Consider the following 57,061-nt stretch of genomic DNA (forward strand, 5'->3'; position numbering starts at 1 on the left):
GGTTGATCGCGGGGATCTTCTGCTCGTCGATGATGGGCAGCATGGCCAGCAACTGCGATGAGCCGGAGACTCCGATCAAGCCAAAGATATGATCAACATCAATCAGCTTTTTGAGGCCCTGGACGGCGCGCTGCGGCACATAGCCGTCGTCCTCGATGCGAATGTCGACCTTGCGTCCGCCGATGCCGCCGCGCGCATTGACGTCTTGTTCCCAGACTTTCAAGGTCGTGGCAATTGCCTTGCCGATGATGCTGGGCGGGCCGCTGAGCGGCATCACGGCACCGAGCACGAGTTTGTCGTTCGTGACCCCGGGGTCTGCCGCCTGTGCGCTGCCGAAGGTCAGTGTGGCGAGTGCGCTGAGGCAAAGGCGCTGGGTCAGCTTCTGTAGTGTTCGCATCTCAGGTCTCCTGTGGAATAAGCAGCGCGTGTGCTGCGGGGTCAGAAACGGAAGGGCCAGTGGGTCCAGTAATGCTTGATGTCGCGCCATCGCCCCATGAGGCCATCGGGCTCAAAACGCAGGAACAACACAATCGCGAGCCCATAAATGACGCCTTTGATCTCATAGGCGGCAGTGGAGCCCGACCCGCCGAAGCTGGCGCCGATCATGCCGAATACGAAGCCCAGGCTCTCATTGAGCAGGACGATGAAAGCCGTGCCGAGCAAGGCTCCGGCCACCGAACCCAGGCCACCCACGATGAGCATGGAGAGCGCCTCGATCGATATCAGCAGGCTGAAGCTGTCCACGTTCAGGTAGCGTGTGTAGTAGGCCAGCAAGCCCCCGGCGATGCCGGTGTAGAAGGCGCTGACCATGAACGCCAGCAACTTGTAGCGCACCAGGTTGACGCCCATGGCCTTGGCGGCGATGTCGTGCTCCCGAATCGCCAGGAACGCCCGGCCAATGCGGCTGCGCAGGATGTTCAGGGTGATGAAGGTGAACACCACCACAAAGGACAGCACCACGTAATAGTAGCCACGCTCGGCCCCCAGCGCCTGGCCGAACAGGGAGGGCTGCGGCACCGTCAGGCCCTCCGAGCCGCCGGTGAGACTGCCGCCGTTGAGGATCAGGTGGTTGATGATCACGGCGAACGCCATCGTCGTGATGGCCAGGTACAGCCCCTTGAGGCGCAGCGACGGTATGCCCACGATGATCCCGGCGACGGCAGCGCTCACGCCGCCGGCGAAGATGGCCGCCAGCATCGGCCAGCCAAGTTTGCCGGCCACGATACCGGCCGTGTAGGCGCCGACCGCCAGAAAGCCCGAGTGCCCGAGCGAGATCAGCCCGGTGGTCCCGGTCAGCAGGTTCAAGCCCAATACCCCCACCGCTGTGATCAGCAGAAGCAGAATGACGGAGACATAGTACTTGGACAGCAGCAGTGGCGCGGCCGCCAGCAGCGCCACCAGCAGACACGACCAGACGATGACAGGGACCGAGTCGGTCAGTGCCAGCAGTTGACGATAGTTTTGTTTGAAATTTCCGCTATGCATCAGACACGCTCGATATCAGGTTTGCCGAACAGGCCATAGGGTCTGACCATAAGAACGACGAGGATCAAAACAAAACCGGCGATCTCCTTCATGCCACGGCCGATATAGCCTTCCGACAGATTCTCGACCACCCCGATCAGGATGCCGCCGAGTGCGGCGCCGAACACCGAGTCCAGTCCGCCCAAAATGACCGCGGGAAAGCTGCGCAGACCTGTCGTCCACATGCCGGGATTGACATCGTAGATAACGCCGATCAACACGCCGGCAATGGCGGCGAGACCGGCCGACAGGGCCCAGGACAAGGCGAAGATGCGCTTGACATTGATACCCATCAGCAGGGCTGCAGTTTGGACGTTGGCGGTGGCACGCATGGCGATACCGACCCGTGAATAGCGAAAGAAGGTCCACAGGCCGAGCAGTACGGCCGCCATCAGCCCAACGGCATACAGCTGCGCCGGATACAGGCCCGCCGGACCGATCCTGATGACCTCCGTTGGCAGGCCGGCATTGAGCGGCATGGGGTCGGCGCCCCAGATCAGCACCACCACCGAGCGCAGGATCACGGCGAGGCCAATGGTCACCATCACCGTGGAAAACACCGGCTGACCGAGCATCGGACGGATCAGCAAGACCTCGATCAGCAGGCCGATCAGCACCGAGGCGACGGTCGTCAGCAGCAGCATCGGCCAGAAGCCAAATTGGAAGGTGCCGGCCAGGGTGAAGGCGATGTAGGACACCAGCATCATCAGCTCGCCCTGGGCGAAGTTCACCACGCCGGTGGCGCGGTAGATCATGGCAAAGCCCATGCCGATGAAGCCGTAGACCAGGCCGACGGCGATGCCGGAAATGACCAGTTGCAGAAAATAGTCCATCAGCCCGCCCCTCCACCGTAGATGATCGCGATCTCTTTCGCGAAGGTTTTTTCGATGACGTTGCGGCGCACCTTCTGGGTGGCGGTGAGTTCGCCGTCGTCGTGGTCGAGTTCCTTCTCCAGAATCAGGAACTTGCGGATGTTTTCGACCCGGGCAAACAGCTTGTTCACGCGCTTGACGTCCTCGTCAATCAGTTCGCGCACCTCGGGCAGCAAGGCCAGGCTCTTGTAGGTGGTGTATGCCAGCTTGCGCTCCTGTGCCCACTTGCCCACCGTGTCAAAGTCGATCTGGAGCAATGCAGACAGGTAGTGACGCCCGTCGCCCAGAACGATGGCTTCGCGCACATACAGGCTGTCCTTGAGCGCGTTTTCGATCTCGGACGGTGCGATGTTCTTGCCGCCACTGGTGATGATGATGGCTTTCTTGCGGTCGACGATCATCAGCTCGCCGTTGTCAGCCAGCGCCACGATGTCGCCCGTGTGCAGCCAGCCGTCGATCACGGTTTTGGCGGTGGCGCTCTCGTCGTGGAGATAGCCCTTGAACACGGCGGGGTGCTTGACGATGAGCTCGCCGTCGTCGGCGATCTTCCAGTTCAGGCCGTCGATGGGCAGGCCTGTGGCGCCCAGTTTGACAGCTTTTTCATGCTGGAAGAAGATCACGCCGCCGGACTCGGTCATGCCGTAGACCTGGTACACCGGAATGCCTAGAATACGGAAGAACTTCAGTACCTCGGGCGAGACGCTGGCGCCGCCACAGAAGCCGCACTGCATGCGGTCCAGGCCGATGAATTTCTGCAGATTGCGAAACATCAGCAACCACAGCACGAAGAAGTGCAGGCGATCCGACAGGCTGCGCTGGCCCCCTTGCGCCTCGACCTTTTCGAACAGACGACGCCCGGCATCGAGGCAATGCTTGAAAGCCCAGCGCTGAAAGCGCGAGGCGTCCTGCATGCGGATCAAAATGCCTTGCTGCAGCTTTTCCCAGATGCGCGGCACACCCAAAAACACCGTGGGTGCGATCTCGCGCAGATTGACGGCCACCGTGTCGATCGATTCGGCGTAGTTGACCACACCGCCGGTGAGCAGGTGCAAGACCGTCGAGAAGGCACGCTCGGCCACGTGGCACAACGGCAGGTAGCAGACCACCTCGTAGTTTTGGCGGTCCAGTTTGAAATGGGTTTTGAGCTTGTCAACGGTGACGATCAGGTTGCGGTGCGAGAGCATCGCCCCCTTAGGGGGGCCGGTAGTGCCCGAGGTATAGACCAGCATGCAGGTGTCGTCGGGCTGGGTGTCCTCGATGGCGCGATCAAAGGTGCCCGCGTGCTGGGCCGATGCCGCAGCGTATTGGTCGCCAAGCTCGAGCACGTCGTCGAACGACATCAGCTGGTCGTGCTTGTAGCCGCGCATCCCCTTCATGTCGGCGCAGATGATCTTCACCAGGTCGGGCAGGCCGGTGGCGTGCTTGTCCATGGCGTCGAGCACCTTGTCGACCTGCTCCTGGTCGCCGCAGACCACGAACTTGCTGTTCGAGTGGTGCACGATGTATTGCAGCTCCGGCCACGGGTTGGTGGGGTAGATGCCGACCACAATGCCACCGATGGCCTGCGTCGCCAGATCGGAGAACATCCAGTGGGGGCTGTCCTCGCTGGCAATGGCCAGGCGGTCCCCCTTTTCGAATCCGAGGGCCTTCAGGCCGTGAGCGAAGCGGCGAGCGGTCTCCAGATAGTGCTGCCAGCTCATGCGGTTCCAGATGCCGTAGTCCTTCTCGCGAAACGCGAGCGCATCCGGAAAGCTCTGAGCCCAATGCTTGAGCAGCTTGGGCAGGGTGGTGTTGCCGTCGCGCAGCGAGGCGCCCAGGTTGTCGATCACGCGGCCTCCTTGGTTTTGCTGCCCAGGTAGGCGTCGATCACGGCCGGGTTGGCCGATATCTCGGCCGGCGTGCCCTCGCCGATCTTGCGGCCGAAGTTGAGCACGCAGACGCGGTCGGAGATGTCCATCACGATGCCCATGTCATGCTCGACCATGAGGACCGAAATGCCGAGTTCGTCGCGGATGTCAAGCACGAAGCGGGCAATGTCTTCGGTCTCCTCGTTGTTCATGCCTGATACCATTTCGTCCAGCAGCAGCAACTTGGGCTCGGTGGCCAGTGCGCGCCCCAGCTCGACCCGCTTTTGCAGGCCATAGGACAGGGTGCCCACCGGCATGTCGCGAATTTCCTCGATTTCGAGAAAGTCGATGATCTCTTCCACCTTGCGACGGTGTTCGAGCTCTTCGCGCCGCGCCCGTCCGAAGAACCACGAGGCATCCAGCACGTTGGTGGCCATGTGGCAGTGGCGGCCGACCAGCAGGTTGTCCACCACGCTGGCATGTTTGAACACCGCCAGGTTCTGGAAGGTCCGACCGATGCCGATGGCGGCCAGGCGGTGCGCCGGCATGCCGGTGATGTCGCGGCCATCGAAATGCACGGTGCCGCTGCTGGGCTTGACGACGCCGCTGATCATGTTGAAGGTGGTCGTCTTGCCGGCCCCGTTGGGGCCGATCAGGGAATAGATTTCACCGCGCCGGACGTGAAAACTGACACCGGCAACGGCTTCGACGCCGCCGAAGCGCTTGGACAGGGTTTCGACCCTTAACAATGTGTCGTTCATGTTTTTTTCTCTCAGGACAGCCAGCGCTTGCGCCGCTTGTAGTGCTTCACGTCGCGCATGTTCTTGCGCGATCCGCCTTCGCCGAAGCCGAGGTAGAACTCGCGCACGTCGTCGTTGCGCAGCATCTTGTCGGCCTCACCGTCGAGCACCACGCGGCCGTTTTCCATGATGTAGCCATAGTCGGCAATGGCCAGCGCCATCTGCGCGTTCTGCTCCACCAGGAGAATGCCCATGCCTTCTTGACGGCACAGGCGGGTGATGATTTCGAAAATCTCTTCGCTGATCTGTGGCGCCAGCCCGAGCGTGGGCTCGTCGAGCATCAGCAGTTTCGGGGACGACATCAGCGCGCGGCCGATGGCCACCATCTGCTGTTCGCCGCCCGACAGGTAGCCCGACACCGTGCTGCGTTTTTGCACCAGACGCGGGAACAGCCCATACACCATCTCCATCTGGCGCCTGGCGTCGGTCAGACTGCGCGTGTAGCCGCCCATCACGAGGTTTTCCTCGACCGTCAACTGGTCGAACAGGCGGCGCCCCTCGGGCACCATGACCACGCCGGCGCGCACGATTTCGTCCGGCGCCAGGCCGGTCAGCTGGCGGTTTTCAAACGTGATCTGGCCACCCTTGATCTCACCGTCTTCCGGATACAGCACGCCCGAAATGCCTTTGAGCGTGGTTGATTTTCCGGCCCCGTTGGAACCGAGCAGGGCGACGATGCGACCTTTGCCGACGGCCAATGAGGCCTCTCGCACCGCCTCGATGGTGTTGTCGTAAACGATCTGGACATTGGTGAGATTCAGCATGACAGGCCGTTCCTTGCGCCGTGCTGCAGGGGCTCAACCATTGAACGGGTCTGCCGGTCGAGCGTAGTGGAGGGGTGCGCCAGGATGGCAGCCGCAGTCGTGCAGACCTTCGGCTCGGATGGGCCGGATTCATGGGCGCGACCATGGCCTCTGGTTTCCAGGGTACCGGTCGGGGGGGCAGTGAATTTTCTCAAAGTTTGTCCCGTGTTGGCCGTGTTGGGTAGGCGGCTTGCCTGCCTTGTGCCTTGCCGTTCTGCGAGGTATGCATCGTGCCTTGTTTATAGGGTATTAATCTAACGATAGTTAGGTTTGCGTCAACTCGGGAAATCCCTATGCCGGTGCCGACGACTCCGGTTGCGAGTGCGAGCGGCAACTTCTGCCCAGGCTCGCTTCCGAATGGGAGCCGGTGATTCAGCGTCTCTCGGCTACATCCCCGCGTAGTTCGGCCCGCCGCCGCCTTCGGGCGTGACCCAGACGATGTTCTGCGTCGGGTCCTTGATGTCGCAGGTCTTGCAGTGCACGCAGTTCTGGGCGTTGATCTGCAGCCGGTCCGAGCCGTCGTCGTTCTTCACGAACTCGTAGACGCCGGCCGGGCAGTAGCGGCTCTCGGGGCCGGCGTATTTCGCCAGGTTGATCTGCACCGGCACGCTGGCGTCCTTGAGCGTCAGGTGCGCGGGCTGGTTTTCTTCGTGGTTGGTGTTGCTGACGAATACGCTGGAGAGCCGGTCGAAGGTGAGCTTGCCGTCGGGCTTGGGGTAGCTGATCTGCGGCATCTCGGCGGCCGGGCGCAGGGTGGCGTGGTCGGCCTGGGTGCGGTGAATCGTCCAGGGCGGACGCTTGATGCCGAGCCTGGGCAACAGCCACTGTTCAATGCCGGTCATCAGGGCGCCGACGAGGCTGCCCTTCTTGAACCACTGCTTGAAGTTGCGCGACTGGTCGAGTTCGGTGTGCAGCCAGCTGTTTTCGAACGCAGCGGGGTAGGCGCTGAGTTCGTCGCTGCTGCGTCCGGCGGCCAGGGCTTCAAACGCGGCTTCGGCGGCCAGCATGCCGCTCTTGATGGCGGCGTGGCTGCCCTTGATGCGTGCGGCGTTCAGGTAGCCGGCATCGCAGCCGATCAGCGCGCCGCCCGGGAACACGGTCTTGGGCAGGCTGAGCAGGCCGCCGGCGGTGATGGCGCGCGCGCCGTAGCCGATGCGCTTGCCGCCTTCGATGTGGGCGCGAATGGCCGGGTGGGCCTTCCAGCGCTGCATTTCCTCAAAGGGGCTGAGCCAAGGGTTTTTGTAGTCGAGTCCGGTGACGAAGCCAAGCGTGACCTTGCTTCCTTCCAAGTGGTAGAGAAAGCCGCCGCCGTAGGTCTGGCTGTCCATCGGCCAGCCGGCCGTGTGCACCACCCGGCCGGGTTGGGCGCGGGCCGGGTCGATCTCCCACAGTTCCTTGATGCCGATGGCATGGCTTTGCGGATCGCGGCCTTCGTCGAGCTTGTATTTGGCGATGAGCTGCTTGCCCAGGTGGCCGCGCGCGCCTTCGGCAAAGATGGTGTACTTGGCGTGCAACTCCATGCCGGGCTGGAAGCCGTCGTGCGGCTGGCCGTCCTTGCCAATGCCAAGGTTGCCGGTGGCTACACCTTTGACCGAACCGTTGTCGTTGTACAGCACCTCGGCGGCTGTGAAGCCGGGGAAGATTTCCACGCCCAAGCCTTCAGCCTGCTCGCCCAGCCATTGGGTCAGGGCGCCCAGGCTGATGACGTAGTTGCCCTCGTTGTGGAAGCAGTCGGGCACCAGGAAGTTGGGCGTGCGCCTGGCACCGGTTTCGCTCAGGAAAAGCACGTCGTCACCGGTGACGGGTTGGTTCAGCGGTGCGCCCAGCTCCTTCCAGTTGGGGAAGAGTTCGTTCAGCGCGATCGGATCCATGACCGCGCCGGAGAGGATGTGAGCACCGGGCGCGGAGCCTTTTTCCAGCAGCACCACCGAGACGTCCTCGCCCTTTTCTGCCGCGAGCTGCTTGAGGTGGATGGCCGTGGCCAAACCGCCGGGGCCGGCGCCCACCACCACCACGTCATATTCCATCGCTTCGCGGGGGCCGTATTGATCGAGCAGGGAGGTGGGCTTCATGCGGAGAGAATCAAAAAAGTTGGCGGCCCAGGGGCCGAAGCTGGCGATGGGGGTGGTTCAGGGGCCGTTGTCGGCCGGCAGCGGTGGTGCGGTGCGCGGTGCACCGTCACGCTTGTAGACCATGACCGTGCGCTTGAAGGTGCAGACAATGACGCCGCCCTGGTTGTAGCCTTCTGTGCGCACCGTCACGACGCCGACGTTGGGGCGCGATCGCGACTCGCGCTTGTCCAGCACCGTGGAGCGGGAATAGATAGTGTCGCCCTCGAACACCGGATGCGGCAGCCGGACTTCGTCCCACCCGAGGTTGGCCAGGACGTTTTGCGAGACATCGCTCACCGTCTGGCCCGTCACCAGAGCCAGTGTGAGGCAGGAGTTGACGAGAGGGCGGCCGAACTCTGTCTGCGCAGCGTAGTGGGCGTCGAAGTGCAGTGGCGCCGTGTTTTGCGTCAACAATGTGAACCAGATATTGTCCTGCTGGGTCAGGGTGCGCCCGAGGGCATGCCGATACTCGTCGCCGACATCGAAGTCTTCGTAGAACCGGCCGCGCCAGCCTTCCTTGACAGTCATTTGTTGCTCCTGAGGCTGGTTGTCCAATTTGAGGGCCCACAGACGCAGCCGGTCAGCGTGCATCTGAGCCACATGGGCGACATGAGGACTATTACTGTCGGTCCCTCAGCCCGGCCTGTCGAAGTTGCCAGCCATGCATCGCGGTTATGCTTTATCATGCGTGAGGATTCCATCGAACACGATTGCTGTGATTTGGCGAGAGAAGTCCTGAAAAGAGCCGCGTTGTGGGTTGTACCACTCGACGGTCCAATTCAATGCGCCAATCACGAAAAGCCGAATCACTGACGTGCTCGCGTCTTGGCGCAATTCGCCGCAAGCCAGGGCCGATTCGAACAGACTATCCCAATAGTCTGCGTAAGCCCGCCGCACGACCTTGTGGCGATTTTTTGCGTTGGTTGGGATTTGGCCATAGATTCGAATGTTGGCCGACGTGAAGTCTCCATGGTGGAGCATTCCCCAGAGGTGGCCTTCGATGCCAGCGGCAATTCGTTCACGCCAGGGTGCGCTCTCTGGAAGAGCGTTAATACGGGCGCGGACAGTTTCTGCGACGATCGTGATACCCTTGTCCAGTACTTCGCCAAGGATCTCTTCCTTCGATTCGAAGTGATAATAGATACTGCCGGCTTTGACTCCGGCCGCGTCGGCAACTTCGCGCAGGGTGGTGGCGGCAAAGCCATGGTGTCTGAACAGTCGTGCAGCTTCGAGCAGGATGCGCTCGCGTGTAACAGGGGCTTCGGTGGCATTGGCGGCGGATTCAGAACGTGGCTTGATGGTCATGTCGGTCGTTAGTTAGGTTGAACAAACCGATCGTAGCAGACGGACCTTGTGATGAGACTACAGGCGATCAGCTTCGCGCGCTACGTGCCCGGGACGCCAAGTATTGGTTTACTTGCTGTCACCAGCCCACTGTCGAAAATTCGGTTGACGTTTTTCCAGGAAAGCGCGGACGCCTTCTTTGGATTCGGCCGTGTCATAGTACAGGCTCAGCGCTTGAAGTCCCAGGCTGCCGATGCCGCGAATGTGCTCGGTGGATGCGTTGAACGAGCGTTTCGCGATCGCCAGAGCGGTCGGGCTTTTCTCGACAATTTCCTTGCACCAGCGGGCGACTTCGGCGTCGAGCTGGTCGTGGGGAACGACGGTGTTGCATAGACCCATGGCCAAGGCCTCCTGCGCATTGTAGCGGCGGCACATGTACCAGATCTCGCGTGCTTTCTTTTCGCCAACCACATGGCTCAGGTAGGCCGTGCCCCAACCGGGGTCGACCGAACCGACTTTGGGTCCGACCTGGCCAAACACCGCTTTTTCCGATGCAATGGTCATGTCACACAAGGTGGCGAGCACGTTGCCGCCGCCAATGGCGTAGCCCTGCACGCGGGCGATCACGGGCTTGGGTACGTCACGAATGGCGCTGTGAAACTCTTCCACCGGGATGCCGATGGTGCCCCTGCCGTCGTACTGGCCTGCATGAGCCGACTGATCGCCGCCAGTGCAGAAAGCACGGTCACCCGTGCCCGTGAGCACAATGGCGGCGATTCGCTTATCCCAGCCTGCTTTCATGAATGCCTGCAACAACTCTTCGACTGTCTGGCCGCGAAACGCATTCATCACGTCGGGGCGGTTGATCGCGATGTAGGCCACCGAGTCGCGTTCTTCGTAGATGATGTCCTTGAATTCCATGAATTTTCCTTGTTTGGTATTTCAACGTCGCATGCCTGCCGACCATGCCCAGGCGTTTACCCAATCATGCTGTATCCACCAGACACTGAAAGAACCTGCCCGGTGACATGACCCGCAGCCTTCGCTGAAGACAGGAATACCACCGCATTGGCAATATCCTGCGGCCGTCCCACCTTGCGCAGCGGCAGCGCCTTGGCGACTTTTTCCAGTTGCTCCGGCGTGAACATGCTGCCGGCATCGATCCACATGCTGCTTCCGCCCACTTCGTCGGTGGTGCTCGGGATCGTGACGCCGGGGCATACCACGTTGCAGCGGATGCCGTAACGCCCGTTTTCCTTGGCGATCGTTTTCATGAAGCTGTTGATGGCGGCCTTGACGCCGCCATACACCGCTTCACGTGGCTCACCTTGTCGGCTGGCGTCGGAACTGATGGAGACGATGGAGCCGGCGTTGCGAGGAACCATGACTTCAAGCGCGGTCTTGGTGCAGTTGAGAACGCCGAGGTAGTTGATGTTGATGATCTTTTGCCACAGGTCGGGGGTCGTCTGCGTGAAGAACATCAACTGGTCCCAGCCGACGTTGTTGACAAGGACATCGACGCCGCTGAACTTGTCCGTGGCCGCCTTGAACATGGCTTGCACCTGGTCGAGCTTGGTGACATCGGTCTTGACAACCTGCGCCGACGCCGCGCCGCTCGCCAACGCGAGTTCTGCCGTCTTTTGCGCCTGCTTGTCGTCGATGTCCCCGATGGTGATGTTGGCGCCTTCCGCGGCGAAGCCGAGCACGATGCCGCGGCCAATGTTCGAGCCGCCACCAGTGACGATGACCGATTTACCTTTTAGATCGAGATCCATATTTATTACTCCTTGCGCTTTTGGCGCCACATTTGTGTGGTTGATATTATAGCTGTCAAACGATAGTTAGGTAAAGTGGCCGGATTTTCCTGTGTTTGGTCGTGGGCTTTGCAGCTACCATGGCAATTCGCTGTGGCATAAGTTGCCACCGGTCGATTCAAGAGATGGATGAAAATCCGAAAAACAGGATGGGAAGGGCATGATCGGTGCCAACACGCCTGACCGTGCCCCTCCCAAGGGATGGCAATTACTGTTTGTTCTTGGCGAACTCGCCGGATTCTTTCTTCACGATGTCCTGGATCACGTCGTCATACGCCGAGAACCAGTCAGTCTGGGGCACCCACTTGGCGCCATCCCACATGTCGATGCGCGTCTTGCCTCCGCCGCCATGGTCCTTGGCGGTCACCGTTACGGGGGCGATCAGGGCTTCGGCATCAAAGTTTTTCAGGCTTTCCATACCGCGCTTCATTTTGTCAGGCGTGATGGGCCAGCCATTTTGTTTGATGGCCAGGCGAGCGCCCTCGAAAACGCTGGCATAGATGGCCAGACCGGTGTTGTAGTAAATATCGCTGAGATGCTTGCGGTCACCGCTGCCCTTGCCTTTCTCATACAGGTCCTTGATGATCTGCTGGATCAGCGGGTGGCTCTGTCCACCCACCACGTTGGTGCCGCGCTTGAGGCCTTTTGCGTTTTCCAGACCGATGTTGGCGAGGTCAACTTCGTTGAGCCAGTTGACGGAAAGGTATTTGTCCATCGAAATGCCGTTGCGCTTCATCTCGCGCGCTGCGACAACATGCATGCTGGCCAGATTCCAGCTGATCACCCAATCGGGGTTGATACGGCGGATCTGAGTCCAGGCTGCGGATTGGTCATTGCCCGGCATCGGGTTGGGAATGAGTTGCAAATCAAAACCTTCCTTGGCCGCGAGCGTCTTCAGCACGCCGATCGGCTCCTGCCCGAACGGATAGTCGGGGTAGATGAATGCGATCTTCACGCCCTTGAGGTTGCCGTTGGCCTTGGTTTTGATGTAGTGAATATTGTTGGCCATTTGGCCCCAATAGGTTGGCCCAATGGGGAAAATCCACTTGAACACATCACCATCGACCGCATCGCCACGGCCTACGAAAGATTGCACCATCACATTGCCATCCGCCATGGCGCGAGGCAGAACGGCGCGGGAAACCGGCGTGGACAGGAAATCGAAGGCAATGGCGCCTTCGCGTTTCATCTTTTCGTAGCACTCGATGCCACGCTGCGGCTCGTTGCCATGGTCTTGAACCAGGATCTCGATGGGGTGGCCTTCGATGCCGCCTTTCTGGTTCAATATCTTGGCATAGTCATTCACCGCCTGGGTAATTTGCGGCGTGACAAAGCCGTAGGACTTGCTCAGGTCATAACAAAGCGCGAATTTGATGGGCTGGGCTTGCGCCTGTGCAGACTGCAGACCGGCAAGCGCCAATCCCAGACCTGCCACGATAGAAAGTAACTTGGATCTCATGTCTGTTCTCCTAAGAATCGTACGGGTTAAAAGAAGTCCGATGGGCACGCCGTACAGTACGCCCCAAGACTGAACGCGAAACCGGATATCGACGTAGACAGGGTTTTACCCTCGGTCAGGTCAGCCAGCGCTTGCGCCGGCGATAGTGCTTGATGTCATGGAAATTGTGGCCTTCAGCGCCTCCGAGGTAAAACTCCTGGATGTCCGGGTTTTTCTTCATGGCTTCTGCGCTGTCATGCATCACCACGCGGCCGTTCTCGATCATGTAGCCATGCGAGACCACGTCCAGAGCGGCAATGGCGTTTTGCTCCACCAGCAGAACGGACAGACCTTCTTCCTTGTTGATGCGCCGGACAATGTCGAAAATCTCGGCCACGAGAAAGGGCGCCAGTCCCAGGCTGGGCTCATCGAGCATCAACAGCTTGGGCTGCGTCATCAGGGCGCGACCGATGGCCAGCATCTGCTGCTCGCCGCCTGACAGGTAGCCGGACTGCGCGGTACGCCGCTGATGCAAGCGCGGGAAGTAGGTGTAAACCATGTCTTTGTTTCGCAGCATGTCCTGGCGGCTGCCGCGGACGGCGGAGGCCGCGATCAGGTTCTCGTCAGGCGTCATGTGTTCAAACACGCGTCGACCCTCCAGCACATGAACGATACCGAGCTTGACGCGCTCCTGGGGCGCCAGCGCATCAATGTTCAGGCCCATGAAACGCACCTCGCCGCGGGTAACCAGGCCCCGCTCGGGGCGCAGCAAACCGCTGATCGACTTCAGCGTTGTACTTTTGCCGGCGCCGTTGGCCCCCAGCAGCGCCACCATGCCGCCTTGCGGCACATCAATCGACACGCCCTTGATGGCGAGCGACACGTGGTCGTAGATGACCTCGACGTTGTTCAGCGACAGCACCGGTGCAGGGCTCGCTGCGGGGTTGTGCATCAGCGTCGGGGCGGAAGTCAAGTTGTCAGTCGCGTGCATGATGTCATCTTTACTTTCGGGCGTAGCCGAAGGGCCAGACCAGCAGATAGTTGCGCAGGTTCGTGTACATCTTGCCCAGGCCCATCGGCTCGACCAGCAGGAACACAATGATCAAGGCACCATAAACCGCATGCGGGATGTGGGCCAGTGTTTCAACGCCGAGCGAGGCGCCTGCGAGCTGCGCCAGCCATGCGATCAGGCTGTTCATCAGGCCAGGCATCAACAGAATGAAGGCGGCCCCAAAATAGCTGCCGATGATGCTGCCCAGCCCGCCGACGATCACCATGGCCAGCAACTCGATCGACACGTTGACGGCGAATTGCTCTGGTGTGGCCGCCCGGTAGAAGGTGAAAATCAGGATGGCGCCGCTGACGCCGCCGATGAACGACGAAGTGGCGAACGCCACCAGCTTGTAGTACAGGCTGTGCACGCCGATGACGGCCGCGGCGAAGTCCTTTTCACGCACGGCGACGAGCGCGCGGCCAAGCGCGCTGCGGCGCAGATTGAGCATGAAGACTGTCACGAGCAGGCACCAGCCCAGCGCCACGTAATAGAGGCCGGTTTCCGACGTGACGGCCTGACCGAGCAAGCGCATCGCTGGTGCTTGCAGCGTGGCCTGGGAGCCGCCGCTGATGGCCGGCACATGGGAGATCACCCAGTCCATCACGAACTGCAGGGCCAGCGTGCTGAGCGCCAGATACAGGCCCTTCACGCGCAGCGCCGCGAAAGCGAAAACGATGCCGATGACTGCGGCCATCACGCCGCCGAGCACCACCGCGATCTCCCAGGGGATGCCGTTGCGCGCGCCATGCACTGCCGTGTAGGCGCCGATGCCCATGATGGCGGCGTAGCCGAAGTGGAACTGACCGGCCCAACCCAGGATCAGGTTCAAGCCGAGCACTGCCGCAGTCCACACCAGCCAGGGTAACAGGTGGGTGCTGAGGACGAGCGAGCTCATGGTGAGTGGCGCGGTTAATGCAAAGGCCAGCAGCAAGCCGATCATCCAGCGATCAGCAGGCAACGGGAAAAGTGCCCGCGCGTCCGCGTAACTGGTGTGAAAAATTCCTGATTGACGAAAAAGCATGGCCTTCAGATCCTTTCAATGTCGTGTCGCCCGAACAGGCCGTGGGGCCGAATCAGGATGGTCAGAATCAGCGTCGCGGCTACCACCAGGTCGCGGCTACCACCGCCAACCAATGGGTCGAGATAGCCTGACGCAACACCTTCAAGAAGACCCAGTAGCAAGCCGGCCAGAATAGCCCCGCCGATGCTGTCAAGACCGCCCAGAACGGCGACGGTCAAGCCCTTGAGTAAAAGCAGCGCCAGCCCTTGATTGACTCCTTGAACCGATCCCCACAACACGCCGGCCGTTGTCGCCAGAACCGAGGACATGGCCCAGGAAAAAGCCACCCCGCGCTCAACCGATATGCCGATTGACCAGGATGCGATGTAGTCATCAGAGATGGCGCGCAGGACAATGCCCCTGCGCGTGCGAAAGAAGAAAAAGAAGATTGCAAACAGTGCCGCGGCAACCACGGCCCCCACCACGTAGGAGCGATTGAGCAGCAGCGGCCCCAGAAACAGCGGTTCGTCGCTGATGCCGATGGACATTGGACGACTTGAGCCGCCCCAGATGGCCATCGTTGTCGCGCGTATGAAGATATCCAGCCCCAGCGTCATCATCAGAATCATGATGATGGGACGGCCCGCCAGTCGGCGCAAGGCCACCCGCTCGATGCCCATGCCGACGAAAAACATCGTCCCCATGGCCAGAGGAATGGCCGTCCACATGGGAAGGCCGATGCCGTTGGCGATGGCCAGAACCACGTAGGCGCCCAGCATGGTCATCGCACCTTGCGCCAGGTTGGGCACAGAGGACGACTTGTAGATGAGCACGATTCCCAGCGCCACCAATGAGTACATCAACCCCGACAGTGCGCCATTGATGGCCAACTCGGCAAACAGTGAAAAGTCCATGATTTAAATCTCCTGCACCGAGAGTTGGCGCTCGATGGTGCCGACCTCCCCGGATTCGTATGTGATCTGCGCCTTCATCGTGACCGTCTTCTGGCCGCCGTAGATCGCGTCAATGATGGGTGCATAACGCTCTTCCACCACGTTGCGGCGCAACTTGCGTGTTCGCGTGACCTCCCCATCATCGGGGTCGAACTCCTTGTGCAGCGACACGAAGTGATGCAGTTTCAGTCCGTCCGGCAGGATGCTGTTGACGCGTTTGACCGCTGCCGTGACCAATTCGATCACCTCGGGGTTTTGCGACAGGTCGGCATAGGACATGTAGGAAATGCCCCGTACCTCGGCCCAATGGCCAACCGGTTCCTTGTCGATGCAGATGATGGCCGCCAGCGTGTCGCGACCGCTCCCGAGCACCGCCACATCCTTGATGTACGGACTGAACTTGAGGCGGTTCTCGATGTAGTTCGGGATGTAGCGTTCGCCTTTGGCGGTGTGCACCACCTCCGACAAACGCCCGAGCACCACCATATGCCCGTCAGGCTCGACATAACCGGCATCACCCGTGCGCAGCCAGCCATCCTCCAGTGCTTCCCGGGTGGCATTTTCAAGTTTGTAGTAACCGGAAAACACACTCCCGGATCGAACCATGATCTCGCCGTTGTCGCCGATTTTGACCTCAACCCCCGGCAATGGCCTGCCGACCGTGTGCAGGCGTACTTCTTCGGTGTCCTGCAAGGCATTGAAAGCGCTGCTTTCGGTTTGACCATAGAACTGTCGCAGTTTCACGCCCAGCGCGCGGTAAAACACGAAAGTATCCTCTCCAATGGCCTCGCCGCCGGTGAAGGCATTGCGCAGGCGGGTCAGCCCCAACTGGTCCTTGATCGGCCCGAAGATCAGCCACTCGCCCAGCTGCCGCATCAATCGCTCTTTCAGGTGGGGCGGTTTTCCCTCGAGTTTGCGTCGTTCAGCGGCCAGCGCGGAGTTCATGAAAACATCGTAAAACCATTTTTTGAGCGGCGTCGAATCCTCCATGCGCACCTGGATGGTGGTCAGCATGTTGTCCCAGCTTCGGGGTGCCGCCAGATAGAAAGTGGGCGCGACCTCGCGCAGGTCATGCAGCACCGTTTCCTGCCGCTCGGGAATGTTGATGGTGAAGTGCAGCGCAACACCGGCGCCGACCGTGATCGCAAAGTCACCCACCCAGGCCATGGGCAGATAGGCGAGGATGTCCTCGCCAAAGGTGAAGGCGCCACCGCGATGGGCGTTGCCAACCCCGGCGAGCAAATTCCTGTGGCTCAGCACCACGCCCTTCGGTTTGCCCGTGGTTCCCGACGAGTGCACGAACACGGCTGGTCCTTCGGGCCGTGCCCGTTCGATCAAGGTATTTCGCAGTTTCGGTTCGGCACGCAGGCGATCCGCACCAATGGCCTGCAACTTTTCCCACGACACCAGCCCGGGATTCGGATAGCTGGCCAAGCCGCGTGGTTCGTCGTAGATGATGCTGGTGATCGTCGCGCCCCGATCACCCAGATCGAGCACCTTGTCGACCTGTTCCTGATCTTCGGCCAGGACAAAGCGGACATTCGCCTCATGCATGAAGTGATGGATTTCGTCATGCGTGGCGTCGGGGTAGACCGGCATCGCGTAGCCGCCCAACATGCCAGCCGCGAGCATGCCCATGTAAAGCCGGGGCCGGTTGTCGCCCAGCACCAGCAAGGCATCCTCGGCGCCAAACCCGAGACTTTCCATGCCGGCCGCGCAGGCGAGCGTGGCATCCAGCATTTGCGACCAGGTGGTCTCCTGCCATATTCCCAGGTTTTTTTCGCGCATGGCCACGCGATGGCCCAGCAACTCGGCGTTGCGGGCCAGGATGCGGATGAGGGTGGTGTCGGTGCCCAGGTCCCAGGTTGTGGTGCTACCGCCCTTGGCGATGTCAATGTCAGTGCGTTGCATGCGCACCTCCCAGGTAGGCCTTGATCACGCGCTCATCCTTCATCACCTCGGCAGGAATTCCGGTTCCTATGGTTTCACCATAGCTGAGCACCATCATGCGATCACAGATGCCGGTGATCACGTCCATGTGGTGCTCGATCAGCAGCACGGTGACATGGCGCTCGTCGCGCGCATCGAGAATAAAGCGCGCCATGTATTCCTTTTCCTCCTGGTTCATGCCGGCCATGGGTTCGTCAAGAACCAGGAAGCTGGGCTCGGCCACCAGCGCGCGCGCCAGTTCGACGCGTTTTTTCAGCCCGATCGGAATGCTGTCCACCAGTTCGTCACGCACGCTCTGAAGCTGCAGGAAATCGATGATTTCCTCGACCTTGAGGCGGTGCGCCATCTCGTCCTTGCGACCCAGCCACCAATACAGGGCGGTTTTTGCCACGCCGGGCTTCATGTGGATGTGGCGGCCCAGCAGGATGTTGTCAAGCACGCTCATGCCGTTGAAGAGCGCCAGGTTCTGGAAGGTGCGCGCCACGCCCAGGGCGGCGACCTTGTGGGGCGCCATGCCGGTGATGTCGCGGCCATTGAGCCATATGCTGCCGACCTGGGGTGGGAAGAAGCCGGTGATGGCGTTGGTCATGGTCGTCTTGCCGCTGCCGTTGGGCCCGACCAGGCCAAAGATCTCCCCGCGCTCGATGCGCAGATTGACCCCGGTCAACGCGACCAGACCGCCGAACCGCCGCTCCAGCCCCCGGCATTCAAGGACGGGTGCTGGTGCCTCGTTGCTGGCTTGCATCGGAGCCGACCCCTGCTCTCTGGTACTGCTATTGGTACTGATGGTGTTGATCACTGAAGGTGCCTATGACATTGCACGGTCGACCATCTGCCTGTGCGCAGCTTGCCGACTCGATTTCTGTTCTGCATAAAAGATTTTTATTTTAGAGCCTAACATTAGTTAGGTATCTGGGGGTTTCCCTACTCTCTGACAGGCAGGGTTCATTCCTCAACGTGTTCCACGATGGTTTCCCGCGCGATCATTGCGTCAACGGTGGCGGCGCCGTAGCCGTGTTCAATGAGCAGCTCGCGCGTGTGCTGGCCAAAGCGCGGCGGGGCGCTGTGCGCCCGGCCCGGTGTGCGTGACAGCTTGACCGGGATGCCGATGCCCGCCACGCCCTCCACCTGCACGACCATGTCCCGGTGCAGGGTGTGGGGGTCGGTCAGTACCTGAGGAACGGTCCTGACGGCACCGGCCGGAATGCCGGCTGCCAGCAGTTCTTGGCACAGCCACTCGCCATCCACCTTCAGCAGGTGCTCCTCGAGCAGGGCGCGTAGCGCATCACGGTGCCGAAAACGCTCGGCGTTGGTGGCAAAGCGCGGCTCGTCGGCCATTTCGGGACGGCCGAGGAACTCGCACAGCTTTTTCCACTGTCCGTTGTTGCCGATCCCCAGGAAGACCTCGCAGGTCTGGGTGGCAAACTTGTCGTAGGGCACGATGTTGGAGTGCGCATTGCCGCTGAGCTTGGGTGTCTGGCCCGACTGCAGCCAGTTGGCGCTTTGCGGGTGCAGCAGCGACACGGCTGTGTCGTAGAGCGTGGCCTCGACGAACTGCCCGCGCCCGGAGCGCTGCCGCTCGATCACCGCCAGCAGCACGCCGATCACGGCCGACAGGCCGGTGGCGATGTCCACCACCGGGACCCCGACCCGCAGCGCTCCGGTGTCCGGCGTGCCGTTGACGCTCATCAGGCCGCCCAGTGCCTGTGCCACCGCGTCGTAGCCCGGTGCGCCGCCGAGCGGTCCATCGGCGCCAAAGCCGCTGACCCGGCAGTGGATCAAGCGCGGGAAGCGTTCGCGCAGCGTCTGCTCATAGCCGATGCCCCAGCGCTCCAGCGTGCCGATCTTGAAGTTCTCGATCAGCACGTCGGCGTCTTCCAGCAGCTTGAGCACGATCTCGCGACCCTCGGGCTTCGACAAGTCGATCACGATATCGCGCTTGTTGCGGTTCAGCCCGTTGTAGTAGGCCGCCGTGCCGTCGTCGGCAAAGGGTGGGCCCCAGGCGCGGGTTTCGTCGCCGGCGGGCGGCTCGACCTTGATGACCTGCGCGCCGTGGTCGGCCAGGATCTGGCCGCTGTAGGGCCCGCCGAGCACGCGCGACAGGTCGATCACCTTCAGGCCGGCCAGGGCGCCGAAGGCGGGCAGGGGAGCATTGGTACTCATGGCGGCTGTCAGTACGAGCGCGGCAGGCCCATCACGTGCTCGGCAATGTGGTTGAGCACCATTTCACGGTTCAGCGGCGCGGTGCGCAGCAGGCGCACCAGGCCGTACAGATCGTACATGCCGTATTCCTTGGTGAAACCGTTGCCGCCGAAGCACTGGATCGCGCTGTCGACGGCGTGAATGCCGGCCTCGGCGGCGGCGTACTTGGCCATGTTGGCAAATTCGCCGGCGGGCAGGCCCTGGTCGAAAGCCCAAGCGGCCTTGAGCGCCATCAGCGAAGCCATCTCGATCTCGCTGCGCGCCATCGCCAGCGGGTGCTGCACGCCCTGGTAGGCGCCGATGGGGGTATTGTTGAACACCTTGCGGTCGTTGGCGTAGGCCACGGCCTTCTTCAGTGCGAAGCGGCCGACGCCGGTGCACAGGCCCGACAGGATGATGCGCTCGGGGTTGAGGGTGTCGAACAGGATGTTGAAGCCCTTGCCGACCTCACCCAGCACGTCGGCTTCGGTCAGCGCCACGTCGTCAAAGAACACCTGCCACTGCGTCTCGGGCACCGGGAACGCAATCGGAATCAGCGTCTTGCTGATGCCCTTCTTCTTCATGTCGACCATGAAGATGGTGAAGCCGTCGGTCTTCTTCTTCACGTCGGCGCGCGCCGTGGTGCGGGTGACGACCATGGCGTAGTCGGCGCAATTGGCATCGGTGATGAAGACCTTCTGGCCGTTGAGCTTGAAGCCGCCCTTGCCGTCGGACTTGGCGATGCTGGTGATCTCGATCGAGTTCGAGCCGGCGTTGGGTTCGGTGATGGCGAAGCAGAACTTGATCTCGCCGGTGCAGCCGCCCGGCAGAAAGCGGCGCTTCATGTCCTCGCTGGCATGCTTGGCCAGCAGGCCCATGGTCATGGTGGGGCCGACCACCAGATTCAGCAGCGGAATGCCGTTGTTGGAAAGTCCTTCCATGAACAGCAGCATCTCGGTCATGCCCTGGCCGGCACCGCCATAGGCCTCGGGCACCATGATGCCGAGAAAGCCATCGTCGGTGATCTGTTTGTACAGTTCGGTCGGGCGCTCGTTCTTCTCGGCGTAGCCTCTCCAGTAGTTGTGGTCGAACTGCTTCGAGATACGGTCGCCGTACTCGTAGATCATCCGTTGTTCCTGGGTCAGGTTGAAATCCATGGGGACTCCTTTCTTAATTTACAGTTGGGCGGAAGGGAACTTGGGCGCGCGCTTCTCGCGTACCGAGGCCACGCCTTCCTTGGCGTCCTCACCCAGGAAGCACAGCATCTCCATCGCCAGTGAACTCTCGAAAATCGGGCGCGCCAGGTTCATCCAGCCGTTCAGGGAGCGCTTGGTGAAGCGGATCGCCTGCTGGCTGCCATTGGCCAGCTTGTTGGCCACGGCCATCGCCTTGTCCATCAGCTCGGCGCGCGGCACGCACAGGCTGACCAGGCCGATGCGCTCGGCTTCCTTGCCGGTTACGAAATCGGCTGTCAGCAGGTAGTACTTGGCCTTGGCCATGCCGCACAGCAGCGGCCACAGGATCGCGGCGTGGTCGCCGGCGGCGACACCGATCTTGACGTGGCCGTCGGTGACCTTGGCCTCCTCGGCCATGATGCTGATGTCGGCCAGGAAGGCCACCGCCAGACCGGCACCCACGGCCACGCCATTGATGGCCGAGATGATGGGCTTGTCGCAGGCCATCATGTTGTAGACCACGTCCGCAGCCTCGGTCATGGTGTTGGCGATTTCCTTGGGGTTGCCGACCATGTTGCCTACCCAATCCAGGTCGCCACCAGCCGAGAAGGCCTGGTCGCCGGCACCGGTGATGACCGCCACCTTGGTTTTTGGATCGTCATTGACGACGCCCCAGACCTTGGTCAGTTCCCAATGCAGGCGGGCATTGGTGGCGTTCATCACCTCGGGGCGGTTGATGGTGATCAACAGCACGCCATTGGGCTTGTTTTCGAACTTGAGGAATTGAAAGTCAGCGTAGTTCATCTTGAGGCTCCTTGAAAAAAATGGGAAAGTTGGGAAAAAGGGGAGAAGAAAGATCAGTGAATGTCAGCGCAGCTCGGCGCGGCCGTTGTTCAGCACGACGATGTCGCGTTCGACGGCGCGGGCGCGGAACGACACGATCTTGCCATCCACCCAGATCTCGGTGCGTATCGTTTCGCCGGGATAAACCGGTGACGAAAAGCGCACATCCAGCGACTGCAGGGCGCTCGGGTCGCCGCCGCACACGCTTTGGGTGAGGGCCCAACCGGCAATGCCATAGGTGGCCAGGCCGTGCAGGATGGGCCGCTCGAAGCCGGCCGCGCGCGCCACTGCCGGCTCCGCATGCAGCGGGTTGTAGTCGCCCGAGAGCCGGTAGATCAGCGCGGCGCGTGGCTGTGTGGCGAAATCGGTGCTGTGGTCGGCCGCGCGCGCGGGCAGCTCGTGCACGGCTTTGACGGGGCCGGCCGGGCCACCAAAGCCGCCGTCGGCGCGGCAGAAGGTGGTCGAGCTCAGCGTCGCCAGTAGCGCGCCGCTGGCGGCGTCAGTCACCGCGCGCTCGGTGTAAATCAGCGAGCCCTTGCCAGGCCCCTTGTCGATGATCTGGCTCACCCGCGTGCGCCCGATCACCTCGCCCTCGGGTGGCACCGGCCGGTGCAGGCGCAGGCCCTGTTCGCCATGCACCAGCCGCACCCAGTCAACGCCGGTGGCCGGGTCCTTGAGCCACATGCCCGGGTAGCCCAGCACCACCGGCAGCGTGGGCAGCGCCAGCAGGTCCTTTTCATAGACAAAGCGCAGCTCGGTCTCGTTGGTCGGGTCGCTGCCCAGGCCGATGCCCAGCGCATACAGCATGGTGTCGCGTTGCGTGTAGCGATGGCGCACGTCCTCGAACGGCCATGCCATCAGGTGCTCGTAGTTGATCGCCATGATGCTAGGCGCCGCACTTCGCCGGGTCGCCCCAAGAAGGGCAAGTCCCCCCCGGGGGGCAGTGCAGCGGCAAAGCCGCAAACGTCGGGGCGCGCATCTCAGACCGGGTCCCAGGAGAACACGATGTTCGAGCTCTCCAGTGGATAGAAGTTCTGCTTCATCGCGGGCAGCACGCGCTCGGCGATGGTCTCGGGTGTCCAGCCTTCGCTGGTGTGCATGCCGCGGATCGGGCGCGACTGGCTCATGAGGAAGATCTCGTTGCCGCGCACGGCGAAGATCTGGGCCGTGACGTCGGCCGCGGCATCGCTGGCCAGAAAGGTGGCCATGGGCGCAATCTGCTCGGTGCCGAGTTTTTTCAGTTTTTCCACGCGGGCCTGCTGCTCGGGCGTGTCGGTGGGGATGGCGCCTATCATGCGGCTCCAGGCAAAAGGCGAGATGCAGTTGGAGCGCACGTTGTAGCGCTGCATGTCGCCGGCGATGTGGCGCGACATGGCCACGATGCCCAGCTTGGCGGCGGCATAGTTGGCCTGGCCCAGGTTGCCGATCAGGCCCGAGGTCGAGGTCATGTGCACGTAGGCGCCCGATTTTTGCGTCTTGAAGTGCGGGGCGGCCGCGCGCGAGGTGAAGAAGCTGCCGTTGAGGTGCACGTCGATCACGGCGCTCCACTCCTCGGGTGACATGTTGAAGAACAGGCGGTCGCGCAGGATACCGGCGTTGTTGACCACAATGTCGATGCGCCCGAAGGTGTCGGCCGCGCACTCGATGATGCGGTTGGCCGTGGGCCAGGTCGAGACGCTGTCGGTGCTGAGCACGGCCTGGCCGCCAGCAGCCTTGATCTCGTTGACCACTTGCTGGCCGGGGCTGGCGTCGCTGCCTTCGCCGCCGACCGAGGCGCCGATGTCGTTGACCACCACCTTGGCGCCCTGCGCCGCCATCATCAATGCGATGTCGCGGCCGATGCCCCGGCCCGCGCCGGTGACCACGGCCACCTTGTCTTGCAGCATGATGCCTTTGTTCATGAAATGACTCCTGGTTGTTGATGTAGATAAGTCAGACGGTGGCGGCCGTGCGGCGCTCATGACGGCAGCTTCAGCACGCTGGCGGCCAGGATGTTGCGCTGCACTTCGTTGCTGCCGCCGTAGATGGTGGCCGGGCGCGCGTTGTAGAAGGTGGTGAGGGCATCGACCGCGCCACCCGGTAGGTCAATGGAGCCGGGCGTGCCGCCGCTCGAGCCCATGACATCCACCAGCAGGTCGGCCAGGCGCGAATAGGTTTCGGTGGCGAAGAGCTTGAGCATGGAGACATCGGGGCCCAGGGTTTCGCCGCGCTTGACCTGCTCGATGAAGCGGCCGTAGAGCGCGCCCAGGTCGGCCACGTCCAGTGCCAGTTTGATGTATCGGTCCACGAAGCCGGTGTCCTCGAACAGGCCGAGGCGCTGCGCGGCTTCCTGCACCCGCGCCAGCGCGTACTGGCTTTGCTTGGGGCTGCCCAGGAAGATGCGCTCGAAGCCGAGCAGCGCCTTGGCGATGGTCCAGCCCTTGTTCAACTCACCCACGATGCTGCTGCGCGGCACGCGCACGTTCTCCAGGAAAACCTCGCAGAAATCTTCGGCGCCCGCGATGTTGCGGATGGGGCGCACCGTGATGCCTGGCGTTTTCATGTCGGCCAGCAGGAAGCTGATGCCCTCCTGCTTCTTGGCTGATTTGTCGGTACGCACCAGCAGGAAGATGTGGGTGGCGTCCTGCGCCAGCGTGGTCCAGGTCTTTTGCCCGTTGACGATGAAGTCGTCGCCATCGGCCACGGCTTCGGTGCGCAGGCTGGCCAGGTCGGAGCCCGAATTGGGTTCCGAGTAACCCTGGCACCAGATGTGCTCGCCAGCGATGATCTTGGGCAGATAAGAGCTGCGCTGCGCCTCGTCACCGTGGTTGATCAGCAGCGGGCCGACCATGGTGATGCCCATGTCGGGCGCGCGCGCCACGCCCCAGCGCTCCTGCTCTTCAATGAAGATGATGAGCTTCTCGGGACTCAGGCCCATGCCGCCGTATTGCGTGGGCCAGCTCGGCGCAACCCAGCCTTTTTTCGAGAGCGTCAGGTACCAGTGCCCGATTTCGGACCAGCGCAGCCGCCGTTTGGGGTAACGCAGTTCGCCCGGATACCGGGTTTCGAAAAATTCGCGCACGGTGGCGCGGAAGCTGTCGTTGTCCAGCGCATTCCAGTCGGTGCTGGTGGTGGATGAGATGGTGTTCATGCGTGTTCCTGCGCGGTGGTGTTGCGGGTGAGGCTGGCGTAGCGGCGGCGTTGCTGGGTGCCGTTGCCCAGCCAGGCAGCCAGCACCAGGGCGCGCTGCAGGTACAGGCCCAGGTCGTACTCGTCGGTCACGCCGATGGCGCCGTGCAGTTGCACGGCTTCGCGCGCCACCTGCAAGCCGGCGTCCGATGCGCGCGACTTGACGCGGCTGGCCAGGGCCGAGCGCGCGCTGGCGTCGCCGTCCGGGGCGTCGAGCAGGGCCAGGGCCTGGGTCACGATGCTGGCGGTCAGTTCCTGCTGGATCAGCAGGTCGACGGCGCGGTGCTGCAGCGACTGGAAAGTGCCAATCGGCTTGCCGAACTGGATGCGCGTGCGCAGGTAGTCCTGCGTCATGGCCAGCATGCTGCGCACCAGGGCCAGCAGTTCGACGCTGGTCATGATCAGGGTTTCGTCGTAGGCACGGGTTAGGGCGGCCACGGCCGTGGGCCCTTCGGCCAGCAGGTGGTTGGCGGGCAGGCGAACCTTGTTGAGGTCGAGCTGGGCGGCATAGCTGCCGTCGGCCAGCGGCTGGCTGCTCACGGCGAGGCCGGCCGCATCGGCAGGCACCCACACCAGGGCCAGGCCTTGGGGACCGGTGGCGCTGACGATATAGCCGTCGGCGCCGGCGCCGGGGCGCACATGGCGCTTGTTGCCATTTAACAGCAGGGCGTCGGCCTGGCGCTCCAGCCGGGTGGTCGCCTGGCCTGGCCGGTCTTTGGCGCCGGTGACGTCTTCCTGCCAGGCCACGGCGGGCAGGGTGCGGCCTTCGGCCATTTCGGTGAGCAGGCGGGTGGCGGTTTCGGTGCTGCCCGCATGGGCCAGCAGGCGGCCCGCGAAGACCAGCACCGGTACCACCGGCTCGGGCGCGACCTGCGTGGCGAGCGCGGCGACCACCTCGGCCATTTCGGCGAAGCCTTGCTCGTAGCCGCCCATGGCTTCGGGTACCAGCAGCCCGGTCCAGCCTTGCTCGGCCAGGGCGCCCCAGAAGCGGCGTTCGAAGCCCGGCGTCTGCCGGCGCAGGGCGCGGGCGCGAGTCAGTGGAGATTCCTTGGTGGCGAAACTCAGCGCGCTCTCGCGCAGCATGTTCAGTTGTTCATTCAGTTGTTCAGCGTGTTCGCTGTCGGGAGTGGTGGTCATGATGGGGTGGGTGGTGTCATGGGTTAAAAGAGGGTATTGACGAGGGCATTGCTGGCCTTGGCAGAAAGAAAATCGGTCGTGGGCTCGTGAATGTCAATAGGATTTGGGCAGGCCCAGCACCTTCTCGGCGATGAAGCACAGGATGAGTTGCGGGCTGATCGGCGCAACGCGCGGGATCATCATTTCGCGCAGGTAGCGTTCGACGTGGTACTCCTTCGCGTAGCCATAACCGCCGAGCGTGGCCATGGCGCGCTGGCAGGCGTTGAAACCGGCCTCGGCCGCCATGTACTTGGCGGCATTGGCATCGGCGCCGCAGGGCAGGCCATTGTCGTATTTCCAGGCCGCGCGCATCGCCATCATCTCGGCGGCCTCAAGCTCCATCCATGATTGCGCCAGCGGATGCTGGATCGACTGGTTCTGCCCGATGGGCCGGTCAAAGACCACGCGTTCACCGGCGTACTTGACGGCCACTTCCAGCGCCTTGCGGCCCAGGCCGACCGCTTCGCCGGCGATCAGCACCCGTTCGGGGTTCATGCCATGCAGGATGTATTCGAAGCCGCGCCCCTCTTCACCAATGCGGTCTTCCAGCGGCACCCGCAGCCCGTCGATGAAGACCTGGTTCGAATCCACCGCCTTGCGCCCCATCTTGTCGATTTCACGCACCTCGACAAAACGGCGGTCCAGGTCGGTGTAGAACAGGCTCAGGCCGAAGGTCGGTTTCTTGCAGTCCTCGATCGGCGTGGTGCGCGCCAGAATGAGCATCTTCTCGGCCACCTGGGCGGTCGAGATCCAGACCTTCTGGCCGGACAGCACATAGTGGTCGCCTGCCCGTTCGGCTCGGGTTTTCAGACGGGTCGTGTTCAGCCCGGTGTTGGGCTCGGTGACGGCGAAGCAGGCTTTTTCCTTGCCCTGGATCAGCGGCGGCAGCATGCGGCGTTTCTGCGCCTCGTTGCCGAACACGGCCACCGGCTGCAGGCCGAAAATGTTCATGTGCACCGCCGATGCGCCCGACAGCCCGGCGCCCGACTGCGAGATGGCCTGCATCATCACGGTGGCTTCACTGATGCCCAGCCCGCCGCCGCCATATTCCTGCGGCAGGCAAATGCCGAGCCAGCCGCCATCGGCCAGGGCGCGGTGCAGCTCGTGCGGAAAGCCGCCAACCCTGTCGCGTTCGAGCCAGTAGCCGTCGTCGAAGCGGGCGCAGATTTTACCGATGGCCTCGCGGATGGATTCGTGCTCTGGGTTGGGTGTGAAATCCATGGGGATGCTCGAGTGGGTTCAGAGGGCCAGACCGAGGCGCGTGCCCTGGTCAATGGCGCGCAAGGCATCGAGTTCGGCGGCCAGCTCGGCCCCGCCGATCAGATCGGGCGTGAGGCCGAGCGCGCGCAGTTCGGCAAACAATGCGTTCTCGCTGTCCTGACCGGCGCACAGGACGATGGTGTCCACCTCCAGCGTCTGTGGCACGCCGTTGACGCTCAGATGCAATCCGGCGTCGTCGATGCGTTCATAGCTGCAGCCCGAGAGCGTGCGCAGGCCGCGCCGCGCCAGCTCGGCCTTGATCGCCCAGCCGGTGGTCATGCCCAGGCTGCGCCCGGGTTTTTCCGGCTTGCGCTGCAACAGGGTGACTTCGCGTGGCGAGCTGACGGACTGCATCGGTTTGAGGCCGCCTGCGGCTGTGGGCGAGGTGTCGACACCCCATTCGGACTGAAACTGCGCGACCGTCTGCGGCCGGGGGCCATCGGGCGGCGTTTCGTGCAGCAGGAACGTTGCCACGTCGAAGCCGATGCCGCCGGCGCCGATCACGGCCACCTTGCGGCCGGCCTGTGCCCGGCCCGACAGCAGGTCGGCATAGCTCACCACTTTCGGGTGAGCTATGCCCGGGATCTGCGGCGTGCGCGGGCGCACGCCGGTGGCCACCACGATGCGGTCGTAGTGGCCGTTGACGAGAGCGGGGGCATCCGCCCGGGTATTGAGCTTGAGCGTCACGCCATGCCGCGCCACGCCTTGCTTGAAGTAGCGCAGCAGTTCATTGAACTCCTGCTTGCCCGGCACGGCCCGGGCCAGGTTCAACTGGCCGCCGATCTCGGGACCGGCTTCGAACAGGGTGACCGCGTGGCCGCGCTCGGCGGCGGTCAGCGCGCAGGCCAACCCGGCCGCGCCGGCGCCGATCACCGCCACCGTGCGCGGCACGGCCCGTGGCGGCAATAGTGAAAACTCCAGCTCACGCCCGGCGCGCGGGTTGACCAGGCAGGTGGCCGGGCGCTCGGAGAAGATGTAGTCGAGACAGGCCTGGTTGCAGGCGATGCAGGTGTTGATCTCGTCGGCGCGACCCTCGGCCGCCTTGCGCACGAAGTCGGCGTCGGCCAGGAAGGGGCGGGCCATCGACACCATGTCGGCGTCGCCGCTGGCCAGAATGTCTTCGGCCACTTCCGGGGTGTTGATGCGGTTGGAGACGATGACGGGAATCGTCACCGCTTTTTTGATGCGGGCCGCGGCGAAGCGCCAGGCGGCACGCGGTACAACGTAGGCAATGGTCGGGATGCGGGCTTCGTGCCAGCCGATGCCGGTGTTAATAATATCGGCGCCAGCAGCCTGCACCGCCTGGGCGAGATGGGCGATTTCGTCAGCCGGGGCGCCGCCCTCGACCAGATCAAGCGCCGAGACCCGGAACATCAGCAGAAACTCTGGACCCACCCGGGCACGCGTGCGACGAACGATCTCCACCGGCAGGCGATGGCGGTTTTCCATGCTGCCGCCAAATTCGTCGCCGCGCTTGTTGGTGCGCGTGACGGTGAACTGGTTGAGCAGGTAGCCCTCCGAGCCCATGATCTCGACGCCATCGAAGCCGGCGCGTTGCGCGAGTTCGGCGCAGCGCACATAGTCCTCAATCGTTTGCCAGACTTCGGCCGTGCTCAGGGCGCGCGGCGCGCGCGGGTTGATGGGAGAGGGAATTTCGGAGGCTCCGACGGGCCTGGCGACTTTTGCGTAGCGGCCTGTATGCAGGATTTGCAGAATGATCTTGCCGCCCTCGGCATGCACCGCCTGCGGAATCGGTTTGAGCGCATCGGCCTGCTCCGTCGTGACAAGCAGGGGGCCGGTTTCATCCAGCAGGCCATCCTGGCAGGGGGCATAGCCGCCGGTGACGATCAGGCCCGCACCACCGCGTGCCCGCTCGGCATAGAACAGGGACAGCCGGTCGATGGAGCGGTCCAGCGACTCCAGACGTGTGTGCATCGAGCCCATCAGCGTCCGGTTGCCAAGGGTGTGCGCGCCGACCTTCAGGGTGGAGAGTAGCGTCGGAAAGAAAACAGTAGCTTCGGTGGACATCGAGAAAGTTTCCTTGAAAATCTAACTAACACCTGTTCGATGATATATCATACGGCGTCGACCAGCCATGCAATTGGCGAGCACCTCAAATTCTTCGTCCGGATTGACGGTGTGATGCAGGCGGCGATTTCGACAACAGTCAGCAAGGAGGTATTACCCATGATGTTCGATGACGACCAGATTGCGCTGCGTGACGTGGCGCGCCGCTTTGCGAGAGAGAGGCTCAGGCCCGATTACCAGAAGCGCGAATCGCAACCGGGCATCGACCGTGCGCTGTTCAAGGAAATGGGTTCACTCGGTCTGATCGGCGTTGATCTGCCCGAGGAATATGGCGGCTTGGGCTTGAGTGGTGTCACGGCCGGCATCATCACCGAGGAAATTGCCTATGGCGACTTCAACGTCAGCTACATGCAGTTGCTCAGTTCGCTGATGGGTGCCATCATTCATGCCAATGCGTCCCCCGAGCTGGCGCGCACCTGGAACAGCCGGATCGTGGCGGGCGAGGCCATCGTCGCTCTGGGTTTGACCGAACCGCGGGGCGGCTCGGATGCCGCCAATCTGCAACTCAAGGCGCGTCGCGTTGGCGACGAGTACGTGCTTTCCGGCGAGAAGACCTCTATCACCTTTGCCGATCAGGCCGATGCCATTGTGTTGTTCGCGCGCACCGGCAAGCCCGAGGAGGGCGCGCGCGGCATCAGCGCGTTCCTGGTGGACCTGAACCAGAAAGGCGTGCAGCGCACGCGCTTCAACGACGTCGGCAGCAAGATCATCGGCCGTGGCTCGGTGTTTTTCGACGACGTGCGGGTGCCGGTCGAGAACCGGCTGGGCGCGGAGGGCAAGGGCTTCACGCAGGTGATGCAGGGCTTTGACTTCAGCCGCATCCTGATCGCGCTCCAATGCGTGGCCGCCGCGCAGGCGTCGATCGACGAGACCTGGGAGTACGTGAAGGAGCGTCACACCTTTGGTGCACCGCTGGCGCAGTACCAGGGCGTGAGTTTTCCGATTGTCGAGTTTGAGACCCTGATTGCCGCCTGCCGCCAGCTCTGCTACCACGGCCTGGCCTTGCGCGACGCAGGCCAGCCGCACACCGCGGAAGCGGCCATGGTTAAGTGGATGGGGCCCAAAACCGCTTTTGACGCGATCCATCAGTGCCTGCTGACGTTTGGTCACTATGGCTGGTCAATGGATCTGCCGCACCAGCAGCGTTTGCGGGATGTGATGGGCCTGGAAATCGGCGACGGCACGGCGCAAATCATGAAGCTGATCGTCGCCCGCGAGCGCGTGGGCCGTGCGGCGGTGCAATATGCGAAGGAGAACAAATAATGAGCCAGGCATCTCCCTTGGTGGTCAGCCGTGAAGGCGCCGTTGGCATCATCGAGCTGGCGCGCCCAGAAAAATTCAACTGCCTGTCGATGTCCGTTCATGCGGGCATCGAGGCGGCGGTTGACGAATTCGAGAAGCCCGGCTCCGGTGTGCGCGCCATCTTGATCCGCTCGCAAGGCAAGCATTTCTGCACCGGCGCCGACCTCGACGAGGTGAAGTTGCTGCGAGCCGACCCTGCCAGGCTCAAGCATTTCATCAGCTATGGCCACAGCGTTCTCAAGCGCCTGGAGCGCAGCGATCTACCGGTGGTGGCGGCCTGCCAGGGCCTGACCCTGGCCGGTGGCAGCGAACTGATGCTGGCTTGCGACATCATCTTTGCGGCCAAGGACGCACGCTTTGGCGACCAGCATGCCCAGTTCGGCCTGATTCCCGGCTGGGGCGGCAGCCAGCGCATTCCGCGCATTGCCGGCCTGCGTCGGGGCCTGGACCTGTTCTTCTCGGCACGCTGGATCGATGCCGACACCGCCGAGAAATGGGGGCTGGTGAACTATGTGGTCGAGCCCGACCAGTTAGGCGAGGCGGCGCTGGCGTACTGCACCAAGCTCGTCACGCGCAGCCGCATCGGCATGGCCACCATGAAGCGCCTGGCGCGGCAAGGCATGGAGGGTTCGTCGGAGGTCGGCCTCAAGCTCGAGGAAGACCTGGCCAGTGCCGCCCTGCTCGACGACGACGTCAGTGAAGGTCTGGCGGCCTTCGAAGCGCGCCGTACACCGGTGTTCAAGTCCTGAGTACTTTCCTTTACGAATCGATGCAAGAGCGTATATGACCATCCTCTCCTCACGTGTGTCGACTTCCGACGACGAATTCCGACTCAATCGCGAAGCCTACGAGGCCGTGATTGCGAATTTGCAGAGTCGTCGCCAACTGGCGCTGGCCGGTGGCCCCCTGAAGGCGCGGGAAAAGCATCTGGCGCGCAACAAAATTTTGCCGCGCCATCGCGTCGAAGTGTTGCTCGACCCGGGCTCGCCTTTCCTGGAAGTCGGCATGCTGGCCGGCGAAGGCATGTACGACGGCGTGCCGCCGGGCGCCAGCATCATCACCGGCATCGGCCTGGTGCAGGGCCGCCCGTGCATGATCATCGCCAACGACGCCACCGTGAAAGGCGGCACCTACTACGGCATGACCTGCAAGAAGCACGTGCGGGCGCAGCAGATTGCCTGGGCACACCGCTTGCCCTGCATCACGCTGGTGGACAGTGGTGGCGCCTTCCTGCCGGAAATGGCCAACATCTTTCCCGACGTGGGGCAGTTCGGCAGCATTTTTAACAACCAGGTTCGCATGTCGGCCGAAGGCATCCAGCAGATTGCCGTGGTGATGGGCCCCTGCACGGCGGGTGGCGCCTACATCCCGGCGCTGTGCGATGAGGCGGTGATCGTCAAGGAGCAGGGCTATATGTACCTCGGCGGTCCCGAGCTGACCTTTGCCGCCACCGGCGAGACGGTGGATGCCGAGTCGCTGGGCGGCGCCAAGATGCACTGCAGTGTCAGCGGCGTCACTGATCACATCGCCGAAGATGACCGCCACGCCCTGGCCATCACGCGTGAAATCGTACGGGACCTGGGTGAGCAGCCCAAGCCACGCTGGACGCGCCAGCCGTCGGTGCCGCCACGCTTCGACCCGCGCGAGATTTACGGCATCATCAGCCGCGACACCAAGATTCCGACCGACACACGCGAGATTCTGGCGCGCTTTGTCGACGACAGTCGGTTCCAGGAATTCAAGCCGATGTACGGCGACACCCTGCTGACCGGCTTTGCGCGCATCCATGGCCACGAGGTCGGCATCCTGGCCAACCAGGGCGTGCTGTTCCCGGACAGCGCGATGAAGGCGGCGCACTTCATCGACTTGTGCTGCCAGCGCGACATCCCGCTGCTGTTCATGGCTGACGTGACTGGCTTCATGGTCGGGCGCGCCGCCGAGCAGGCCGGCATCGCCAAGGCCGGCGCCAAGATGATCACCGCCATGGCCTCGGCCAACGTGCCCAAGTACACCATCATCATGGGCGCCTCTTACGGCGCCGGCTACCTGGCGATGTGCGGCCGCCCGTTCAACCCGACCGCGATGTTCGCCTGGCCGACCGGCCGCGCGGCCATCATGGGTCCGGATCAGGCCGCCACCGTGATGGCGCTGGTGCGCAAGCAGATCAACAAGACCGAGGGAAAAGAGTGGACGCCCGAGGAAGAAGAGGCGTTCAAGGCGCCGGTACGCAAGATTTACGAAGACTTCCAGCCGGCGAAAAACTTCTCCTCGAATTTGTGGGTGGACGGCATCATCGATCCGGTGGAAACACGCGACGCCATGGGGCTGCTGCTCGACCTCGCCTCCCGCACCGCCGCCAAGCCGACGCCGTTCGGTGTCTTCCGTTTCTAACCAGGACGCCAGACATGATTAAAAAAGTCCTCATTGCGAACAGAGGCGAGATCGCCTGCCGCATTGCCCGTACCTGCCGCAAGCTTGGCTTGGCCGTGGCCACCGTGCATTCCAGCGCCGACCGGTTTGCCCGCCATGTGCGCGAGATCGGTGAATCGGTCGAACTCGGGGGCGCAGCGCCGAGCGAGAGCTACCTCAACATCGAGGCCATCATCGCCGCGGCTCGGCGCGTCGGCGCCGACGCCGTGCACCCGGGCTATGGCTTCGTTTCGGAAAACGCCGACTTCGTGCGCGCGCTTGAAGCCGCCGGACTCACTTTCATCGGCCCCCGGGCCGAGACCATCGAGCGCGTGGGTGGCAAAGCCAGCGCCAAGCGCGAGGCGGCCCGCCTGGGCGTGCCGGTCATCCCCGGCAGCGAAAGCGGCATGACCGACCCGGCCGAGGTGTTGCGCCTGGTGCGCGGTATGAAGCTGCCCGTGCTGCTCAAGGCGGTGGCTGGTGGCGGTGGCCGTGGCATGGCGGTGGTCGAGACGCTGGAGGGGCTGGAGTCGCGCATCGAGAGTGCCATGCGCGAGGCCGAAAAAGCCTTCGGCAACGGCGAACTGATCGTCGAGCGCTACCTGCCGCATGTGCGCCACCTGGAGGTGCAGGTGGCCGGTGATGGCCAGGGCCACGCCATTCACCTGTTCGAGCGCGAGTGCACCTTGCAGCGGCGCCATCAAAAAGTGATCGAGGAAGCGCCTTCGGTCGGACTCAGCCCGCGCCTGCGTGAAGCCATCCTGGCCGACGCGGTCAAGCTGGCCGCCGGCGTGAACTACCGCGGCCTGGGCACGGTGGAGTTCGTTGTCACGGGCGAGGAGCACTACTTCCTGGAAGTCAATCCGCGCCTGCAGGTCGAACACCCGGTGACCGAAGAAGTGACCGGCCTCGATCTGGTCGAGCTGCAATTGCGCATTGCCGACACCGGTACCTTGCCCCTGACGCAAGCCGACGTGCGGTGCAGCGGCCACGCCTTCGAGGCCCGGCTGTGCGCCGAAGACGCCGCTGCGGGCTTTTTGCCGGCCACCGGGCGGCTGCAGGTGGTCGATTTTTCGCGCGCGGGCGTGCGCATCGAATCCGGCGTGGACAGCGGCGACGAAATCTCGCCGCACTACGATTCAATGATCGCCAAGCTCATCGCGCATGCGAGCGACCGCGATGCGGCGCGCCGGGCGCTGGTGGCCGGCTTGCGCGAGAGCACGGTGATCGGCCTGGTCACCAACCTGGAATTCCTGCAGGAACTGCTGGAGTGGCCAGAGACCCGCAATGCCACTTTCCACACCCGCCTGATCGACGAGCGCCATGCGCAGCGCGGCGTGGCGGCGCCCGCCGCGCCCTCGCTGGAACATTTGGCCGCCGCCGCCCTGCACTGGCTGGCGCAGCAGCGCGCCGGGTCGCCCGCGCTGGGCTGCTGGACCCTGTGGGACCACTTTACCGGCTGGCGCTTGACGAGCGGGCCGGTGCGGGCCGCGCCCCAGCCGACCCTGGTGTTGAAGGCCGGTGCGACCGAGTGGCCGGTGCGCTTTTCGATGCGCGACGCCCACGGCGCCTGCACCCTGGTCATCGGCGAGCAGGAAGTGAACGCCTCGCTCCAGCCGCTGGCGGCCGGTCGCTCCCTGCTGCAATGCGGCGGGCGGGCGCTGGAGCTGACGATCCGGGGCGATGCGCAGCAGGTCGAGCTCGCCAGCGCGCTGGGCAGCAGCGTGTTCACGGCGCAACCCTATCTGGGGGGCGCCGCCGGTGACGCCGCCGCCGACGGTCAGTTGGGCGCGCCGATGATGGGCAAGGTGGTGGCGGTCAAGGCAGCGGTCGGCGAGACGGTCGCCCTCGGCCAGACCGTGATCGTGCTCGAATCGATGAAAATGGAACTGCACGTCACGGCGCCGTTCGAAGGCAGCGTGAGCAGCCTGCGCTGCCGGGTGGGCGATATGGTCGAGCGCCACCAGGTGCTGGCCGAAGTCACCGCCGCTTGATTTCCGAGGAGTTTTACCATGAGTGATTTACCTGCATCCGTCGAGTTCCATGAGGAGGGTCCGCGCGAGGGCTTCCAGATGGAACCGAAAACCTATGCGTTGGCTGATCGCGCCGCGCTGATTGACGCTTTGGCGGCCGCGGGCCTGAAGCAGATCCAGGTGGCGTCCTTCGTCAGTCCGCGTGCGGTGCCGCAGATGGCCGACACGTCCGAATTGTTTGCCGCCATTGCCAAGCGCCCCGGCACCCGCTACACGGCGCTCTGGCTCAACGACAATGGCTTCGAGCGGGCGCGCGCCTGCGAACAGGTGGACCTGGACGGCAAGCTGATGTTCTACACCACCGAGCCGTTTTCGCAGCGCAACAACAACTGCAGCGTGGCCGAGATGCGCGAACGCCAGCTCGGTTGGCTGGATCGCTACATCGCCCTGGGCATTCCGGTGGAGAAAGCCTACGTGATCACGGCTTTTGGCTGCAATCTCGGTGGCGCCGTGCCGCTGTCGGCCGTCACTGACCATATCCGCTGGCTGGTCGATGCCTGTGCCGACCGGCGTGTGCCGCTGCCGGCCGTTTACCTGGCCGATACCATGGGCTGGACACATCCCGAGGAAATCAAGCGCCGCGTCGGCGCGGTGCGCGAGATCGTGCCGGATGCGCCCATCGGATTGCACCTGCACGACACGCGCGGCGTCGGCGGCGCCAATGTCTATGCCGCCTTGCAGATGGGTGTGCGGCTGTTCGACAGTTCGGTCGCCGGTCTGGGCGGCTGTCCGTTCGCGGGCCACAAGCACGGCGGCGCGGCCGGCAATATTTGCACCGAGGACATGGTGTTCATGTGCCAGGAGCTGGGCATCGAGACCGGGATCGACCTGGAGGCGCTGATCGAGGCGGCGCGGCTGGCCGAGCGCATCATTGGCCGCACCCTGTCGGGCCATGTGATGCACAGCGGCTCGCTCAAGGCCTTTCGCGCTGGCGCAGCAAAGCAGGAGGTTTGTGGCGTGTCACCCTGAACTGCGGCAGGGTGACGGGCGTTTGCTTACCCCGCAGGATTCACACCACAAGGAGAGCGTTATGGGTCGAGTACAGGACAAGGTCGTTTTGGTGACGGGCGGCGCCATGGGCATGGGCCAGGCCCACTGCGAGCTGCTCGCCAGCGAGGGCGCGCGGGTGTTTGTCGCGGACATGAATGCCGAACTGGGCGAAGCCGTCGCGGCGGGTATCCGCCAGCGTGGCGGGCGCGCCGAATTTCTCAGTCTCAACGTCACCGACGAGGCGCAGTGGGGCTCGGTGGTCGAGCAGATCGTCCAGCGCGCGGGCCGCATCGACGTGCTGGTCAACAACGCCGGCATCCTGCTGATGAAGCCGGTGCATGAAACCAGCACGGCGGAGTGGGACCGCATTTTCAACGTCAACGTGCGTGGCACCTTCTTCGGCACGCGCGCGGTGGTGCCGGCGATGCGGCAGGCCGGCGGCGGCTCGATCATCAACATCTCGTCCATTTACGGCCTGGTCGGCGCGCCCAGTGCTTGCGCCTATGAGGCCTCCAAGGGCGCGGTGCGCCTGTTCAGCAAGGCCTGCGCGGCCGATCTCGCGCCCTTCAATATCCGCGTCAATTCGGTCCACCCCGGCGTCATCGAGACGCCGATGACCAAAGACCTGCTGGCCGATCCGGCCACCCACAAGGCACTGCTCGGCACCACCCTGCTCGGGCGGGCGGCCCAGCCGCGGGAAGTGTCGGCCGTGATCCTGTTCCTGGCTTCCGATGAGTCGTCCTTCGTGCATGGTGCCGAGCTGGTGGTTGACGGCGGCTACACCGCGGTCTGACCGCGATTTAAAGGACAGCACAGGTGTCTGTGATTGAAACGCTGGTTGATGTGCGAAGCCCGGGTTTCCGCGATAGCCCGACCCACGACGTTGGAAAAAACAAACTTCTGGCGCGCACCTGGCCGAGACCGAACCCAAGGTACGTGAACGGTACGCGCGCCGTGAGCCGTCAAAACCCGCCACCCCTGTTTGTCACATGTAAGAGATCCATCATGAACACACCCACCTACGAAACACTGCAACTGGCTGTCGACGCGCGCGGCGTGGCCCGCCTCACGCTGAACCGCCCCGATACCCACAACGCGCTCAACGCCACCCTGATCAGCGAGCTGCGCCGCGCCGTCGATTGGCTGGCCGCCGCACCGGGCGTGCGCGCGGTGGTGCTCACCGGCGCCGGCAAGACCTTCTGCGCCGGCGGCGATCTGGGCTGGATGCAGGACAACATGAAGAAAAGCCGCGCCGAGCGCGTCAGCGAGAGCGCCGACCTGGCTCTTGTGCTGCGCGCACTCAACGACCTGCCGATGCCGCTGATCGGACGCGTTAACGGCCCCGCCTATGGCGGCGGTGTAGGCATGATTTCGGTCTGCGACATCGCCATCGCGGTGGACAGCGGCGTTTACTCGCTGACCGAGGTGCGGCTGGGCTTGTTGCCGGCCAACATCGCACCCTATGTGGTCGCGCGCATGGGCGAGGCGAACGCGCGGCGCACTTTCCTTACCGGGCGGCGCATGGATGCGCTTGAGGCGAAGCGTCTGGGCCTGGTGTCCGAAGTGGTAGCGGCCGACCAGCTAGATGCAGCGGTCGAGCGTGAACTGGCCGACCTGTTGCAGTGCGCGCCTGGTGCGGTGGCCGCGACCAAGAAACTGGTCGCCTATGCAAACTCGCACGATCTGGCCACCAACATGATCTATGCCGCCGACAAGCTGGCCGATGCTTGGGAAACCGAAGAAGGGCGCGAAGGTATCGCCGCCTTCTTCGCCAAGAGGCAGCCCTCCTGGCGGCAGCCGTGAGGCAAGCGGCAATGCGCCAGTTCTGCCGACCCTGACAATGCAACACGCGCCGGAAATCTGATGGTGGTGATGGACTCCAAGGACCTGTAATGAACGAACCGATTTATTTTGACGAGCAGCACCGACAGTTCCGGGACAACCTGCGCCGCTTTGTCGAGCAGGAGGTGGTGCCACAGGCAGCGCCATGGGAAGAGGAAGGCATGGTGCCGCGCGCGGTGCTGCGCAAAATGGGTGAGCTCGGCTACCTCGGCGTGCGTTACGCCGAGCAATATGGCGGCTCGAATCTAGACACGGTGTACAGCGCGATCCTGGCCGAAGAACTCGGCCGCTCAACTTACGGCGGCTTCGCCGTGACGGTGATGGTGCACACCGACATGGCCTCGCCGCACCTGGCCAATTTCGGCACGCCAGAACAGCTGGAGCGCTACCTGCCCGCCATCATCCGCGGCGAGAAGATCTGCGCCGTGGCGGTCACCGAGCCCGATGCAGGCTCCGACGTGGCCGGCATCCGCACCCGCGCGGTGCGCGACGGCGAGCACTGGGTGCTCAACGGCAGCAAGATGTTCATCACCAACGGCGTGCATGGCGACGTGTACTTCGTGGCCGCAAAGACCGACCCGGGCGCCAAGGGTTCGCGTGGCATTTCGATCTTCATCGTCGAGAAGGGCACGCCGGGTTTTCGGGTCGGGCGCGCGCTCAACAAGAGCGGCTGGCTGTGCAGCGACACCGCCGAGCTGGTGTTCGAGGACTGCCGCGTGCCGGCCGCCAATCTGCTGGGCGAAGAGAACAAGGGCTTCTACCAGATCATGCGCAACTTCCAGAACGAACGCATGGTGCTGGGTGCGCAGATGATGGGCGAGGCCGCGCGCGCGATCGAGCTGACGCTGGCCTATGTGCGCGAGCGCAAGGCCTTCGGCGCCACGCTGTGGGACAAGCAGGCGATCCGCCAGCGCCTGGCCATGCGGGCCTCGCAGGTGGCGGCGGCGCGCCAGCTCGTGTACCACGCCGCCTGGCTCGACGCGCAGGGGCGCGAATGCGTCAAGGAAGTGTCGATGGTCAAGGCGCTGTGCGGCGAGCTGGTCAATGACGTGGTCTATGACTGCCAGCAGTTCCACGGCGGCTTCGGCTACATGCGCGAGGCTGCGATCGAGCGCATGGTGCGCGACGCCCGCGTCCAGGCCATCGGCGGCGGTGCCACCGAGGTGATGCTCGAAGAAGTGGCGAAACGGTTGTGAACATGGGCACCTCCCCGGCTACTTCAGCCATTGACGGGTTGGTCGGGCTGCCGCTGAAGGAGATCCTGCCCGGCATTCTGATGTTCACGCTGCCGGTGGACTACGGCATCGACCACGTCAACATTTACCTGATTCGCGAAAGCGAGGGCTGGTGTCTGTTCGACACTGGTGCCGATTGCGAGGCGGCGCGGGCCTTGTGGCTGCGCGCATTGGCAGGTCCGCTGGCAGCTGGCTTGACGCGCATCATAGTCTCGCACCACCACCCCGACCACCTCGGGCTGGCGGTGTGGCTGCACGAGCGCACCGGGGCGCCGATCCTGATGCGCGAGGAAGAGGTGGCGGTGGCGCGGCAGACGCACGTGGTCAGCGCCGGCGACCGCGCGTACTGTATCGACTTCATGCGCCGCCATGGGGCGGCGCCGGAGGACGCGCAGCAGGTGGTGGGCGGGGTGTTGCAAAGCAACATGGCCTGTGCCGTGCCGACTCGCGTCGAGCCGCTCGAAGCCGGCCAGACGTTGCACATCGGCGATCATGCTTTCGACGTGCTGGTGCTTGGCGGCCACAGCATTGCACAAATTTGCTTGTACGAGCCCAAGCTGAAGTTGCTGCTCACGGGCGACCAGTTGCTCGAGCGCATCACACCCAACATCGGTGTCTGGCCCTATGGCGAAACCGATCCGCTGCCGCGCTATCTGGACAGCCTGCGCACCATTGCCGCGCTGGAGATCGAGCACGTTCTGCCGGCCCACCACGACGTCTACCATGCCGGGGTCAAGCGCGCGCACGGACTGGTGGCGCACCATCAAAAAGCGCTGCGCAAGTTCATGGCGCGCCTGGGCGCGCAGAGCATGAACGCCACCGAACTTGGCTGCGCGGTCTATGGCGCGCAGAGCGACCCCTTGCATGCTTACCTGGCCATGGGCGAAACCCTGGCGCACCTGCTGTGGCTGGAGCGCTCCGGCTATGTGCGTCGTGAAGAAACGCCAGCTGTGACCCGCTGGTATCCGGTGACGGCGGCCGGCGAAGAGCCCACACTCACCTTGTCTGGAGATGTATCGAGATGACAGAAACACACACCATCAACGAAGAAGAAATCGCCAAGCGATGGCAGAAGTTCGCCCATGTGTCGCCGTACAACCGCGAACTGGGCCTGCTGCCGCACGCGGTGCGCACCGACTGGTGCGTGCTCAAGGTCGAGTACCAGGAAGCGCTGGTGGGCGATCCGCAGACCAGGGTTTTGCATGGCGGAGTGATCACTGCGCTGCTCGACGCCGCGTTCGGATTCGCGATTTTCGTCAAGCTGCCGGAGATGCGGCCGATGGCCACGCTGGACCTGCGCATCGACTACCTCAAGCCCGCCACGCCCGGGCGTGCGATTCTGGGGGGGGCCGTTTGCTACAAGCTGACTGCAGAACTGGCGTTCGTGCGCGGCGCTGCCTACCACGACACGTCGGACGACCCAATAGCCACCGCAGTCGGCATTTACATGTTTACTTCCGGGCGACCGGTATTGCGCAACGAGGAGGTGCCGCGATGAACTGGACCGAACAAATTAACCATGCGCGCGCGCAGGGTGACTGGAGCGAAGTGATCCAGGCTGTGCCCTTTGCACGTTTTCTGGACTTGCGCATTGATGTCAAGGGCGAGGAGTTCACCTGCGTCTTGCCATTCCAGGAAAAACTGATAGGCAACCCCCTCCTGCCGGCTCTGCATGGCGGTGCCACCGGGGGGTTTCTGGAGTGCGCCGGACTGTTCTACCTGCTGTGGCACATGGACAGCCAGGACTTGCCCAAGACCATCGATTTCAACATTGATTACCTGCGCTCGGGTCGACCGCAGGACACCTATGCCAACGTCGTGATGGTCAAGCTGGGCCAGCGGGTGGCGAATCTGCGCATCCAGGCATGGCAATCCAGCCCCGATAAGCCCATCGCCCTTGGCCACGGCAATTTCATGCTGCGAGCCTGAGGGCACAGAAAGGAAATGTCCATCATGTCTCAACCTACCTACCGTTCCGTGTTCCGCCCTGGCCTGTTTGCAGGTCAAACCGTTATCGTCACCGGTGGTGGCAGTGGCATCGGCCGCTGCACCGCGCACGAGCTGGCCAACCTCGGGGCCAGCGTGGCGCTGGTGGGTCGCCGCATCGAGAAACTGGAAGCTGTGCAAGCTGAAATTACGCAGGCCGGCGGCCAGGCCAGCATTCACGCCTGTGACATCCGCGACGAGCCGGGCGTCAAGGCCATGATCGCCGACGTGATCGCACAGCACGGCAAGATCGATGGTCTCGTCAACAACGCGGGTGGCCAGTACCCGCAGCCGGTCAAGGACATCAGTCTGAAGGGCTGGGATGCGGTAGTGCGCAGCAACCTCACCGGCGGCTTCCTGGTGGCGCGCGAAGCCTTCAACCAGTCCATGGCATCGAACGGCGGCGCCATCGTCAACATCATCGCCGACATCTGGGGCGGCATGCCGACCATGGCGCACAGCGGCGCGGCGCGCGCCGGCATGCTGTCGTTCACCGAGACGGCGGCCTGCGAATGGGCCTGCGCCGGCGTGCGGGTCAATGCCGTGGCGCCGGGCTGGATCGCCAGCAGCGGCTTTGACACCTACAGCCCCGAGATGCAGGCCGAACTGCGCAGCCTGAAAACCAAGGTGCCGCTGCAACGCTATGGCACCGAGGCCGAGATTTCGGCAGCGATTGTATTTTTGCTGTGCGAGGCGGCGGCTTTCATCACGGGCTCGTGCATTCGGGTCGATGGCGGCGTGCCCAATGCCCGACCCACCTGGAAATTGCAGGCCCATGATCGGTCCAAACCCTTCAACGGCTTTGCGTTGGCCGAAACGCCAAAGTGCCTGAGCGTCAAGGATGAATGACATGGATGTGACTATGAAAACCACAAATTCGAACGATCCGTCGGCTTATCTCGCGCCCGGCCGCTACGTGGACAGCGACCACCCGGCTGTGATCGCGTTCGCGCGCCGGGTGGCCGACCCCGCGATGACGCCGCGCGAGATCGCGGTCAAGCTCTATTACGCCGTGCGCGACGAGTTTCTCTACGATCCCTATTACTTTGACACAAGAGTCGAGGGATTGAAGGGCAGCCACGTGATCGAGGCCGGGCGCGGCTTTTGCGTGCCCAAGGCGGCGCTGCTGGCGGCGGCGGCCCGCGCCCTGGGCGTGCCGGCACGGGTGGGCTATGCCGACGTTCGCAACCACCTGACCAGCCAGCGGCTGTACGAGATGATGGGCACCGACCTGTTCGTCTTTCACGGCTACACCGAGCTGTGGGTGGACGGCCAGTGGCTCAAGGCCACGCCCGCCTTCAACCGCTCCCTGTGCGAGAAGGCCGGTATCCACCCGCTGGAGTTCGACGGCAGCGCCGATTCGGTCTTTCATGAATTCGATGTCAGCGGCCGCCGGCACATGGAGTACGTGCACGACCACGGCACCTACGCCGACTTGCCGCGCGATGAATTGCTGGCCTCGTGGCGCGAGCACTACAAGACCTTCGCCGACTGGGGCCAGGTGGCCGGTAGCGGTGCCGACTTCGCGCAAGAGGTGGGTAAGCCATCATGACGACGCGCCGGGAATTTGCCGGCTTCGCGGGCGGCCCCCTGGTGGCCGATGTCTACGGCCCGGTCGGCGCACCGACGGTGTTGCTGCTGCACGGTGGTGGGCAGACGCGCCATGCCTGGGGCAAGGCCGGGCAAGTGCTGGGCGATGCCGGCTGGTACACCGTTGCGCTGGACCTGCCGGGGCATGGCGATAGCGCCTGGGCCACGGATGGCGACTACCGCATCGAGACGCTGGCCGACACCATGTGCCGCATCTGGCGCGAGCTGGGAACGCCGCTGGCGGTGGTCGGCGCCTCCCTGGGGGGCTTGACCAGCATGGCCGCCATCGGGCGCCCACATGCGCCGCCGATCAACGCGCTGGTGCTGGTGGACGTTGCGCCGCGCATGGAAGAAGCCGGCGTCGAGCGCATCGTGCGTTTCATGCGGGCGCGGCCCGATGGCTTTGCGTCGCTCGAAGAGGCCGCCCAGCACATCGCCGCCTACCGTGGCCGGCCGATGGAGGGTCCCATCGAGGGCCTGAAGAAAAACCTGCGCCTCAATGCGCAGGGCCGCTGGAACTGGCACTGGGATCCGCTCATGATGAGCGAGGCCAACCACAACCACCGGCGCGACGCCGACGGTTACGAGCGCGCCTTGCGCGGCCTGCAGGCACCCACTCTGCTGCTGCGCGGCCAGCGCAGCGACGTCATCAGCGAAGAAGATGCGCGTGCCCTGGTGCAAACCTTGCCGCGCGCGCGATTTGTCGATCTGAAGGGCGCCGGCCACATGATTGCCGGTGATGCCAACGATGCCTTTGTCGCCAGCGTGGCGAACTTTCTGCACGAAGTGATGCCGCCGGCGAAGGCCCCGGCGAGCGGAATCTGAACCTGAACGAGGAGCATGAAATGGGTTTGCGATCTTTCACCTTGCACGATCTCATCAAGCGCAACGCGCGCTTGTACGGATCGAAAACCGCCTTGGTGTTCGGCGATCAGCGGGTCACGCACGCCCAATACGCCGAGCGCACGGCTCGCCTGGCCGCTGGTCTGGCGGCCGCGGGCGTGGGCCAGGGCGACCGGCTGGCGATACTGGCCCCCAACGGCCTGGAATATGTCGATTTGTTCGGCGCCGCCGCCCAACTGGGCGCGATCGTGGTGCCGATCAACTGGCGGCTGTCGGCCGAGGAGGTGGCCTACGTCATCGAGGACGTGGCACCCAGGGTATTGATCGTGGCCGATGAATTCAAGGCGCTGTTGCCGCAGCAAGGGCTGGACGGCATGCAGCGCTACACGCTGGGGACGGCGCCGGGCGCGGCGCAGGCGCCGTGGACGCCGGTCAGCGCCCTGTATCTCGATCGCACCGTGCCGCCCGCCGATCTGAACGACGATGAGGGACTCGTCATCATCCACACCGCCGCCGTGGGCGGGCGGCCGCGCGGCGCATTGCTCTCGCACCGCGGCCTGATCTCTGCCAGCCTGCAGACGCAACTGGCCTGGCAGTTGACCACGGCAGATGTCAATCTGGGCGTCTTGCCGCTGTTTCACGTGGCCGCCATCGGCTTCCTGCTGGCCACGCAGCAGGCGGGCGGAGCGACGCTGCTGCTGACACGTTTCGATCCGGCGAGCCTGGTCAAACATATCGACGAGGACGGGGGCAGCCTGATCGGCACCTTCCCGCCGATGCTGGGCGCCCTGCTGGACGCGGCCGCGGCCCAGGGTTCGGCGCTGGACCACTTGCGCGTGGTGTCGGGAATCGACGTGCCCGAAACCATCGCGCGCCTGCGCACAAGCTGTCCCCAGACGACTTTCTGGAGTGCCTACGGCCAGACCGAGACCTCGGGCTCGATCAGCCTGGCGCCGTTTGACGAGCGCCCCGGCAGCGCCGGGCGTCCCACCGCGCTGAACACGGTCGCGGTGGTGGACGAACTGGACCGCCCGCTGCCCACAGGCGCCACCGGCGAAATCGTGGTGCGCGGGCCGATGGTGTTCCAGGGCTACTGGCGCTGCGAGGCAGACAACGCCTTCACGCTGCGCAACGGCTGGCACCACACGGGTGACATGGGGCGCATCGACGCCGAGGGCTACCTCTGGTACAGCGGGCGTTCACCGGCCAAGGAATTGATCAAGCCGGGCGGCGAGAACGTCTATCCGGCTGAAGTCGAGCGGGCCATTCTGGAGCACCCGGCGCTGGCGCAGGCGGTGGTCATCGGCGTGCCGGACGTTCAGTGGGGCGAGGCGGTCAAGGCCATCTGCGTGCTGAAGGCGGGGCACGCCGTGAGTGCCGAGGAATTGATCGAGTTTGTGGGCGCTCGCATCGCGCGCTACAAGAAACCCAAGCATGTGGTGTTTGCGCAGGCGTTGCCCCACACCGCTGCCGGTGGGGTGGACCGCGCGGCTGTCAAGGCCGGGCACGGCCAGGTTTGACGCGGCTCGCAGCGGACGATTTTCAGCCAGAACCAGCCATGAAGGAGACGACAACATGACCCAGGCTTCCACCGGCGACCCGGTGCAGCGTTTCAAGACGCACCGGCGCACCATCACCGAAACCGACATCGTCAACTTCGTCAATGTGGTCGGGTTGCACGAGCCCTTCTTCATTGACATGGATTACATCGAGACCAACATGACGGGTGCGCACCGCAGCCGCTTCGCGCCGGGGCCGATGATCATCTCGCTGGGCATGGGGCTGCTGGCGACCTACGTGGCTGGCATCATCGAGCGCACGCTGACAGGTCAAGCGGTTGGCCCCTTCGGCGGCATGACCGGCCTGCAGGCACGCCTGCGTGGTGCGCTGTTTCCCGGCGACACGATTCACGTCGAAGGCGAAGCCCGACTGCTTCCCAAGACCTCGCGCGGCTACACGCTGATGGAGTTGCAGCACCTGGTGATCAACCAGCGCGGCGAGACCATCGCCGATTTCACTGAGACCCTGACCTTCCTGCCCAGGGAGGCCGGCACGGCGTGATCTGTGCCAGGCCGGCCGGGTTCAATGCCGTGACCTATGGCGATGCAGGCAGCAAGGTCCCATGTTGTTCAACACCAGGAGATTTCAAAGTATGACAAAACGAGAAGCTGTGATCGTCGGCGTTGCCGACCTGCCACTGAAGGACGGCAAGGTCTTGACGCCCATGTCGGTCCTGCAGGTCCAGGCGCTGGTCGCCCGCGACGCGCTCAAGGATGCGGGCATTCCGATGAGCGAAGTCGATGGCCTGCTGACTGCCGGCCTGTGGGGCGTGCCCGGTCCGGGCCAGTTGCCGACCGTGACGCTGTCGGAGTATCTGGGCATCACCCCGCGCTTCGTGGACGGCACCAACATCGGCGGCTCGGCCTTCGAGGCGCACGTGGCGCATGCCGCCACCGCCATCGAGGCCGGCCGCTGCGAGGTGGCGCTGATCACCTACGGCAGCCTGCAAAAGAGCGAGATGAGCCGCAACCTGGCCGGGCGTCCTGCCGTGCTGACCATGCAGTACGAAACGCCCTGGGGCATGCCCACGCCGGTGGGCGGCTATGCGATGGCGGCCAAGCGTCACATGCACGAATACGGCACCACCTCCGGGCAACTGGCCGAGATTGCCGTGGCCACGCGCAAATGGGCCGCGCTCAACCCGGCGGCCACCATGCGCGACCCGCTGTCGATCGAGGACGTGCTCAAGAGCCCGATGATCGCCGACCCGCTGCACCTGCTCGATATCTGCCTGGTGACCGACGGCGGCGGCGCCGTGGTCATGACCACGGCAGAGCACGCCAAGGCGCTCGGGCGCAAGGCGGTCCATGTGCGCGGTTACGGCGAATCACACACCCACTGGACCATTGCCGCCATGCCCGATCTGGCACGCCTGACCGCAGCCGAGGTGGCGGGGCGCGACGCCTTCGCCATGGCGGGCATCGGGCATGACGCCATCGACGTGGTCGAGGTTTACGACTCCTTCACCATCACCGTGCTGATGACGCTCGAAGCGCTGGGCTTTTGCAAGCGCGGCGAGGGCGGTGCCTTCGTGTCCAACCAGCGCACCGCGCCGGGTGGCGTATTCCCGCTCAACACCAACGGCGGCGGTCTGTCCTACGCGCACCCTGGCATGTACGGCATCTTCCTGCTGATCGAGGCGGTGCGCCAGTTGCGCGGCGAATGCGGCCCGCGTCAGATCGCGAATGCCGTGACCGCGCTGGTCCACGGCACCGGCGGCACGCTCTCCAGCGGTGCCACTTGCATCCTTTCCACCCGGTGAGCACCATGTACGACAAACCCCTGCCCATCATCGATGGCGAAAGCCGCCCCTATTGGGATGCCCTGAAGCAGCATCGCCTGACACTCAAGCGCTGCCACGACTGCGGCAAGCACCATTTTTATCCGCGCGTCCTGTGCCCGCACTGCCATTCCGATGCCGTCGAATGGGTCGATGCCTGCGGCACCGGCACCATCTACAGCTTCACCATCGCGCGCCGGCCGGCCGGCCCGGCCTTCAAGGCCGACACCCCCTACGTGGTGGCGGTGATCGACCTCGACGAAGGCGCACGCATGATGACCAACATCGTCACCGACGATGTCGAGGCGGTGCGCATCGGCCAGCGCGTGACGGTGCAGTACGACGACGTGACCGACGAGGTCACGCTGCCGAAGTTCCGGCTGTTGTAACAACGAGGCTTCCCGCATGGACTTCACCATCGATTCCGATACCGTGGCGATGGCCGAGGCGGTGCTGCGCTTCGTCGAGCGCGAAGTGCTGCCGCTGCAGCAGCGCCACCATCACTTGCTGGGCAGCGAGCGGACCCTGTTCGACGCCAGCGGCCGCTATGTGCCCGAGGTGCTGGCGCTACGCCAGCAGGTGCGCAAGCGCTCGGCCGAGCTGGGCTTTTACACCCTGTTCGGTGACGAAAAACTGGGCGGCGGCGGGCAGGGCGCGCAGGTCATGGCCCACGTGCAGGAGACCCTCAACCACCGCGTGGGCCCGGCGCAAGCGCTGGTCCAGACGGTGGTGCTGCCGTCGCCCTTCACCAACGGCCTGTCGCCGGTGCTGCGGCACCTGGCCCCCGAGGTGTTTGCCGGTTACCGCGACGGCATCGCCAGCGGCGACAAGACCCTGTGCTTCGGCCTGAGCGAGCCCGATGCCGGCTCCGACGCATTCGGCATGAAAGCCCGCGCGGTGCGCGACGGCGACGAGTGGGTGCTTACCGGTACCAAGCAGTGGATCACCAACTCGCCCTACGCCGATTACGCCATGGTGTTCGCGCTGACCGACCCCGAAGCCGCAGCCCGCCACAAGGGCGGCGTCACCGGCTTCTTCGTTGACACGCGAGCGCTCGGTTTTTCCGTGCCGCGCGTCATCAACACCATGGGCCACCTGGGCGGCGACACAGGCGTCATCGTGCTCGACGGCGTGCGCGTGCGCGACGACCACCGGCTCGGCGAAGTCGGGCACGGTCTGGCGGTGGCGATGGACGGGGTAAACGCCGGGCGCATGGGCATGGCGGCTTCCTGTTTGGGCCTGGCGCGTTGGGCGCTAGACCAGGCGGTGGAATATGCCAAGGTGCGGAAAACCTTTGGCGTGCCGATCGCCGAGCACCAGGCGATCCAGCTCATGCTGGCCGACAGCGCGATGGACATCTACGCCGCCAAGACCATGATCCAGAACTGTGCCTGGCGCCTTGACAGCGGCCGCGCCTCCACCGCGCAGGTCAGCATGGTCAAGGCGTTTTCAACCGAGATGCTCGGGCGCGTCATGGACCGCAGCATCCAGATCCACGGCGGCATGGGCCTGACCAACGAACTGCGCCTGGAAGAGGGCTACCGCTTCGCCCGCGTGATGCGCATCCCCGACGGCACGGGCGAAATCCAGCGCCGCACCATCGCGCGCCAACTGCTGACCGGACAGGCCGACCTGTAGGCTGTGCCGATCCCCTGCAAGGCGCAACCAGGAGACAGATTGACATGATGAAAGAGCACGAACTGTTTGCGGGAGGCCATCGGCTGGCCGCCACCACCTGGGGTGATGTGGGCAACGGGCAGCCGACCATCGTGATGATGCACGGCGGGCTGGACTGCATCACCACCTGGAAAGACCTGCCTCAGGTGTTGGCCGAAGCCAGCGGCTGGCCGGTGCTGGCCTATGACCGGTATGGTTATGGGCGATCCGAGAGTCTGGTGGGTGGGCGTGAGCCGAGCTACCGGCGCGAGGAAGCCGGGCCGGTGCTCGGCGAGGTGCTGCGGCACTTCGACATTCGCCAGGCGCTGATGTTCGGTCACAGCGACGGAGGAGCCATGGCAGTGCTGGCTGCGGCGGCGCATCCCGATCTTGTGTTTGGCGTGCTCGCCTGCTCGCCGACCATCGCCATCGATCAGGTCATGATCGACGCCATGACCGGTGCGCGCCGCGCCTTTGAACACGAGGGCTTGCGTGACAAGCTCAAGCGCCACCATGGCGACAACACCGAAGCAATGTTCTGGGGCTGGTATGAGCCCTGGGCCAGCCCGCAGGCGCTGCAATGGGACATGAGCGCCGAGATCGCTGCCGCGCGTTGCCCGGTCTCCGTGCTGTTCGGCAATGACGATGAGTATGGCTGGCGGTCCAGCGCGATTTCCCTGTTCCGCCACGGCCTGATGCCGCTTGAAGTGATGGCGCTGCCTGGAATCGGCCACCATCCTCAGCAGCGTGCGCGCGGCGAGACGATTGGCATGTTGCAGCGGCTTGGGCGCATTGGGCACAGCGCCCCAGCCAACGACAAAGAGTAAGTCCGATGAGGGGCATCAGGGCGCACGGATCCGCCGACCTCAGCCGCCTGCCGCGCCTGAGATCACGCCGGTTGCGAGGCTGTCCGGGCGATCAGGTTGCGCAAGTCAGTACCAGGGTTCGCCAGTGCTGAGCGGTCGGGCAGGGAGCCGCCAGTGATGAGGCGCTTCAGGGACGTGAACTCGCGTGCGTTGTTGACGCAACTGGCGCCGACGACCTGGCCTCGGGAGAGGTGAATCAGTGAGAATTTGTCACCGGTTGCCATGTCGCCCCGCACAATTTCATCGTCCCCGTTGGTGAGGCCGGCAACCTGAATGCGCAAGGCATACTGCTCGGACCAGTACCAGGGCAGATCGCCGTAAGGCGGCGCTGTTGGGTCAAGCAAAGCACGTGCCACGGCCAAGCCCTGGTTTTGCGCATTGGACCAGGTCTCGATACGCTCGAAACGGCCGCTCACCGGGTTGCGCTGGCGCGTGACGTCACCGATGGCGTAGACGTTCGGACAGGTGGTGCGGCCTCGCCCGTCAACAAATATGCCGTCGTCGCAGGCGATGTCCGTGGCGCGCGCCAGCGAGTCGTTGGCGGTGACGCCGATGCCGACCACGACCAGGTCGGCATCGATCTGGCGGCCATCATCCAAAACGATTCGGGAGCGGCTGAAACCCGTAACGGATCGCCCGAACCGCAAGTCGACACCCTGTTCGGCATGATGCCGCGCAACGAATGAGGCCAGCGTTGCCGATGCGCCGCGGCTCATCAATCGGGGTAGAAATTCGACCAAAGTGACGGCGACACCGAGGGCGCGCGCCGTGGCCGCCAGTTCGAGCCCGATCACTCCACCGCCGACCACCAGTAGCCTGGCACCGGGCACCAAGCCGTCACGGATGCGCTGCGCGTCACCCAGCGTACGCAATGTCAGGATGGGCATCGGTGCGCCCTGCAGCGCTGGCAGCACGCGTGGCGACGCACCGGTGGCGAACACCAGCGTGCCGTATTTCAGGCAGCGGCCATCGGCCAGGTGGACTTCACGTGCGTGGGTATCCACCCGCTGCGCCGCCACGCCGCGCAGCCATTCGACGTCAGGCGAGCGGCTCAGATCGAGGCGAATTTTCTCGGTGGTGCCGTCACGCAGAAAATCTTTTGACAAGGGCGGGCGGTCGTAGGCAGGTTCGAGTTCGTCGGTAACGACGATGATTGACCCCTGGAAGCCGCCAGACCGCAAGCCACCTGCAAAGGAAACACTTGCCAGGCCGCCGCCCAGGACGACCACCGGGGCCAAAGCCGAGTTGTTATTCATGTTGTTGAGGCTCGTTTCGAGCCCATCTTGAAAGTCAATTATTACTTGAGAAAACCAGCGGTTCTGATCACCGTCAGGGCACGATGGATGTGAGCGGCAAGCAGGGCCTTGGCCTTGGCGGCGTCGCGCGCCATGACGGCGTTAAAGATATTGCGATGCTCTTCGTGGACCTCAACCGGCGGCGGGCCCTTCAGCGCCGAAAGTCGCCGATACCGTTCGGTCTGTTGATAGAGTTGCGCGCGGAGTTTGCGCAGCCAACCCGACCTGCATGCGGCAACCAGTGCTTCGTGGAACTGGCGATTGCGCTCTTCCCATTCGTCAAAGGTGCCGGCGGCATCGGTGTGCAAGCGCTCCTCGGCCAGCGAGAGCTTGTGAAAGGCGCTGACCAGATCTGCTTCCCAGGTATCGCGGCCCAGGCGGATGCTTTCTTCGACGGCCTCGCATTCCAGCAGGACCCGTACGCGAGTCAAGTCTTCCAGATCCGCCAAGGACATGGGGGCCACGCTAAAGCCGCGCTGCCCCTGCGACACGACCAGGGAGTCAGACACCAGCAGTGCCATCGCCTCCCTCAGCGTTCCGGCGCTCACCTGATACTGGAATTTCAGATGTTCGACGCGTAGTTTTTGCCCGGCTGGGTGCCTGCCATCGATGATGTCTCGGCGCAGTTGACGGTAGGCCGTCTCTATGAGGGTTCGAGGCTCCTCGATTTCTGTATCGGCCAAACGATCGGGAATATCAAGAGACATGGTTGTGTTCAAGGGCTACCTGTAAACGGAAATTTGGCGTGCCAGAAACGTTGAGAACGCACGGGTTTAAGCTTAACAGTTAAAAATCTCAATAATTCATAGGGTTTTCGCTAGTATTAATTTATAGTCATATTAATTAATAATCTCGACAATTGGCTGGTGCACGGATAAATTCATCAGCCGCTGTATTAATGCAAGCAGGGACCCTCCCATGGAGACACGATGACCGTACAACAATCCCCCGAGATCGGCAAAAGTATCGTTGCTGCAGGACTACGGACCAACTATCACGACCAGGGGCAAGGTTTCCCGGTGCTCATGATCCATGGCTCGGGTCCGGGGGTCAGTGCTTATGCGAACTGGCGTCTGGTGATGCCGGTGCTGGCCAAGTCGCGGCGCGTCATTGCGCCGGATATGGTGGGCTTTGGCTTTACCGAGCGTCCCGAGGGGATGGCGTACACGATGGACGCCTGGGTCAAGCAGGCCATCGACCTGATGGACGAGCTGGAACTGGATCAGGTTGATCTGGTGGGCAACTCTTTCGGTGGGGCGCTGTCGCTGGCACTGGCCATCCGCCATCCAGAGCGTGTGCGTCGGCTGGTACTGATGGGGGCGGCCGGTGTCAATTTCCCGATCACCCCCGCGCTGGACGCGATCTGGGGCTACACCCCGTCGTTCGAGAACATGCGCAAGGTGATGGACATGTTTGCGTATGACCGCAGCCTGGTCACGGACGAACTCGCCCAATTGCGTTACGAGGCCAGCAAGCGGCCCGGTTTTCAGGAGTCATACGCGGCCATGTTCCCCGCGCCCCGGCAGCGCTGGGTGGCGTCGCTGGCGAGCCGGGACGAAGACATTCGGGCCTTGCCGCACGAGACCTTGATCATTCACGGACGGGAAGACCAGGTGCTGCCGCTGTCCAATTCGATCCATCTTTCGCAGCTCATCCTGCGCTCGCAACTGCATGTGTTTGGCCGCTGCGGACATTGGACGCAGATCGAGCATGCGGCGCGCTTTGCCCAGCAGGTGGGAAACTTTTTGGCTGAGGCTGACGCCGTCTGAGGTCGTGATGCAAAAGATCGTCACTACGCCGACCAGCCATGCGCCAGGCGACAGCAGCCCCTGTATGTGGTCGATTCGTTTGGAGCAGACCGGGGAAACTTACCTTTGCAGCGAAGCTGAAACGCTGCTGATGGGCATGACCCGACTGGGCAAGCGGGGCATTCCGGTCGGTTGCGTCAATGGTGGGTGTGGCGTGTGCAAGATCAGCATTCGCTCCGGTCGGGTCCGCAAGGTGGGTGCGATGAGTCGCGCCCACGTGTCGGTCGAAGAAGAAGCAAAAGGGGTGTGTCTGGCCTGCCGTGTGGCGCCGCTTGAAAACGTGGCGGTCGAGGTGGTGGGCAAGATGACCAAGGCGTTTACTTTTCCCAGCGTGGCCAGTGCTTCATCCTGAAGTGCAGGCGTTCTAAACCAGTCAACAAAAGGAGAAATGCAATGAGCATTATGCGAATCGGCCACGTCAGCCTGAAGGTGATGGACATGGCAGCCGCCGTCAAGCACTATGAAAATGTGTTGGGCATGAAAAAAACCATGGAGGACAAGCAGGGCAACGTGTACCTCAAATGCTGGGACGAGTGGGACAAGTTTTCCGTGATCCTCACCCCATCCGACCAGGCCGGCATGAACCATGTGGCCTACAAGGTGAAGAAGGATGAAGAACTTGATGAGTTGAAGAAAAAAATAGAAGCCTATGGCATCAAAACCAAGGTCTTACCCGAAGGCACGCTGCCCGCCACTGGTCGCATGCTCCAATTCACCCTGCCCAGCGGCCACGACATGCGGCTGTATGCAACGAAAGAGTGCGTAGGCACTGAGGTTGGCTCCACCAATCCCGACCCCTGGCCCGACAACATCAAGGGGGCCGGTGCGCACTGGCTCGACCATGTTCTGCTCATGTGTCCGTTCGATCCCGCGACGGGAGTCAACAAGGTTGCCGAGAACACCAAGTTCTTTCTGGATGTGCTTGATTTTTTCCAGACCGAGCAGATCACCGTGGGTCCGGGCGGCGCGTTTCAGTTGGCCTCGTTCATTTCGTGCTCCAGCAAGCCACACGACATTGCGTTTGTCGGTGGCCCGACGCCAGGCTTGCACCATGTGTCATTTTTCCTGGATTCCTGGCATGACATCCTGAAGGCCGGCGATATCATGGCCAAGAACAAGGTGCGCATTGATGTGGCGCCCACGCGCCACGGCATCACGCGCGGCGAAACGATCTACTTCTTCGACCCGAGCGGCAACCGCAACGAAACCTTTGCCGGCTTGGGTTACCAGGCGCAGCCTGACCGGCCAGTGACGACCTGGACCGAGGATGAAGCTGCCCGTGGCATTTTCTACCACACCGGGGTGCTGCCTGGATCGTTCACAGAGGTCTATACCTGAGGCCTGCCGTGCACATAGCGTTTCCGGGGCTGCATCGGCAATCTTGCGGTCGGCGGTGCCGACCGCGCCGTCATTGGCTTAGCGTTACCTTCCCAGCAACGATGTCATGAAACAAATCCTCAACTTCATCAACGGCGAATATACCGCTGCCGATCGAACTTTCGACAAATGCTCGCCGTTGACCGGTCAAGTGATCGCGCAGGTGCATGAAGCCGGCCGCGCCGAGGTCGATGCGGCCGTGGCGGCGGCGCGCGCGGCGCTCAAGGGCCCTTGGGGAAAAATGTCGGTGGCTGAGCGCGTCGAACGCCTGTACGCGGTGGCCGACGGCATCAATCGCCGCTTCGACGAGTTTCTCGCTGCCGAGTGCGAGGACACCGGCAAGCCGATGAGCCTGGCGCGCCATATCGACATTCCGCGCGGCGCGGCCAATTTCAAGATTTTTGCCGACGTGGTGAAGAACGTGCCCACCGAATTCTTCGAGATGAACACGCCCGACGGCAAGGGTGCCATCAACTACGGCTACCGCAGCCCGGTCGGGGTGGTCGGCGTGATCTGCCCGTGGAACCTTCCGCTGTTGTTGATGACGTGGAAGGTGGGTCCGGCGCTCGCCTGCGGCAACACCGTCGTCGTCAAGCCCTCCGAAGAAACCCCGCAGACCGCCGCGTTGCTCGGCGAGGTGATGAACGAGGCCGGCATCCCCAAGGGCGTCTACAACGTCGTCCACGGCTTCGGGCCCGATTCGGCCGGCGAGTTCGTGACCTGCCATCCGCATGTCGATGCGATCACTTTCACGGGCGAGACCCGCACCGGCGAAGTCATCATGAAAGCCGCCGCCAAGGGCGCGCGTCCGGTCAGTCTGGAGATGGGGGGCAAGAATGCCGCCATCGTGTTTGCTGATTGCGACTTCGACGCGGCCATCGAAGGCACGCTGCGCTCGGTATTCGCCAACTGCGGCCAAGTCTGCCTCGGTACCGAGCGGGTTTACGTCGAAAGGCCCCTGTTCGAGAAGTTCGTCGCGGCGCTCAAGAGGGGCGCCGAAGCTATGAAACTCGGCCGTCCCGAAGACGCCTCGACCGGCATGGGTCCGCTCATCAGCAAGGAGCACCAGGCCAAGGTGCTGTCTTACTACCAGCTTGCTGTTGACGAAGGTGCCACGGTGGTCACCGGTGGCGGCGCACCCGACATATCGGGTGAACTCGCCGGCGGCAGCTGGGTTCAGCCGACGATCTGGACCGGCCTGCCGGAGACGGCGCGCGTGATCAAGGAGGAAGTCTTCGGTCCCTGTTGCCATGTCTCGCCGTTCGACACCGAAGAGGAAGTTCTGACCAAGGCGAACGACAACGACTACGGCCTGGCCTGCGCGATCTGGACGCGCGACGTCTCACGCGCGCACCGCATGGCGCAGCGCATGGAGGTCGGCCTCGCCTGGGTCAACAGCTGGTTCCTGCGTGACTTACGCACTCCCTTCGGCGGCGCCAAGCAATCGGGCATCGGGCGCGAAGGCGGCGTGCATTCGCTGGAGTTTTATACGGAGCTGAAAAATGTCTGCATCAAGCTCTAAATCCCTGCCAGACCCGGAAGCCACGGCTGCGCTCACGGCGTGTCGGCCAGCCCATTTCACTGACTACCTGAGGCAACGATGACCCCTGAATTGATCACCACCCTGGGCGACGAGCTGTATCACGCCATGACCACCCACTCGGTGGTCGAGCCGCTGACCACCCGCCACCCCGACATCACCATTGAAAACGCCTACCACATCCAGCAACGCATGCTCTCGCGCCGTCTCCAGGCGGGCGAGCGCGTGGTGGGCAAAAAAATCGGTGTCACCTCGGCGGCCGTGATGAACATGCTGGGTGTCTACCAGCCCGACTTCGGCTACCTGCTCGACGGCATGATCTACAACGAAGGCCAGTCGATTGCCGCCAACACCCTGATCCAGCCCAAGGCCGAGGGCGAGATCGCCTTCCTCCTGAAAAAAGACCTGATGGGTCCGGGCATCAGCAACGCCGATGTGCTGGCCGCCACCGAGTGCGTGATGCCTTGCTTCGAGATTGTTGATTCACGCATCCGCGACTGGAAAATCAAGATCCAGGACACCGTGGCCGACAACGCCTCCTGCGGCGTGTTTGTGCTGGGTGATTGCGCCGTTGACCCGCGTCGGATCGACCTCTCCACCTGCGGCATGGTGATGGAAAAAAATGGCGACATCATCGCCACTGGTGCCGGTGCTGCCGCCTTGGGCTCACCGGTGAATGCGGTGGCCTGGCTGGCCAACACGCTGGGGCGTCTCGGCATCGGCCTCAAGGCGGGCGAGATCATCCTCTCCGGTGCGCTGGCCGCGATGGCGCCGGCCAAGGCGGGCGACAACTTCCGCATGTCGATCGGCGGCTTGGGCAGTTGCTCGGTGAAATTCGCCTGAAAGGCAGTCGATGGATCTTCAACTCAAAGGCAAGCGTGCCTTGGTCACGGGTTCCACTTCCGGTATTGGCTGGGCGACCGCCCGCGAATTGGCGGCCGAGGGTGCTTCTGTCATCGTCAACGGTCGCAGTGCTGCGCGGCTGGCGAGTGCGGTCGAGCGCATCCATGTCGAGGTCCGCGGTGCGGATGTCGATGCCGTGCAGGCCGATCTGTCCTCGGTCGAGGGTTGTTTGCGATTGATAGCTGCCGCCGAAGACGTCGACATTCTCGTCAACAACCTCGGTATCTTTGAACCCAAACCGTTCGAGCAAATTGGCGACGACGACTGGCTGCGATTCTTCGAGGTCAATGTGATGAGCGGTGTGCGCCTGGCGCGCCACCACCTCTCACGCATGAAAGAGCGCGGCTGGGGTCGTATTGTTTTCATCTCCAGTGAGTCGGGTATTTGCCCGCCCGCTGACATGGTTCATTACGGCATGACCAAGTCGGCGCAGTTGTCCGTCTCGCGCGGACTGGCCGAAACCTGTGTCGGCACCGGTGTCACGGTCAATGCCGTGCTGCCGGGTCCCACCCGCACCGAGGGCGTGGGCGAGTTCTTCGCCAAGCTGGCTCGTGAAGCGGGCCAGACGCTGCAAGAGGCCGAGCATGACTTCTTCAAATACGCCCGCCCGACCTCGCTGCTGCAGCGCTTTATTGACCCTGCTGAAGTCGCGGCCATGGTGATCTATGTCTGCAGCCCGCGCGCTGCGGCAACCAATGGTGCCGC

The 57,061-nt window shown here is 63.4% G+C and carries 54 protein-coding genes (2 of these 54 only partly in view); 26 read left to right on the forward strand and 28 right to left on the reverse strand.

The features are described from left to right. From B7G52_RS06485 to B7G52_RS06610, 26 genes are all read right to left on the reverse strand, one after another. Positions 1–397 carry the start of an ABC transporter substrate-binding protein gene (locus tag B7G52_RS06485; RefSeq protein WP_096666983.1) on the reverse strand. Its footprint begins 806 nt before the window's first position, so only the first 397 of its 1,203 coding nucleotides appear in the window; the start codon lies at positions 395–397; its stop codon lies off the left edge, out of view. Between the two features lie 41 nt (positions 398–438). After that, positions 439–1,485, reverse strand: coding sequence for a branched-chain amino acid ABC transporter permease (locus B7G52_RS06490; RefSeq protein WP_096696813.1), 1,047 nt, complete (start codon positions 1,483–1,485; stop codon positions 439–441). Continuing rightward, positions 1,485–2,357 carry a branched-chain amino acid ABC transporter permease gene (locus B7G52_RS06495; RefSeq protein WP_096696814.1) on the reverse strand — a complete coding sequence of 291 codons (873 nt, stop codon included), beginning with the start codon at positions 2,355–2,357 and terminating at the stop codon, positions 1,485–1,487. Before B7G52_RS06495 ends, B7G52_RS06490 begins: the two co-directional genes overlap by 1 nt. Further along, positions 2,357–4,225 carry a long-chain fatty acid--CoA ligase gene (locus B7G52_RS06500; RefSeq protein WP_096666977.1) on the reverse strand — a complete coding sequence of 623 codons (1,869 nt, stop codon included), beginning with the start codon at positions 4,223–4,225 and terminating at the stop codon, positions 2,357–2,359. Before B7G52_RS06500 ends, B7G52_RS06495 begins: the two co-directional genes overlap by 1 nt. Then, positions 4,222–5,004: an ABC transporter ATP-binding protein gene (locus B7G52_RS06505; RefSeq protein WP_096666975.1), complete on the reverse strand. Its 783-nt coding sequence runs from the start codon at positions 5,002–5,004 to the stop codon at positions 4,222–4,224. Before B7G52_RS06505 ends, B7G52_RS06500 begins: the two co-directional genes overlap by 4 nt. An 11-nt stretch (positions 5,005–5,015) precedes the next feature. Beyond that, positions 5,016–5,807, reverse strand: a complete 792-nt coding sequence (locus B7G52_RS06510; protein ID WP_096666973.1) for an ABC transporter ATP-binding protein — start codon at positions 5,805–5,807, stop codon at positions 5,016–5,018. Positions 5,808–6,232: 425 nt separating this feature from the next. Then, positions 6,233–7,918 carry an electron transfer flavoprotein-ubiquinone oxidoreductase gene (locus tag B7G52_RS06515; protein ID WP_096666971.1) on the reverse strand — a complete coding sequence of 562 codons (1,686 nt, stop codon included), beginning with the start codon at positions 7,916–7,918 and terminating at the stop codon, positions 6,233–6,235. Positions 7,919–7,975: 57 nt separating this feature from the next. Further along, positions 7,976–8,485, reverse strand: a complete 510-nt coding sequence (locus tag B7G52_RS06520; RefSeq protein WP_096696815.1) for a MaoC family dehydratase — start codon at positions 8,483–8,485, stop codon at positions 7,976–7,978. A 144-nt stretch (positions 8,486–8,629) separates the two neighbouring features. After that, positions 8,630–9,262 (reverse strand): TetR/AcrR family transcriptional regulator, encoded by a 633-nt coding sequence (locus tag B7G52_RS06525; protein WP_096696816.1) that lies wholly within the window; start codon positions 9,260–9,262, stop codon positions 8,630–8,632. Between the two features lie 108 nt (positions 9,263–9,370). Continuing rightward, positions 9,371–10,162, reverse strand: a complete 792-nt coding sequence (badI, locus tag B7G52_RS06530) for a 2-ketocyclohexanecarboxyl-CoA hydrolase (RefSeq protein WP_096696817.1) — start codon at positions 10,160–10,162, stop codon at positions 9,371–9,373. Between the two features lie 56 nt (positions 10,163–10,218). Then, positions 10,219–11,016 carry an SDR family NAD(P)-dependent oxidoreductase gene (locus B7G52_RS06535; RefSeq protein WP_096696818.1) on the reverse strand — a complete coding sequence of 266 codons (798 nt, stop codon included), beginning with the start codon at positions 11,014–11,016 and terminating at the stop codon, positions 10,219–10,221. Between the two features lie 247 nt (positions 11,017–11,263). Further along, the gene (locus B7G52_RS06540; protein ID WP_096666961.1) at positions 11,264–12,514 is read right to left on the reverse strand and encodes an ABC transporter substrate-binding protein; all 1,251 of its coding nucleotides are present in this window, start codon (positions 12,512–12,514) and stop codon (positions 11,264–11,266) included. 115 nt (positions 12,515–12,629) lie between these two features. Then, positions 12,630–13,445, reverse strand: coding sequence for an ABC transporter ATP-binding protein (locus B7G52_RS06545; RefSeq protein WP_096696819.1), 816 nt, complete (start codon positions 13,443–13,445; stop codon positions 12,630–12,632). A 49-nt stretch (positions 13,446–13,494) separates the two neighbouring features. Further along, positions 13,495–14,568, reverse strand: a complete 1,074-nt coding sequence (locus B7G52_RS06550; protein WP_096696820.1) for a branched-chain amino acid ABC transporter permease — start codon at positions 14,566–14,568, stop codon at positions 13,495–13,497. 5 nt (positions 14,569–14,573) lie between these two features. Beyond that, complete coding sequence (locus B7G52_RS06555; protein ID WP_096696821.1) at positions 14,574–15,461, reverse strand: branched-chain amino acid ABC transporter permease; 888 nt, start codon at positions 15,459–15,461, stop codon at positions 14,574–14,576. 3 nt (positions 15,462–15,464) lie between these two features. Continuing rightward, on the reverse strand, positions 15,465–17,411 hold the full coding sequence (locus tag B7G52_RS06560) for a long-chain fatty acid--CoA ligase (RefSeq protein ID WP_096696822.1): 1,947 nt from the start codon (positions 17,409–17,411) through the stop codon (positions 15,465–15,467). Further along, positions 17,398–18,195, reverse strand: coding sequence for an ABC transporter ATP-binding protein (locus tag B7G52_RS06565; protein WP_096696823.1), 798 nt, complete (start codon positions 18,193–18,195; stop codon positions 17,398–17,400). Before B7G52_RS06565 ends, B7G52_RS06560 begins: the two co-directional genes overlap by 14 nt. A gap of 200 nt (positions 18,196–18,395) precedes the next feature. Beyond that, positions 18,396–19,613, reverse strand: a complete 1,218-nt coding sequence (locus B7G52_RS06570; protein WP_096666951.1) for a CaiB/BaiF CoA-transferase family protein — start codon at positions 19,611–19,613, stop codon at positions 18,396–18,398. 8 nt (positions 19,614–19,621) lie between these two features. Continuing rightward, the gene (locus tag B7G52_RS06575; RefSeq protein WP_096666949.1) at positions 19,622–20,788 is read right to left on the reverse strand and encodes an acyl-CoA dehydrogenase family protein; all 1,167 of its coding nucleotides are present in this window, start codon (positions 20,786–20,788) and stop codon (positions 19,622–19,624) included. A gap of 18 nt (positions 20,789–20,806) precedes the next feature. Then, complete coding sequence (locus tag B7G52_RS06580) at positions 20,807–21,610, reverse strand: enoyl-CoA hydratase/isomerase family protein (RefSeq protein ID WP_096666947.1); 804 nt, start codon at positions 21,608–21,610, stop codon at positions 20,807–20,809. Positions 21,611–21,673: 63 nt separating this feature from the next. Beyond that, complete coding sequence (locus tag B7G52_RS06585) at positions 21,674–22,531, reverse strand: MaoC/PaaZ C-terminal domain-containing protein (RefSeq protein ID WP_096696824.1); 858 nt, start codon at positions 22,529–22,531, stop codon at positions 21,674–21,676. A gap of 98 nt (positions 22,532–22,629) precedes the next feature. Further along, positions 22,630–23,550 carry an SDR family oxidoreductase gene (locus tag B7G52_RS06590; protein ID WP_096666943.1) on the reverse strand — a complete coding sequence of 307 codons (921 nt, stop codon included), beginning with the start codon at positions 23,548–23,550 and terminating at the stop codon, positions 22,630–22,632. Between the two features lie 56 nt (positions 23,551–23,606). Then, positions 23,607–24,779: an acyl-CoA dehydrogenase family protein gene (locus tag B7G52_RS06595; RefSeq protein WP_096666941.1), complete on the reverse strand. Its 1,173-nt coding sequence runs from the start codon at positions 24,777–24,779 to the stop codon at positions 23,607–23,609. Then, positions 24,776–25,954 carry an acyl-CoA dehydrogenase family protein gene (locus B7G52_RS06600; protein WP_096666939.1) on the reverse strand — a complete coding sequence of 393 codons (1,179 nt, stop codon included), beginning with the start codon at positions 25,952–25,954 and terminating at the stop codon, positions 24,776–24,778. The genes B7G52_RS06595 and B7G52_RS06600 overlap by 4 nt, the downstream gene beginning before the upstream one ends. 93 nt (positions 25,955–26,047) lie before the next feature. After that, entirely contained in the window at positions 26,048–27,214 is a 1,167-nt protein-coding gene (locus B7G52_RS06605) for an acyl-CoA dehydrogenase family protein (RefSeq protein WP_096666937.1), read from the reverse strand. An 18-nt stretch (positions 27,215–27,232) separates the two neighbouring features. After that, entirely contained in the window at positions 27,233–29,281 is a 2,049-nt protein-coding gene (locus tag B7G52_RS06610) for an NADPH-dependent 2,4-dienoyl-CoA reductase (RefSeq protein ID WP_096696825.1), read from the reverse strand. Positions 29,282–29,440: 159 nt separating this feature from the next. On the opposite strand from B7G52_RS06610, the gene B7G52_RS06615 reads away from it, so the two are divergent. The 20 genes from B7G52_RS06615 to B7G52_RS06710 all read left to right on the forward strand — a co-directional run bounded on the left by B7G52_RS06615 (position 29,441) and on the right by B7G52_RS06710 (position 49,394). After that, on the forward strand, positions 29,441–30,604 hold the full coding sequence (locus B7G52_RS06615; protein WP_096696868.1) for an acyl-CoA dehydrogenase family protein: 1,164 nt from the start codon (positions 29,441–29,443) through the stop codon (positions 30,602–30,604). Continuing rightward, positions 30,604–31,392, forward strand: coding sequence for an enoyl-CoA hydratase/isomerase family protein (locus B7G52_RS06620; protein WP_096696826.1), 789 nt, complete (start codon positions 30,604–30,606; stop codon positions 31,390–31,392). The genes B7G52_RS06615 and B7G52_RS06620 overlap by 1 nt, the downstream gene beginning before the upstream one ends. 34 nt (positions 31,393–31,426) lie before the next feature. Continuing rightward, the gene (locus B7G52_RS06625) at positions 31,427–33,034 is read left to right on the forward strand and encodes a carboxyl transferase domain-containing protein (RefSeq protein ID WP_096696827.1); all 1,608 of its coding nucleotides are present in this window, start codon (positions 31,427–31,429) and stop codon (positions 33,032–33,034) included. A gap of 14 nt (positions 33,035–33,048) precedes the next feature. Further along, complete coding sequence (locus B7G52_RS06630; protein WP_096696828.1) at positions 33,049–35,046, forward strand: biotin carboxylase N-terminal domain-containing protein; 1,998 nt, start codon at positions 33,049–33,051, stop codon at positions 35,044–35,046. An 18-nt stretch (positions 35,047–35,064) separates the two neighbouring features. Then, complete coding sequence (locus tag B7G52_RS06635; protein ID WP_096696829.1) at positions 35,065–36,054, forward strand: hydroxymethylglutaryl-CoA lyase; 990 nt, start codon at positions 35,065–35,067, stop codon at positions 36,052–36,054. Positions 36,055–36,115: 61 nt separating this feature from the next. Next, complete coding sequence (locus B7G52_RS06640; RefSeq protein ID WP_096696830.1) at positions 36,116–36,868, forward strand: glucose 1-dehydrogenase; 753 nt, start codon at positions 36,116–36,118, stop codon at positions 36,866–36,868. Positions 36,869–37,080: 212 nt separating this feature from the next. Beyond that, the gene (locus B7G52_RS06645) at positions 37,081–37,878 is read left to right on the forward strand and encodes a crotonase/enoyl-CoA hydratase family protein (RefSeq protein WP_096696831.1); all 798 of its coding nucleotides are present in this window, start codon (positions 37,081–37,083) and stop codon (positions 37,876–37,878) included. 89 nt (positions 37,879–37,967) lie between these two features. Then, entirely contained in the window at positions 37,968–39,113 is a 1,146-nt protein-coding gene (locus B7G52_RS06650; protein ID WP_096696832.1) for an acyl-CoA dehydrogenase family protein, read from the forward strand. 2 nt (positions 39,114–39,115) lie between these two features. After that, a complete protein-coding gene (locus tag B7G52_RS06655) occupies positions 39,116–40,177 on the forward strand; it encodes an MBL fold metallo-hydrolase (RefSeq protein ID WP_096696833.1) in 1,062 nt (353 codons plus the stop codon). Continuing rightward, positions 40,174–40,650 (forward strand): PaaI family thioesterase, encoded by a 477-nt coding sequence (locus B7G52_RS06660; protein ID WP_096696834.1) that lies wholly within the window; start codon positions 40,174–40,176, stop codon positions 40,648–40,650. The genes B7G52_RS06655 and B7G52_RS06660 overlap by 4 nt, the downstream gene beginning before the upstream one ends. Further along, positions 40,647–41,081, forward strand: a complete 435-nt coding sequence (locus B7G52_RS06665; RefSeq protein WP_096696835.1) for a PaaI family thioesterase — start codon at positions 40,647–40,649, stop codon at positions 41,079–41,081. Before B7G52_RS06660 ends, B7G52_RS06665 begins: the two co-directional genes overlap by 4 nt. 24 nt (positions 41,082–41,105) lie before the next feature. After that, entirely contained in the window at positions 41,106–41,987 is an 882-nt protein-coding gene (locus tag B7G52_RS06670; protein WP_096696869.1) for an SDR family oxidoreductase, read from the forward strand. 13 nt (positions 41,988–42,000) lie between these two features. After that, on the forward strand, positions 42,001–42,690 hold the full coding sequence (locus tag B7G52_RS06675) for a transglutaminase family protein (RefSeq protein WP_240523349.1): 690 nt from the start codon (positions 42,001–42,003) through the stop codon (positions 42,688–42,690). Further along, the gene (locus B7G52_RS06680; RefSeq protein ID WP_096696837.1) at positions 42,687–43,553 is read left to right on the forward strand and encodes an alpha/beta fold hydrolase; all 867 of its coding nucleotides are present in this window, start codon (positions 42,687–42,689) and stop codon (positions 43,551–43,553) included. The genes B7G52_RS06675 and B7G52_RS06680 overlap by 4 nt, the downstream gene beginning before the upstream one ends. 20 nt (positions 43,554–43,573) lie before the next feature. Further along, positions 43,574–45,091: an AMP-binding protein gene (locus B7G52_RS06685; protein ID WP_096696838.1), complete on the forward strand. Its 1,518-nt coding sequence runs from the start codon at positions 43,574–43,576 to the stop codon at positions 45,089–45,091. A gap of 55 nt (positions 45,092–45,146) precedes the next feature. Continuing rightward, entirely contained in the window at positions 45,147–45,632 is a 486-nt protein-coding gene (locus B7G52_RS06690) for a MaoC family dehydratase (protein WP_096696839.1), read from the forward strand. Between the two features lie 91 nt (positions 45,633–45,723). Then, positions 45,724–46,893 (forward strand): acetyl-CoA acetyltransferase, encoded by a 1,170-nt coding sequence (locus tag B7G52_RS06695; protein ID WP_096696840.1) that lies wholly within the window; start codon positions 45,724–45,726, stop codon positions 46,891–46,893. Between the two features lie 5 nt (positions 46,894–46,898). Further along, positions 46,899–47,300, forward strand: coding sequence for a Zn-ribbon domain-containing OB-fold protein (locus B7G52_RS06700; RefSeq protein ID WP_096696841.1), 402 nt, complete (start codon positions 46,899–46,901; stop codon positions 47,298–47,300). A 16-nt stretch (positions 47,301–47,316) separates the two neighbouring features. Beyond that, the gene (locus B7G52_RS06705) at positions 47,317–48,549 is read left to right on the forward strand and encodes an acyl-CoA dehydrogenase family protein (protein ID WP_096696842.1); all 1,233 of its coding nucleotides are present in this window, start codon (positions 47,317–47,319) and stop codon (positions 48,547–48,549) included. Between the two features lie 44 nt (positions 48,550–48,593). Continuing rightward, positions 48,594–49,394 (forward strand): alpha/beta fold hydrolase, encoded by an 801-nt coding sequence (locus B7G52_RS06710; protein WP_096696843.1) that lies wholly within the window; start codon positions 48,594–48,596, stop codon positions 49,392–49,394. A 62-nt stretch (positions 49,395–49,456) separates the two neighbouring features. On the opposite strand, the gene B7G52_RS06715 is transcribed toward B7G52_RS06710, so the two are convergent. Together B7G52_RS06715 and B7G52_RS06720 are read right to left on the reverse strand one after the other, a co-directional pair. After that, positions 49,457–50,689 carry an NAD(P)/FAD-dependent oxidoreductase gene (locus B7G52_RS06715; RefSeq protein WP_096696844.1) on the reverse strand — a complete coding sequence of 411 codons (1,233 nt, stop codon included), beginning with the start codon at positions 50,687–50,689 and terminating at the stop codon, positions 49,457–49,459. Between the two features lie 41 nt (positions 50,690–50,730). Then, complete coding sequence (locus B7G52_RS06720; RefSeq protein WP_096696845.1) at positions 50,731–51,435, reverse strand: GntR family transcriptional regulator; 705 nt, start codon at positions 51,433–51,435, stop codon at positions 50,731–50,733. Positions 51,436–51,657: 222 nt separating this feature from the next. Here B7G52_RS06720 and B7G52_RS06725 point away from each other — a divergent pair, with 222 nt between their 5' ends. The 6 genes from B7G52_RS06725 to B7G52_RS06750 form a co-directional block, all read left to right on the forward strand. Continuing rightward, the gene (locus B7G52_RS06725) at positions 51,658–52,497 is read left to right on the forward strand and encodes an alpha/beta fold hydrolase (RefSeq protein WP_096696846.1); all 840 of its coding nucleotides are present in this window, start codon (positions 51,658–51,660) and stop codon (positions 52,495–52,497) included. Between the two features lie 64 nt (positions 52,498–52,561). After that, positions 52,562–52,888: a 2Fe-2S iron-sulfur cluster-binding protein gene (locus tag B7G52_RS06730; RefSeq protein WP_170954697.1), complete on the forward strand. Its 327-nt coding sequence runs from the start codon at positions 52,562–52,564 to the stop codon at positions 52,886–52,888. A 41-nt stretch (positions 52,889–52,929) separates the two neighbouring features. Continuing rightward, positions 52,930–53,874, forward strand: a complete 945-nt coding sequence (locus tag B7G52_RS06735) for a catechol 2,3-dioxygenase (RefSeq protein WP_096696848.1) — start codon at positions 52,930–52,932, stop codon at positions 53,872–53,874. Positions 53,875–53,980: 106 nt separating this feature from the next. Further along, complete coding sequence (locus B7G52_RS06740) at positions 53,981–55,435, forward strand: 2-hydroxymuconic semialdehyde dehydrogenase (protein WP_096696849.1); 1,455 nt, start codon at positions 53,981–53,983, stop codon at positions 55,433–55,435. A 78-nt stretch (positions 55,436–55,513) separates the two neighbouring features. Next, on the forward strand, positions 55,514–56,296 hold the full coding sequence (gene dmpE, locus B7G52_RS06745) for a 2-oxopent-4-enoate hydratase (protein ID WP_096696850.1): 783 nt from the start codon (positions 55,514–55,516) through the stop codon (positions 56,294–56,296). 10 nt (positions 56,297–56,306) lie between these two features. Next, positions 56,307–57,061, forward strand: the 5' portion of a protein-coding gene (locus B7G52_RS06750; RefSeq protein ID WP_096696851.1) for an SDR family NAD(P)-dependent oxidoreductase. The gene runs 40 nt beyond the window's last position; the window shows 755 of its 795 coding nt (coding positions 1–755); its start codon is at positions 56,307–56,309; its stop codon lies off the right edge, out of view.

The organism is Polaromonas sp. AER18D-145 (assembly GCF_002379095.1).
GTDB lineage: Bacteria > Pseudomonadota > Gammaproteobacteria > Burkholderiales > Burkholderiaceae_C > Polaromonas.

Bases quoted from the DNA above. Each gene is read 5' to 3' on its own strand.
- B7G52_RS06550 (WP_096696820.1), bottom strand. From the start codon at position 14,568: ATGCTTTTTCGTCAATCAGGAATTTTTCACACCAGTTACGCGGACGCG.
- B7G52_RS06570 (WP_096666951.1), bottom strand. From the start codon at position 19,613: ATGAGTACCAATGCTCCCCTGCCCGCCTTCGGCGCCCTGGCCGGCCTG.
- B7G52_RS06720 (WP_096696845.1), bottom strand. From the start codon at position 51,435: ATGTCTCTTGATATTCCCGATCGTTTGGCCGATACAGAAATCGAGGAG.
- B7G52_RS06620 (WP_096696826.1), top strand. From the start codon at position 30,604: ATGAGCCAGGCATCTCCCTTGGTGGTCAGCCGTGAAGGCGCCGTTGGC.
- B7G52_RS06700 (WP_096696841.1), top strand. From the start codon at position 46,899: ATGTACGACAAACCCCTGCCCATCATCGATGGCGAAAGCCGCCCCTAT.
- B7G52_RS06670 (WP_096696869.1), top strand. From the start codon at position 41,106: ATGTCTCAACCTACCTACCGTTCCGTGTTCCGCCCTGGCCTGTTTGCA.
- B7G52_RS06555 (WP_096696821.1), bottom strand. From the start codon at position 15,461: ATGGACTTTTCACTGTTTGCCGAGTTGGCCATCAATGGCGCACTGTCG.
- B7G52_RS06660 (WP_096696834.1), top strand. From the start codon at position 40,174: ATGACAGAAACACACACCATCAACGAAGAAGAAATCGCCAAGCGATGG.
- B7G52_RS06545 (WP_096696819.1), bottom strand. From the start codon at position 13,445: ATGCACAACCCCGCAGCGAGCCCTGCACCGGTGCTGTCGCTGAACAAC.
- B7G52_RS06540 (WP_096666961.1), bottom strand. From the start codon at position 12,514: ATGAGATCCAAGTTACTTTCTATCGTGGCAGGTCTGGGATTGGCGCTT.
- B7G52_RS06740 (WP_096696849.1), top strand. From the start codon at position 53,981: ATGAAACAAATCCTCAACTTCATCAACGGCGAATATACCGCTGCCGAT.
- B7G52_RS06690 (WP_096696839.1), top strand. From the start codon at position 45,147: ATGACCCAGGCTTCCACCGGCGACCCGGTGCAGCGTTTCAAGACGCAC.
- B7G52_RS06595 (WP_096666941.1), bottom strand. From the start codon at position 24,779: ATGAACACCATCTCATCCACCACCAGCACCGACTGGAATGCGCTGGAC.
- B7G52_RS06495 (WP_096696814.1), bottom strand. From the start codon at position 2,357: ATGGACTATTTTCTGCAACTGGTCATTTCCGGCATCGCCGTCGGCCTG.
- B7G52_RS06580 (WP_096666947.1), bottom strand. From the start codon at position 21,610: ATGAACTACGCTGACTTTCAATTCCTCAAGTTCGAAAACAAGCCCAAT.
- B7G52_RS06630 (WP_096696828.1), top strand. From the start codon at position 33,049: ATGATTAAAAAAGTCCTCATTGCGAACAGAGGCGAGATCGCCTGCCGC.
- B7G52_RS06510 (WP_096666973.1), bottom strand. From the start codon at position 5,807: ATGCTGAATCTCACCAATGTCCAGATCGTTTACGACAACACCATCGAG.
- B7G52_RS06520 (WP_096696815.1), bottom strand. From the start codon at position 8,485: ATGACTGTCAAGGAAGGCTGGCGCGGCCGGTTCTACGAAGACTTCGAT.
- B7G52_RS06490 (WP_096696813.1), bottom strand. From the start codon at position 1,485: ATGCATAGCGGAAATTTCAAACAAAACTATCGTCAACTGCTGGCACTG.
- B7G52_RS06560 (WP_096696822.1), bottom strand. From the start codon at position 17,411: ATGCAACGCACTGACATTGACATCGCCAAGGGCGGTAGCACCACAACC.
- B7G52_RS06725 (WP_096696846.1), top strand. From the start codon at position 51,658: ATGACCGTACAACAATCCCCCGAGATCGGCAAAAGTATCGTTGCTGCA.
- B7G52_RS06615 (WP_096696868.1), top strand. From the start codon at position 29,441: ATGATGTTCGATGACGACCAGATTGCGCTGCGTGACGTGGCGCGCCGC.
- B7G52_RS06610 (WP_096696825.1), bottom strand. From the start codon at position 29,281: ATGTCCACCGAAGCTACTGTTTTCTTTCCGACGCTACTCTCCACCCTG.
- B7G52_RS06645 (WP_096696831.1), top strand. From the start codon at position 37,081: ATGAACACACCCACCTACGAAACACTGCAACTGGCTGTCGACGCGCGC.
- dmpE (WP_096696850.1), top strand. From the start codon at position 55,514: ATGACCCCTGAATTGATCACCACCCTGGGCGACGAGCTGTATCACGCC.
- B7G52_RS06735 (WP_096696848.1), top strand. From the start codon at position 52,930: ATGAGCATTATGCGAATCGGCCACGTCAGCCTGAAGGTGATGGACATG.
- B7G52_RS06685 (WP_096696838.1), top strand. From the start codon at position 43,574: ATGGGTTTGCGATCTTTCACCTTGCACGATCTCATCAAGCGCAACGCG.
- B7G52_RS06695 (WP_096696840.1), top strand. From the start codon at position 45,724: ATGACAAAACGAGAAGCTGTGATCGTCGGCGTTGCCGACCTGCCACTG.
- B7G52_RS06565 (WP_096696823.1), bottom strand. From the start codon at position 18,195: ATGCAAGCCAGCAACGAGGCACCAGCACCCGTCCTTGAATGCCGGGGG.
- B7G52_RS06640 (WP_096696830.1), top strand. From the start codon at position 36,116: ATGGGTCGAGTACAGGACAAGGTCGTTTTGGTGACGGGCGGCGCCATG.
- B7G52_RS06680 (WP_096696837.1), top strand. From the start codon at position 42,687: ATGACGACGCGCCGGGAATTTGCCGGCTTCGCGGGCGGCCCCCTGGTG.
- B7G52_RS06705 (WP_096696842.1), top strand. From the start codon at position 47,317: ATGGACTTCACCATCGATTCCGATACCGTGGCGATGGCCGAGGCGGTG.
- B7G52_RS06730 (WP_170954697.1), top strand. From the start codon at position 52,562: ATGTGGTCGATTCGTTTGGAGCAGACCGGGGAAACTTACCTTTGCAGC.
- B7G52_RS06715 (WP_096696844.1), bottom strand. From the start codon at position 50,689: ATGAATAACAACTCGGCTTTGGCCCCGGTGGTCGTCCTGGGCGGCGGC.
- B7G52_RS06650 (WP_096696832.1), top strand. From the start codon at position 37,968: ATGAACGAACCGATTTATTTTGACGAGCAGCACCGACAGTTCCGGGAC.
- B7G52_RS06665 (WP_096696835.1), top strand. From the start codon at position 40,647: ATGAACTGGACCGAACAAATTAACCATGCGCGCGCGCAGGGTGACTGG.
- B7G52_RS06675 (WP_240523349.1), top strand. From the start codon at position 42,001: ATGAAAACCACAAATTCGAACGATCCGTCGGCTTATCTCGCGCCCGGC.
- B7G52_RS06600 (WP_096666939.1), bottom strand. From the start codon at position 25,954: ATGACCACCACTCCCGACAGCGAACACGCTGAACAACTGAATGAACAA.
- B7G52_RS06505 (WP_096666975.1), bottom strand. From the start codon at position 5,004: ATGAACGACACATTGTTAAGGGTCGAAACCCTGTCCAAGCGCTTCGGC.
- badI (WP_096696817.1), bottom strand. From the start codon at position 10,162: ATGGAATTCAAGGACATCATCTACGAAGAACGCGACTCGGTGGCCTAC.
- B7G52_RS06590 (WP_096666943.1), bottom strand. From the start codon at position 23,550: ATGAACAAAGGCATCATGCTGCAAGACAAGGTGGCCGTGGTCACCGGC.
- B7G52_RS06605 (WP_096666937.1), bottom strand. From the start codon at position 27,214: ATGGATTTCACACCCAACCCAGAGCACGAATCCATCCGCGAGGCCATC.
- B7G52_RS06625 (WP_096696827.1), top strand. From the start codon at position 31,427: ATGACCATCCTCTCCTCACGTGTGTCGACTTCCGACGACGAATTCCGA.
- B7G52_RS06525 (WP_096696816.1), bottom strand. From the start codon at position 9,262: ATGACCATCAAGCCACGTTCTGAATCCGCCGCCAATGCCACCGAAGCC.
- B7G52_RS06535 (WP_096696818.1), bottom strand. From the start codon at position 11,016: ATGGATCTCGATCTAAAAGGTAAATCGGTCATCGTCACTGGTGGCGGC.
- B7G52_RS06575 (WP_096666949.1), bottom strand. From the start codon at position 20,788: ATGGATTTCAACCTGACCCAGGAACAACGGATGATCTACGAGTACGGC.
- B7G52_RS06585 (WP_096696824.1), bottom strand. From the start codon at position 22,531: ATGGCGATCAACTACGAGCACCTGATGGCATGGCCGTTCGAGGACGTG.
- B7G52_RS06710 (WP_096696843.1), top strand. From the start codon at position 48,594: ATGATGAAAGAGCACGAACTGTTTGCGGGAGGCCATCGGCTGGCCGCC.
- B7G52_RS06635 (WP_096696829.1), top strand. From the start codon at position 35,065: ATGAGTGATTTACCTGCATCCGTCGAGTTCCATGAGGAGGGTCCGCGC.
- B7G52_RS06515 (WP_096666971.1), bottom strand. From the start codon at position 7,918: ATGAAGCCCACCTCCCTGCTCGATCAATACGGCCCCCGCGAAGCGATG.
- B7G52_RS06655 (WP_096696833.1), top strand. From the start codon at position 39,116: ATGGGCACCTCCCCGGCTACTTCAGCCATTGACGGGTTGGTCGGGCTG.